The sequence below is a fragment of the Mesorhizobium sp. M8A.F.Ca.ET.208.01.1.1 genome (genome assembly GCF_004791315.1).
In the GTDB taxonomy this organism is placed as follows: domain Bacteria; phylum Pseudomonadota; class Alphaproteobacteria; order Rhizobiales; family Rhizobiaceae; genus Mesorhizobium.
Genome location: NZ_SRUT01000006.1, coordinates 223,173 through 279,998, shown reverse-complemented (window position 1 = coordinate 279,998; position 56,826 = coordinate 223,173). Strand labels below are relative to the sequence as shown.

Here is a 56,826-nt window from a genome sequence, read left to right as displayed (position 1 = left end):
AACCGAGGACGAGGCGCACCAGGTCCGGCGGCCGCATGACCGAAATCTCGGGGTCGCGGCCGACGATGATGGTGTCGGTGTGATGGCGCGTGTGGCTCCAGCGCCAGGTCACCGGATTGCGCATGATCATGAAGCAGGCGACCTGATAGATCGCATCATTCATCCACTGCGTGCGGAACGCCGTGCCGTGGCCGCATTCGTGCCAGCGTGAATCGGTGGATGAGCCGTAGAGCACACCATAGGCGAAGAAGAACGGTACGCACCACCAGCTGCCCCAGAACCAGGCGCCGCCGGCGCCGCTGATGGCGAGGGCGGCCAGCCAGATCACGGTGTCGCGGATCGCCGGGCCATCGGAGCGCTGCATCAGCTCCTTCATCTGCTTGCGGGGAATGTCGGTGTGATACCACTCGGCCGCCGACAGGCCGTTTTCGACGGCAAGTCGGGCGTTGCGGCCGATCAGGCTATAATCACGCCGGGACGGCGCTGCGGTCATGATTGCCTCCCAAGGCAGGGGCATTCGCCATGCGAATGCCGATCACCACTGGTTTCATGCTTAGAAATAACGCCGCGCCATGATAGACTCAACGTCACAAAGATAGTTTCTATCATTTCCTATCAAAGTGGTATATCAATACCAGGCAATCGAACGGGGCGATCATGGCGAAACGGCCGACCATAACAGATCTGGCGCGCGTCTCCGGCGTCAGCGTCGCCACGGTGGACCGCGTGCTCAACAATCGCTTGCCGGTTCGCGAGGAAACTGCACGCCGCGTCTACGAGACCGCGACCGAGATCGGCTATCACGCGGCCGGCCTGATCAAGCAGCGTATGCGCCATGAATTGCCGGAATACCGGCTCGGCTTCCTGCTTTTGAGAGGCAACGATGTCTTCTACACGGAGTTCGCGCGGCAACTCGAACTCGCGGTGTCGCAATCGCAGCGCTTTCGCGGCGTCGCGATCATCGACTTCGCCGTTTCGCTGACGCCGGACGAAATCGTCGAGCGCACGCGTAAGCTGGCGGCCAAGTGCAAGGCCGTCGCCCTGGTCGGGCCGGATCACCCGGCGCTGACGGTCACTGTCGAGGAGATGAAGGCCAGGGGATTGCCGGTTTTTTCGCTGCTGTCCGACTTCGCCGCCGGCATTCGCGAGGGCTATGTCGGTCTCGACAACCGCAAGGTCGGGCGCACAGCAGCCTGGATGATCTCGAAAGCGGCGAAGCGGCCGGGCAAGGTCGCGCTTTTCGTCGGCAGCCACCGCTTCCACGGCCATGAGCTGCGCGAGATCGGCTTCCGCTCCTTCTTCCGCGAACAGGCGCCGGACTTCACCCTGCTCGAAACGCTGGTCAATCTCGAGGCCAACCAGGTCACGCAGGACACGCTGCTCGACCTGCTCGGCCGTCATCCGGACCTCGTCGGCTGCTATGTCGCGGGCGGCGGCATGGAAGGCGCGGTCGCGGCGCTTAGGCAGGCCAAGCCCGCAGAGATGCCAGCGGTGGTCTGCAACGAGATATCGGCGGTCTCGCGGTCCGCCCTGGCGGACGGGGTGCTGACCATGGTGATCTCCACACCGCTGGGGCCTTTGTGCCGCGAACTGCTCGATCTCATGGCGCACGCCATCGAAACGGGCGCGGCTAACGCTCCCGGCCAGACCTTCCTGCCGTTCGACATCTACCTGCCCGAGAACATCTAGCGAGCCAGGGCTTTCAGCGCGTCGCCCGACGGGGCATCCAAATTTGACGCATTAATGATTGCTAATATATACATGCCCGATGGGCGGAGATGGGTTTGGGTACATCGCTTTTGGGAGCGACGAGCTCTATGCGCGTGGCGCGCTCTTCAGCGCCCTTCGCCTGCTTTACTATTGCCCGGATGCCAGGGTCATGGTCCTGACCGACAGGCCCTCCATTTTCGACGGCTATCCTATCGAAACGATCGAGCTAACGGCCGAGAGAAAGGCCGAGATGTCCTTCGGCAATCGATACAGGTTTGGCATCAAGGCAGCCGGCATCGTCGATTTGCTGCGGCGTTGCGAGCGCCTGTTCTTCATGGACACGGACATGTATCCGACCGGCGACATATCGCGATGTTTCAGGCGAATTACAGCGTTGTCCTCCATAATGTGGCGGTGCGAAGGGCGCCCAAAGGCCCCGTATCGAGCGCTCGAAGGCAAAGGGCTCTCAATTGGAGGCCACATCCTGACCGGAGATGAAACCATGTGGGCGAGCGGCGTCCTTGGCGTTCATCATAACAACATTCCCGCGCTGGAGCGAGCATACGCCGCCAGCGAGAGAGTCAGTGAAATCGTGCGTTTGCATACCCCGGAACAATTCTGCATCGGCGTCGCGCTATCACAGGATGGGCGAACGATCAGCCGCCAGCAGCTGCCTATCCGCAATTACACCACCACCGGAACAAAGCTTCACGCCCGAAGGCGAATTGGAGTTTTCTTCGATGTCAGCGGCAAGCTCAGCGTCGAACAGCAGGTGAGGCAGGCGGCGGGATACAGGGTCTGGAGAGCGCCGCTCGATCTCTTGCTGCAGAGAGACATCTGGCATTTCTGAACTGCCATCGCCTGTCGACGGCATCCAGGGAACGGACCTGGCGCGCTGATGCCATAGGCCTCGCCGCCGGCGCCGGGCGTGCGCCTGTCTGCTCCGCCGCCAAGCCAGCGGCATTGTTCCGGCAGCATCCGCACACCGTCGACGCGTCCGCCAAAATCGCACGTCCGGTTTTGGAATCGCCCTTGACGCCTCCCGACGAAATGGAATAAATATTTCATCAGTGATGTATTTTGGTCCTTACGTTCCGGGAACATCTGTTTCAAACAGAGGCTTTGGCGTTCCAGCAAACGGCAGGCGCCACCGGGGAGAAGACAATCGGGAGAGATTCCCCGGGGAGATCGGGGATTCCGGAGAAATCGGTGCAACCGGACACCAAAGTGGAGGAGAGATTAAAATGAAGAAACTGCTTTTGGGCGTCGCCTTCGCGGCGCTGATGAGTTCATCGGCCATGGCCGCCAAGATCGGCGTCTCGATGGCCAAGTTCGACGACAATTTCCTTACCGTGCTGCGCAACGGCATGATCGAGCAGGCCAAGGGCATGAGCGGCGTCGAGCTGCAGGTCGAGGACGCGCAGAACGACGTCGCCAAGCAACTCGACCAGATCAAGAACTTCGCCGCTTCGGGCGTCGACGCCATCATCGTCAACCCGGTCGACACCTCGGCCACGCAGGCAATGTCGGATGCGGCCGCCGCGGCCAAGATCCCGCTGGTCTATGTCAACCGCCAGCCGGTCAATGTCGACACGTTGCCCGACAACCAGGCCTTCGTCGCTTCCAATGAGGCCGATTCCGGCACGCTCGAAACCAAGGAAGTCTGCCGCCTGTTCAAGGAAGCCGGCAAGAAGGAAGCCAATGTCTATGTCATCATGGGCGAGCTTTCCAACCAGGCCGCCGTGCAGCGCACCAAGGACATCGACGATGTCATCGCCACCCCGGACTGCAGCTTCATCAAGATCATCGACAAGCAGACCTCGAACTGGGATCGCGACCAGGCGCAGAACCTGATGACCAACTGGCTGTCGACCGGCAAGAAGTTCGACGGCGTCATCGCCAACAATGACGAAAGCGCCATCGGCGCCATCCAGGCGATGAAGGCCGCCAACATCGACATGAAGTCGGTTGTCGTCGGCGGCGTCGACGCCACCCAGGACGCGCTTGCCGCCATGCAGGCGGGCGACCTCGATGCCACCGTGTTCCAGGATGCAGCCGGCCAGGGCGCGGGCGCGCTGGACGCGGCGCTGAAGCTCGCCAAGGGCGAGAAGGTCGAACACAAGGTCTATGTCCCGTTCCAGCTGGTCACGCCTGCGAACATCGACAAGTTCCTGAAGAAGAACTGAGCCGCGGACATATGGAGCGGCGCTCTCGCGTCAAGGCAGCGCCGCTCCTCTTTCCCTCGGCGCCTTTAAGGTGCTCGAGGAACGACCGCGGCTGACGGAGGATAGAAGATTGGCACAGACATCTCACGGCGTCGGCGGCGTCGGCTATGACGCCAGGAAGCGTACATGGCCGGCCGAATTCAACGTCTTCCTGGCGCTCGTCATCCTCGTCGTCATCTTCGAGCTGATCGGCCGGATCTTTCTCGGCGACAGCTTCCTGTTCAACACCCGCAGCGACGTCTCCGGCATCTTCAACGAGGCCCGCCTGCAGATCATCATCCTGCAGGTGTCGATCGTCGGCATCATCGCCATCGGCGTCACGCAAGTGATCATCACCGGCGGCATCGACCTGTCCTCGGGCTCGATCGTCGGCGCGACCGCCATGATCGCCATGAGCTTCGCCCAGGTCGCGACCGTCAACGGCAATCCCAATCCCAAGGCGATGTTCCTGGCGCAGGGCTGGACCGACCTGCCGGTGATCGTGCCGGTGCTGGTGGCGATCGGCTGCGGCCTGCTCGCCGGCCTCGTCAACGGCGCCCTGATCGCCTACACGCGCATCCCGCCCTTCATCGCCACGCTCGGCATGATGGTCACCGCGCGCGGCATCGCCAAATGGTGGTCGAAGGGGCAGCCGATATCATTCCCCACAGACAGTTTCGCGGCAATAGGCAAGGGCCTGATGCCGGTCATCATCTTCCTGTCGCTGGCCGCGCTGTTCCAGCTCATCATGACCTATACCCGATACGGCAAGCACTGTTACGCGATCGGCTCCAACGAGGATGCCGCGCGCATGTCGGGCATCAAGATCGCCAACCACAAGATCCTCGTCTATGTCATCGCCGGCATTCTCGCCGCGCTCGCCGCCGTGGTGCTCTCCTCCAAGAACCTCACCGCCCAGGCCGGCATGGGCGTGATGTACGAACTCGACGCCATCGCCATGGCGGTCATCGGCGGCGTCTCGCTGTCGGGTGGCCGTGGCTCCATCATCGGCACGGTGATCGGCGCGCTCATCTTCGGCGTCATCATCTCCGGCTTCACCTTCCTGCGCCTCGACGCCTACTACCAGGAGATGGTCAAGGGCGTGATCATCGTCGGCGCGGTCGTTCTCGACCAGTGGCGCCAGCGCATGCGGGCATTGAGGGCTTGACCATGTCAGACATCGTCCTGAAGACCGAAAACCTCACCAAGCGCTATGGCGGCGTGCATGCACTTGAAGGCGCCAATTTCGAGCTGCGCAAGGGTGAGCATGTCGCCATCATGGGCGACAACGGCGCCGGCAAGTCGACCTTCGTGCGCCAGATCACCGCCGTCGAGCAGCGGACGAGCGGCCAGGTCTGGTTCGACGGCAAGGAAGTGAATTTCGCCGGCCCGATCGAGGCGCGCGAGGCGGGCATCGAGACGGTGTTCCAGAACCTGGCGCTGGCCGACGATCTCGACGTGCCGTCCAACCTGTTCCTCGGCCGCGAAAAGGTGCTGTTCAATCTGGGGCCATTCTCGATCCTCGACCGCAAATACATGCGCAAGGCGACCGAGGCGGCACTGGTCCGCACCGCGGTGAAAATTCCCAATTTGTCCAACACCATCCGCCACATGTCGGGCGGCCAGCGCCAATGCGTGGCGATCGCCAGGACGGCCACCTTTGCCTCCAAGCTGATCATCATGGACGAGCCGACGGCGGCCCTTGGCGTGCAGGAGACGGCGCAGGTCGAAAACATCATCCGCACGCTGAAGGACAATGGCGAGCCGCTGATCCTGATCAGCCACAACATGCGCCAGGTGTTCGACCTCTGCGACCGTATCGTCGTGTTCCGGCGCGGCCGCATCGTTGCCAATCTGCGCAAGGAGAATACCGACGGGCAGGACATCGTCTCCTACATCACCGGCGCCAAGACCGGGGAGGCGGAACTCGCGGCCTAAGGGCCGGGCGCGGCGGCGATGGTCATCGCCTTCCCGTCGATTTGTCTTGACCGGAAAATCATCCAGCGCCCATGACCGGCGCCCCGCTTCGAACCATCCCCTAGAGGAAAATTTCCATGACTGTTCGCTTCGCCCTCCTTGGTGCCGGCCGCATCGGCAAGGTCCACGCCCGCGCCGTGGGTTCCAACCCCCAGGCAAAACTGGTCGCCGTTGCCGACGCCTTCGAAAAGGCGGCAAGCGAACTGGCGAGCGCCTATGGCGCCGAGGTGCGTACCATCGACGCCATCGAAAAATCGAAAGACATCGACGCGGTCGTCATCTGCACGCCGACCGACACGCATGCCGATCTGATCGAGCGCTTCGCCAAGGCCGGTAAGGCGATCTTCTGCGAGAAGCCGATCGATCTCGACGTCAAGCGCGTCGAGAAGTGCCTGGCCGTGGTCGACAAGGCCAAGGCGACGCTGATGGTCGGCTTCAACAGGCGCTTCGACCCGCATTTCGCCGCCGTGCGCAAGGCGATTGACGACGGCGCCATCGGCACGGTCGAAATGGTCACCATCACCTCGCGTGATCCCGGCGCCCCGCCGCTCGACTACATCGCGCGCTCCGGCGGCATTTTCCGCGACATGACCATCCATGATTTCGACATGGCGCGCTTCCTGCTCGGCGAGGAGCCGGTGGCGGTCAGCGCCCATGCCTCGGTGCTGGTCGACAAGAAGATCGGCGAAGCCGGCGATTTCGACTCGGTCAGCGTCATCCTCGAAACCGCATCGGGCAAGCAGGCGGTCATCTCGAATTCGCGCCGCGCCACCTATGGCTACGACCAGCGCATCGAGGTGCATGGCTCGAAAGGCATGGTGGCGGCCGAGAACCAGCGGCCGGTGTCGATCGAACTGGCCAACGAGAAGGGCTATACGCGCCCGCCGCTGCACGACTTTTTCATGACCCGCTATCTCGACGCTTATGCCAATGAGATTGCTGCCTTCATCACGGCGGCAAAGGGCAAGAAGGCAGCGCCAAGCGGCACCGATGGCCTTGTGGCACTGAAGCTGGCGGACGCGGCGCTGAAATCGGCGACGACAGGCAAGACAGTGCGCCTAGGCTAGACAGTAAGGTCGTCGATCTACAGGGCTTTATGACTAGCCGTAACATTCATCATGTCGTCATCCACGGGCGAAGCAAGGAGCGAAGCGACGCGGCGCAGACCCGAGGATCCATGCCGTTACATAGAAGCGGCTCCAACGGTTCAGAATTTTGGTCCGCTGCGTTCTTCGGCAGAGGTCACGGAATGGATCCTAGGGTCTCCGCGACGGAGCTTCGCTCCTGCTTCGCCCTAGGATGACGACGTTGGGGATGCTTCGACCAAGTTTCCCAACGTTGCGATAAGGCACCGAAGAAACCTCAATGAATCTCATGAAACTGTTGGCAGTCAAGAACCCAGGAGCAGAGCAATGAGCACCGATCGTAATTCACAGACACGCGCCATCGTCACCGGCGGCGCGCAAGGCATCGGCTTTGCTGTCGCCGAGGCATTGGCCGACGAGGGCTGCCGGGCGCTGGCGCTCATCGGCCGCTCGCAGGAGAAGGGCGACAAGGCTGTTGCCCATTTCAAGAAATCTGGCGTCGACGCCATCTTCATCAGCGCCGACGTTTCGAAGGTTGCCGACTGCAAGCGTGCGGTCGCCACCGCGCTCTCGCATTTCGGTACGATCAACGCGCTGGTCAACGCCGCCGCCACCTCGGCGCGCGGCTCCCTGGTCGAGACATCGGAAGAGCTTTTCGACCAGATCTTCGACACCAATGTGCGCGGCCCCTTCTTCCTGATGCAGGGCGTGGTGGCGCATCTGCTGGAGAAAAAGGCACCCGGCTCGATCGTCAACGTGCTGTCGATGTCGGCGCATACCGGCCAGTCCTTCCTGACGCCCTATTCGACCAGCAAGGGCGCGCTGATGACGCTGACCAAGAACGTCGCCAACGCCTATCGCTTCAACCGCATCCGCTGCAACGCCGTTCTGCCCGGCTGGATGGATACCGAGGGCGAGGACATCGTGCAGAAGAAATGGCACGACGCACCCGACGACTGGCTGGCGAAGGCCGAAGCGGCCCAACCGATGGGCCAGTTGGTGAAGCCGGACCAGCTCGCGCGGCTGATCAGCTACATGGTCAGCCCGCAATCGGGCGTCATGACCGGATCGCTGGTCGACTACGACCAGAGCATCGCCGGCTCGTCGCCGGAATAGTGCCGACGTTGCGGCTGGCCCTTTCTCCCCGTCACTATACGGGGAGAAATGCCCGGCAGGGCAATGAGAGGCAGCACCGACTTTGACAATTACCGGTCCATACCCTGCCACCTCGCTTGTCTCTCCGACGTAGGCGCCGCCCCTCACCTGCCTGCCGGCATCCTCTCCCCGTATAGGGACGGGGAGAGGGGTGCTGTCATCGACGGTTTCGCCACCTGACCCTCATCGCCCCATCGACAAACGCCGCCGCTTCGACTATATGAGCGGCATGATCCACCTGTCCGCCACCTATTGGTACTTTAGCAGCTCGCTGGCGGCGGGAGGATTGCGCTCGATCTGAAGATTGCAGCAAACAGTCCGACAAGCCGCCAGACCTGGCGGCTTTTTTGTTTCAGCCGGCAGGTTCCCAAACAGGAGCAGAAAGCCGTGTTGACCACTACAGACGACCTTCGGGTCAAGGAACTTAGACTGCTGAGCACGCCGGAAGAGGTGATGCGCGAGATACCGCGCTCACTCACGGCGACACGCACCGTTGCCGCCTCGCGCAACGCCATCCACTCCATCCTGACAGGGGCCGACGATCGACTTGTTGTCATCGTCGGCCCTTGTTCCATTCATGATCCGGTCGCGGCCGTTGACTATGCCAGCCGTCTGGCGGCGCTGCGCGAGGCCCTGGCCGACCGGCTCGAGATCGTCATGCGGGTCTATTTCGAAAAGCCGCGCACCACTGTCGGCTGGAAAGGCCTGATCAACGATCCCGACCTCGACGGCAGCTTCAACATCGACAAGGGGCTGCGGATGGCGCGCAATGTGCTTTCCGCCGTCAACAATCTCGGCCTGCCGGCGGCGACCGAATTCCTCGACATGACGACGCCGCAATACATTGCCGACCTCGTCGCCTGGGGCGCCATTGGCGCGCGCACGACCGAAAGCCAGATCCATCGCGAGCTGGCCTCGGGCCTCTCCTGCCCGGTCGGCTTCAAGAACGGCACCGACGGCAATCTCAGGATCGCCGGCGAGGCGGTGAAGTCGGCCGCCCAGCCGCATCATTTCATGGCGGTGACCAAGGGCGGACGCAGCGCGATTGCGGCGACGACCGGAAACGAGGATTGCCATGTCATCCTGCGCGGCGGTGTCCAGCCGAACTATGACACGGCAAGCGTCGAGGCTGCTTCGGTGGAACTCGCCCGCATCGGTATCGCGCCGCGCCTGATGATCGACGTGAGCCACGCCAACTCCAGCAAGAAGCCCGAGAACCAGCCGAAGGTGGCGGCGGACGTGGCAGGCCAGGTGGCGGCGGGCGACGAGCGCATCATCGGCGTCATGATCGAAAGCAATCTCGTCGCCGGCCGGCAGGATGTCGTGCCCGGCAAGCCGCTGGTCTACGGCCAGAGCATCACCGATGGCTGCATCGACTGGGCGACCACCGAGACCGTGCTGCACGGGCTTGCCGGTGCCGTAGAATGGCGCCGCTCGGCGCGGCGCGCCATGCTGGACAGCCGGCAAGGGGCCGCCTGACACGATGGCGATGCGGGAGGGGCGGCGCCGGGACTTACGCCGCCCTCAGCCCTTCCCATGCGGTGAAGACCGAGACCGCGAACAGCAGCAGCCCGGCGGCGCGCCCGGCAAGGACGGTCGCCCGCGGATTGGCGATCAGAAGGCTGCGGCTGCGGCCGGCAGAAATGGCCAGCCCGCCATAGATCGCCGCCTGCGTCAGCAGGGTCAGCAGGCCCATGATCGTCGCCTGCATCCAGATCGGACCGTAGTGCGGTTTCAGGAACTGAGGGTAGACGGCCAGGACGAAGAGATAGGCCTTCGGGTTGATCAGGCAGGTCACGAAACCCTGGCGAAACGCTTTCCATGCGGAACGGCTGCCGGCCGGCCCCTCACGGCCGACGGTGATGGAGCTGCGCATCAGCGTGATGCCGATATAGGCCATGTAGGCGGCGCCGGCGATCAGCAGCGGCTTGAACAGGATCGGCACGAAATGCATGAGCAGGCCGACGCCGACAGCGCCGTTCAGCGTGTGTACCATGCCGCCGACCATGATGCCGCCGGTCGCGGCCAGCCCTCTGTCGCGTCCGCCGGTCAGCGCGTTGGCGAGCACGAACAGCATGTCCATGCCTGGAACGGCGATGATGCCGAACAGGAGAAGAAAGAAAAGCCAGAGATTTTCCGCGTAGCTCATGTCAGTTGCCTGTCGCCTCTTGGGGGCGTGCCGCCAAGGAATTGTTGATTTTCAAGCCGATGGGCGATCCTATAGATCGAGCCAACTGACGATGGTGTGTCAGTTGTGATCACAGCCGGGGAGAAAAATGCGCAAGGCCTCGCGCCTGTTCGAGATCATCCAGATCCTGCGGCTGGCCAGGCAGCCGGTGACGGCGGCAATGATTGCCGGGCAACTGGAAGTGACGATACGCTCGATCTACCGCGACATCGCCGCGCTGCAGGCCATGCGCGTCCCGATCGAGGGCGGCCGTGGCATCGGCTATATCCTGCGTCCCGGCTTCGACCTGCCGCCGCTGATGTTCTCGATCGAGGAGATGGAGGCGATCGTGCTGTCGCTGGCGTTGCTCGAGCGCACGGGAGACGACGAGCTCAAGCAGGCGGCCAAGCGCGTCAGCGCCAAGATCGCCGGCGCGGTGCCGCCGCCCTTGCGCCAGACGCTCGACGCCAATGCGCTGCATGCCTGGGGCTTTGCCGCGCCCGCCGCCGGCACGATCGACCTGGCGCTGGTGCGCCGCGCCATCCGCGACGAGGAGAAGCTCGACCTTTCCTACCGCGACGAAGCAGGCCGTGCCTCCGAGCGGCTCATCCGCCCGATCGCGCTGATCTACTACGCCGAAACCGCCAACATCGTCGCCTGGTGCGAGCTGCGCCAGGCGATCCGCAATTTCCGCAGCGACCGCATCGAGGACTGCCAGCCGACCGGGTTACGCTTCAAGGACGAAGGCGACCGCTTGCGGCAAATCTGGGTCAATGGCTGGGAGACTCCGGCAGCCAGTGGCTGAAGCGAGGGGATGAGTACTTAATCTCTCGCCAAGCAGTCGACCCCCACTCCGTCGAGCTTCGCTCGACACCTCTCCCCCGATCGACGGGGTAGAGGAAAGGCGCGTGTTCGCCGGCCTTAGCTCCCTTCCTCTCCCTCCGGAGGGGGGAGAGGTGGCTCGGCGAAGCCGAGACGGAGTGGGGGAAGGCGGTCCTAAACCGCGCAGTCTCTGAAAACTTGGCGTTATCTCACATCCACCCAGCGCTTCTCCTCGAAGGAGCGCGCCATCGCGTGCACGGTGCGCTCGATCTCCAGCCCTTCGGCGAACTCGATAAGCCGGGCCGGCTTGCCGGCCAGCCGCGTCAGCAATTCGTGGCACTCGATGATCTTGAGATCGTTGAAGCCGAGGCTGTGGCCGGGCGCCGGCACGAAAAGATCATAGGGCTTGTGCTGCGGCGCCACCAATATGGTGCGATAGCCCTGTTCGGTCGGTCGGTCCGACGTCAAATAGAGCTGGAATTCGTTCATCCGCTCCTGGTCGAACAGGATCGAACCCTTGGAGCCGAAGATCTGGATGGCGATACGGCCCTTGCGGCCCCAGGCCGAGCGGTTGACCTGCAGCGTTCCGGCAATGCCGTTTTCCAGATGCATCAGCACGCTGGCGATATCGTAGGTCTCGACCGCGCGCCGCCCGCCCGCCGCCAGCTTGCGGTCGGCATAGGGCTTGGCCATGTCGCAGATGACGCTGGCGACGCGGCCGAACAACGCCGTGACCAGCGAGAGCGGATGCACGGCGAAATCGTCGAGCGCGCCATAGCCGGAAGTCGCTTCGTGCTTCCAGAAGAACGGCGCCTCGGGATCGGCCATGAAATCCTCGTCCATCTCGATGCGCAGATGGTTGACCTCGCCGATGATCTTCTCGTCGAGCAGCGCGCCGATGTGACGGATGGCCGGGCTCTGGATGTAATTGTAACCAAGCGCGGCAATCTTGCCTGATGTCTTGGCGGCGGCCGCCATTGCCTCGGCCTCGGCGAAGCTCGGCGCCATCGGCTTTTCGCACCACAGATGCTTGCCGGCTTCGAGGATGGCGATGGCCATTTCCGGATGAAACTGGTTGGGCGTTGTCAGCGAGACGACGTCGACCTCCGGATCGTTGACGACGGCACGCCAGTCGCCGGACGCCTTGGCAAAGCCGAACTCGCCGGCCTTGCGCCTGGCAAGGTCCTCGCTGACCTCGCCGAGATGGACGAGCCGCGGCTTGGTCGCATCGGGGAAGACGGCTCCCACTGCGCTCCACGCGATGGCGTGGCACTTGCCCATGAAACCCGTACCGATAAGACCTACGCCGACCATCCAACTTTCTCCACTGCCTGAGCGTTGGATGGATGAATTAGTCCATTTTCTCCGGAAATGGAATGTCTGCCTCATTTTTTATGGCGTTCTTGCGCAGGCCCGCTATGATGAGGCACAGAGAGCCTCCAGACAGGCTTGGGCGGAGACGATGGACGAACAGGTACCTCGCGACTTCGAGACGCTGCGCGCCACCATTCTGGACCGGCGCGAGAGCCTGCCCAAGCGAATCGCCCAGATCGCCGCCTATGCGCTCGACAATCCGGACGACATTGCGTTTGGCACCGCCGCCAGCATCGCCGCTTCGGCCGGTGTGCAGCCCTCGACCCTGATCCGCTTTGCCCAGCAACTCGGTTTCGACGGCTTTACCAGCCTGCAGCAGGTGTTCCGCGAGCGGTTGCGCGAGCGCAACTCCTCCTATGACGAGCGGCTGCAGGCGCTACGCGCCAAGGCCGAGGGCGGCGCCGGCCACCGGGCGATCTTCGACGGTTTCATTGCCGCCGCCAGCACCTCGCTCAACGACATTTCCCGCACACTGGACGACGCGCATCTGGAAGACGCTATCTCGCTGCTGGCAAAGGCGCAGACCATCTATGTCTTGGCCAAGCGGCGCTCCTATCCGGTGGCGAGCTATATCGCCTACGCGCTGGGCAAGCTGAAGATCCGCAACCAGCTGATCGAATCGGCTGCCGGCCTGAATGCCGAGATGGTCGGCTTCGCCACGCCGGCGGACGCCGTCATCGCCATCAGCTTCTCGCCCTACGCACCGGCCACGATCGAGGAAGCGCGCAGCATTTCCGAGCAGGGCGTACCGATCGTTGCCATCACCGACAGCTCATTCTCGCCGCTGGCCCAGTTCGCCAGGGTCTGGTTCGAGGTGGCCGAGGCGGATTTCGCCGGTTTCCGTTCGCTGTCGGCGACAATGGCGCTGGCCATGGCGCTGACCGTCGGCGTCGGCGAGAAGCGGCGTGACGCGAGCCGCAAGCGCAAGGCTTGACCAGACATCCAAAAAGGCAATTTTAGGCTAGGGAATGCTCATTCCATATTGACTATGGATTGGAATTATTATTTCATATTGCTGGCGCCACGCTGCCGCTCGCGCGTGTTACCCAATAATGTTGTCCATGACGACAAGACCGACGGGAGGTTCCAATGAGCGAAGCCGTGGACGCAAGACAGGCGCCGCTCGATGTCATCACCATCGGTCGCGCTTCCGTCGACCTCTATGGCCAGCAGATCGGCTCGCGGCTCGAGGATATCACTTCCTTCGCCAAGTCGGTCGGCGGCTGCCCGGCCAACATTTCGGTCGGCACGGCGCGGCTCGGCCTGCGCTCGGCGCTGCTGACGCGCGTCGGCGACGAGCAGATGGGCCGCTTCATCCGCGAGCAGCTGAAACGCGAAGGCGTCAACACCGACGGGCTGAAGACCGACAAGGAACGGTTGACCGCGCTTGTGCTGCTTTCGGTCGAGAGCGAAGGCGTTTCGCCGATGATCTTCTACCGCTCCGACTGCGCCGACATGGCGCTTTCGGAAGAGGATATCGACGAGGCGTTTATTGCCTCGGCCCGCGCCATCGTCGTCACCGGCACGCATTTTTCCCGCCCCAACAGCGACGCCGCCCAGCGCAAGGCGATCCGCATCATGAAGGCCAAGGGCGGCAAGGTGGTCTTCGACATCGACTATCGGCCGAACCTGTGGGGTCTCGCCGGTCACGCCGAAGGTTTCGAGCGCTACGTCAAGTCGGACCGGGTCTCGGCCCAGTTGAAGACGGTGCTGCCCGATTGCGACCTCATCGTCGGCACTGAGGAAGAGATCATGATCGCGTCTGGCGCCGACGACTGCCTGAGCGCGCTGAAGACGATCCGCGCCCTGTCCCCGGCGACCATCGTCTTGAAGCGCGGCGCCATGGGCTGCATCGTCTATGACGGGCCGATCAGCGACGATCTCGAGGACGGCATCGTCGGCGAAGGGTTCCCGATCGAGATCTACAATGTGCTGGGCGCCGGTGACGCCTTCATGTCCGGCTTGCTGCGCGGCTGGCTCGGCGGTGAAAGCTTCAAAACCGCGGCGACCTGGGCCAACGCCTGCGGCGCCTTCGCCGTGTCGCGGCTGCTCTGCGCGCCGGAATATCCGACCTTCGAAGAGCTGCAGTTCTTCCTCAAGAACGGCAGCAAGCATCGCGCACTGCGCAAGGACGAGGCGATCAACCACATCCATTGGGCAACCACCCGCCGGCGCGACATCCCTTCACTGATGGCGCTCGCCTGCGACCACCGTGTGCAGCTCGAGGATGTGGCGGCCAAGACCGGCGCCGATCCAGCGCGCATCCGCGATTTCAAAGTGCTGGCGGTCAAGGCGGCGGCCAAGGTCGCTGCCGGCCGCGACGGCTACGGCATGCTGATCGACGAGAAGCATGGCCGCGAGGCGATGTTCGAATTCGCCCGCCATCCCTTTGCCTGGCTTGGCCGTCCGGTGGAACTGCCGGGCTCGCGGCCGCTGCGCTTCGAATTCTCGCAGGATATCGGCTCGCAGCTCACCGAATGGCCCGTCGATCACTGCATCAAGTGCCTGTGCTTCTACCACCCGGACGATCCGGCGGAACTCAAGGAAGAACAGCAGCAGAAGCTGCGCGCGCTGTTCGAGGCCGCGCGCAAGGTCGGCCGGGAACTTCTCATCGAGATCATCGCCGGCAAGCATGGCAAGCTCGACGACACGACGATCCCGCGCGCGCTGGAGGAACTCTATGCGCTCGGCATCAAGCCGGACTGGTGGAAGCTCGAGCCGCAGGCGTCGAGCGGCGCCTGGGCCAAGATCGAGGCGGTGATCCTGGAGCACGATCCCTGGTGCCGTGGCATCGTGCTGCTTGGGCTGGAGGCGCCGCAGGACGAGCTGGAGGCGGCGTTCGCCGCCACCGCCAAGGCGCCCATCGTCAAGGGCTTTGCCGTCGGCCGCACCATCTTCGTCCACGCGGCCGAACAGTGGCTGGCCGGCAAAATGTCTGATGACGAGGCCGTCGCCGACATGGCCTTGCGCTTCGAACAGTTGACCGAGGCGTGGCTTGCCGCGCGCGGCCGCAAGGCGGCATAACAGGCCGCGACACAGGGACTGCGGAGGAAACAACCATGAGCAAGACAATCCGCCTGACGATGGCGCAGGCGCTGACCCGCTTCCTGTCCCGCCAGATGACCGAGATCGACGGCAAGACGGTGCCGATCTTCGGCGGCGTCTGGGCGATCTTCGGCCATGGCAATGTCGCCGGCATCGGCGAGGCGCTTTACCAGGTGCGCGACGAGCTGCCGACCTTCCGCGCCCACAACGAGCAGGCGATGGCGCATGCGGCGATCGCCTATGGCAAGGCCAATTTCCGTCGCCGCTTCATGGCCGCGACCTCTTCGATCGGCCCCGGCGCGCTGAACATGGTGACGGCGGCTGCGCTTGCCCACGTGAACCGGTTGCCCGTCCTGTTTTTGCCGGGCGACGTCTTCGCCAACCGCATCCCCGACCCGGTGCTGCAGCAGGCCGAGGATTTTTCGGACGGCACTGCGACGGTCAACGACTGTTTCCGGCCGGTGTCGCGCTATTTCGACCGCATCACGCGGCCGGAGCAGATCATACCGGCGCTGAGCCGCGCCATGCAGGTGCTGACCGATCCGGCCGATTGCGGCCCGGTGACGCTGTCGCTCTGCCAGGACGTACAGGCCGAGGCTTATGACTATCCCGAGAGCTTCTTTGCCGAGCGGGTCTGGCGTCAGCGCCGGCCGCGCCCGGACCGTGGCGAACTCGCCGCCGCCGTCACGGCACTCAAGGGAGCCGGGAAGCCGCTGATCATCGCCGGCGGCGGCGTTCTCTATTCGCAGGCTTCCGACGAACTGGCGAAGTTCGCCGAAGGCGCCGGCATTCCGGTCTGCGAGACGCAAGGCGGCAAGTCCTCGCTGCCGGACGATCACAAGCTCAACATGGCGGCGGTCGGCGTCACCGGCACCTCGGCCGCCAACCGGCTGGCCGAAGAGGCCGACGTCGTACTCGCCATCGGCACGCGCCTGCAGGATTTCACCACCGGCTCATGGGCGCTGTTCAAGAATTCCGGCAAGACCATCATCGGGCTCAACGTACAGCCCTTCGACGCCGGCAAGCACCGGGCGCTGCCGCTGGTCGCCGACGCAGCGGAAGGGCTCGCCGAGCTCGGCGCCGCGCTGCAAGGCTGGAAGGCGCCTGTCGCCTGGACCGACAATGCGGCCACTGGCAAGACCACCTGGCAGGCCGACGCGGCCAAGGTGACGGCATCGACCAACGTCGCCTTTCCATCGGATGCGCAGGTGATCGGCGCCGTGCAGCGCGCCATGGGATCAGGCGTGACGCTCCTGCATGCCGCGGGCGGCCTTCCCGGCGAATTGCACAAGCTTTGGCAGGCGGGCGCGCCCGGCTCCTACCATGCCGAATACGGCTTCTCGACCATGGGCTACGAGATTGCCGGCGGCCTCGGCACCAAGATGGCCAAGCCCAACGAGGAGGTCGTCGTCATGATCGGCGACGGCTCCTATCTGATGCTGAATTCCGAGATCGCCACCTCGGTGATGCTCGGCCTGAAACTGACCATCGTGCTGCTCGACAACAGGGGGTTCGGCTGCATCAACCGGCTGCAGATGGCGACCGGCGGTGCCAACTTCAACAACCTGTTGAAGGACTCGCGCCACGAGATCCTGCCCGATGTCGACTTTGCCGCGCATGCCGCCAGCATGGGCGCGATATCAGAAAAAGTTTCGTCGATCGCCGGGCTGGAGACGGCGCTGGCTCAGGCGAAAAAGAACGACCGCACCACCGTGCTGGTCATCGACACCGACCCGCTGGTTTCCACCGATGCCGGCGGGCACTGGTGGGACGTGGCGGTGCCCGAGGTCTCGGTGCGGCCGCAGGTGAACGCGGCGCGCAAGGCCTATGACGAGAAGCGGCAGATGCAGACCATCGGCGATTGACGCCGGCGCTGAAGCTCCTTCCTTCTCCCCGTTCCTATACGGGGAGAAGGTGCCGGCAGGCGGATGAGGGGCAGCGCCAACCAACAGGTAATAAGCAGTTCTAAACCGGAGTGACGACTTGAAAGCCAAACTGGGCATGTCCCCCATCGCATGGTGGAACGACGATCTTGCCGAACTGAGCGATGACGTGTCGCTGGAAGAGTGTCTGCGCCAGTCGCGCTCTGCCGGTTTCACCGGCATGGAAATGGGCCGGCGCTTTCCCAAGGACCCAAAGGTGATGCTGCCGATCCTGAAGGCCGCCGACGTGACGCTATGCGGCGGCTGGTTTTCCGGCACGCTGGTCGACGAGGAGATGGCTGCGAACAAGGAGCGCATCCAGCCGATGATCGACCTGTTCAAGGCGGTCGACGCGCCCTGCATCGTCTATGGCGAGGTCGGACGCTCGATCCAGGGCGACCGCTCCAGGCCGCTCGCCACCAAGCCGAAGCTTTCGGGCGACGAAATGAAGGCCTACGCGCGGCGCCTGACGGAATTCGGCGAATGGTGCGCCGGGCAAGGCATGCCGCTTTCCTACCACCACCACATGGCGGCGGTAGTCGAGACCGAGCCGGAACTGGACGCCTTCATGCGCCATTCCGGCGAGGGCATTCCGCTGCTGCTCGATGCCGGGCACCTGGCCTTTGCCGGCGGCGACGTGCTGCGCGCCATCGACAACCACCACAAGCGCATCAGCCACGTCCATGTGAAGGATGTGCGCATGGAGGTGATCGACGGGCTCGACCGCACGAAACAATCCTTCCTCGACGCCGTGGCGCTCGGCGCCTTCACCGTGCCGGGCGACGGTTCGCTCGATTTCGGCGCCATCGTGCAGCGCTTCGCCGATCATGGCTATGAAGGCTGGTTCGTGGTCGAGGCCGAGCAGGACCCCAGGAAGAACCCGCCGCTGAAAATGGCGCAGGTTGGCCATAAGGAACTGATGCGGGTGATGACCGCCGCCGGCTACACCGTCGAGACGCAGGGCTTCCCGAATGCCTGAAGGCTGGATTGGTCGCCACCGGTGGCTTATCTGAGAACTGGTTCAGCAACTCTCGGATGGCGCGATGAAAGATTATGAACACCCGTTCTTCCGGCCGCTGTGGCGGCGCGTTGCCGTCGTCGCGGTCTGCGTGATCTGGTCGGTGATCGAATTCGCCTCCGGCACCCCGTTCTGGGGCGTCATCGCGCTCGGCTTCGCCGGCTATGCCGTCTGGCAGTTTTTTTATCTGTACAAGCCCGTGGATGAGACGAAGCCTCCGGTCGAGCCGAAGGAATGAAGCCCCCGAGCTTCGTCATCCTAGGGCGGAGCAAGGAGCGCAGCGACGCGGCGCAGACCCTAGGATCCATGCCGTGACGTGAGTGCGTTGCGGCGGTCCAGAATTCTGCTCCGCTGCGCCGATCGTCAAGGTCACGGAATGGATCCTAGGGTCTCCGCGACGGACGTCGCTCCTGCTACGCCCTAGGATGACGAAGTTGGGAGGCTTCGGCCGATCTCGAAGATTTGCGATAGGAGAGACAAAAATGTCGAAACTGCTCGTCAAAGCCGACAAGGGCAATGGCCGCGTCGCGCATGTCACGCCGCAAGGCGCTGGCTGGACCTATGTCGGTTTCGATCTGCATCGGCTGAAGCCCGGCCAGAGCGCCTCGGGACAGTCGGACGACCGCGAAGTCTGCCTGGTCTTCGTGACCGGCAAGGGTACGGCAAAAGCCGGCGGCAAGGATCTCGGCCTGCTCGGCGAGCGCATGTCGCCTTTCGAGGGCAAGCCGTGGTCGGTCTACGTGCCGCAGGGATCGGACTGGTCGGTGACGGCCGATACCGAGCTGGAACTCGCGGTATGCTCGGCGCCCGGCCTTGGCGGCGGCTTGCCGGTCCGGGTGATCGGGCCGGACGATCTCGGCCAGGAGGTGCGCGGCAAGGGCACCAACACGCGCTACGTCACCAACATCCTGCCTGAGGGGCAGCCGGCCGACTCGCTGCTGGTGGTCGAGGTCATCACGCCCGGCGGCCACACGTCGAGCTACCCGCCGCACAAGCACGACCAGGACAATCTGCCCGCTGAATCCTATCTCGAGGAAACCTACTACCACCGCCTCAACCCGCCGCAGGGTTTTGCCTTCCAGCGCGTCTATACCGACGCCGACAAGGATGGCCGGCGCGCGCTGGACGAAGCCATGGCGATCGAGGACGGCGATGTCGTGCTGGTGCCCAAGGGCTATCACCCTTGTGCCGCCTGCCATGGCTATGACCTCTATTACCTCAATGTGATGGCCGGGCCGAAGCGGACGTGGAAATTCCACAACGCGCCCGAGCACGAATGGTTGATGAAGGCCTGACCGTTCTGCGTTTCCGGTTGAATTTGTTGGTCCAGTTGGGAAAAATCGTCGGCTAACGACCCTGAGGGTCGATTTGCCTTCGAAAACCCTTCAAAGCTTCGTCAATCCGTCATGGAAATCACCTATGGCAACGTTTCTGACGAGGACTTCCCATGCGTTATGCCATCTATTTCACCCCCAGGCAGGACGAGCTGCTGGCGCGTATCGCCGCCAACTGGCTGGGCCGCGACCCGTTCGGTGCCGCGACCGGCCCGGTTGAGGCCGTGGCCGACCTGTCGGCGGCGGAAGTGGCCTTCCACACTGCTTCGGCGCGCCGCTATGGCTTTCACGCCACGCTGAAGGCGCCCTTCCGCCTGGCTGCCACCGAGACCGAGGCTTCGCTGCGCGCGGCGCTAGACCATTTTGCCGAAGCAACGCCGGTTGTGACGATCCCGCGTCTGGTCGTCAGCCAGATCGACAGCTTCTTCGCGCTGGTGCCGGATGGTCCGCTGCCTCCGCTCAACCGCTTCGCCGACGACGTCGTGCGCGATTTCGACCGGTTTCGCGCGCCGTTGAGCGAGGCCGAGATCGAGCGGCGCAGCCCGGATTCGCTGAAGCCGGCGGAGTTTCGCAATCTCTGCCAGTGGGGCTATCCCTATGTTTTCGAGACCTTTCGCTTCCATATGACCCTGTCGGGCCGGGCCGGCCCACAGGAAAGCCCTCGCCTGCGCGCGGCGATCGACGGCCTTTTCGCCGATGTGCTGCGCCAGCCCGTGCTGGTGGATGCGCTGACATTGTTTGTCGAACTCGAACCCGGTGCGCCGTTCATGGTGCTGTCCCAGCACGCGCTTGGACGCCGCCCGGCCAGAAAAACCGCCTGACAGGCGCCGGAAGAAGCAAGGACCAGCCGCAATGACCGCCGAAACTGTTCTTTCCAACGCCCGCATCGTTCTTGCCGACGAGATCGTCGAAGGCTCGCTGGTGCTGCGCGACGGCTTTATCGCCGGCATCGATGCCGGCGCGGCCCGGACCGGCGAGGACATGGGCGGCGACTTCATCATTCCAGGACTGGTCGAACTCCACACCGACCATCTCGAGGGCCATTATGCGCCGCGGCCGAAAGTGCGCTGGAACCCGATCGCCGCGGTGCTTGCCCATGACGCGCAGGTGGCGACCGCCGGCATCACCACCGTGCTCGATGCGCTCCGCGTCGGCATGGACGAGGACGCCGACCTGACATCGGACGACATCCGCAAGCTGGCCGATGCGATCGAGGACAGTGTCCAACAGGAGCGGCTGCGGGCAGACCATTTCATCCATCTGCGCTGCGAAGTCTCGGCACCGGACTGCCTGAGGGCCTTCGCCAATTTCGAGACAGACGACAGGGTGAAACTGGCGTCGCTGATGGATCATGCGCCCGGCCAGCGCCAGTTCGTCAACCTTGAAACCTACGCCTACTACTACCAGCGCAAGCTGAAGCTCTCGGATCAGGATTTCAAGAAATTTTGCGAGAAGCGGATGGGCGAGTCGGCACGCAATTCAGGCCCGAACCGCGTCTTCATCGCCGCCGCCTGCCAGGAGCGCGGCATCGTGCTCGCCAGCCATGACGACGCCACGTCGGCCCATGTCGACGAGGCCATCGAGCAGGGCGTGAGGGTCGCCGAGTTCCCGACCACAGAGGAAGCGGCGCGGGCCTCGAAGGCCGCCGGGCTCGGCGTGCTGATGGGCGCGCCCAATGTCATGCGCGGCGCCTCGCATTCGGGCAATGTTTCGGCACGCACCTTGGCCGGCGACGGCCTGCTTGACATCCTGTCGTCCGACTACATCCCCTTCAGCCTGATCCAGTCGGCCTTCTTCCTCGGCGACATGGTCGAAGGCATTTCGCTGCCGCAGGCCGTCGCCATGGTCTCGAAGAACCCGGCGCAGGCCGTCGGCCTTGACGACCGCGGGATCATCGAACAGGGACGCCGCGCCGATCTGGTGCGGGTGCGCGTCGACGATCGTGTTCCGGTCGTGCGCACAGTGTGGCGGCAGGGACGCCGGGTGGCATGATGGTGTCGGCCTTGATCGAGCGCGAACTGTCCGCCGAAACCTTTCCGATCCGTCATGGCGTCTTTGTTGCCGTCGTGGGCCCTAGCGGTGCCGGCAAGGACACGGTGATCGGTTACGCCAAGGCGCTTTTCGCCGACGAGACGCAGCTGGAGTTCGTTCGCCGCGTCATCACCAGGCCGAGCGATGCGGCGAGCGAGGATCACGACACGCTGGCCGACGCCGCCTTCGCCGAGGCCGAGGCCGATGGCGCCTTCGCCATCTCCTGGGAAGCGCATGGCCTGCGCTATGGCCTGCCCGCCGATGTCGACTGGTCCGTTTCCAATGGCCACGTCGCCGTTGCCAACGTATCGCGCGCGGTCATCCCCACCTTGCGCGAACGCTATGCCAATCTGGCGATCGTCGAGATCACCGCTTCGCCCCAGGTGCTGGCCGAGCGGCTGGCGATGCGCGGCCGCGAGTCGCGCGGCGAAGTGCTGGCACGGCTGGCGCGCAGCGCCAGTGTGACCTTGTCCGGCCCTGGCGTCACCTCGATCGACAACAGCGGTCCGCGCGAGGTGGCCGGTGAGCGCTTCGCCGAGCTGCTACGCAAAGCAATGGCCTTCTCCGACATGTCGGGGCTGATCTGATCGAGGCCAGTTTCACCCGTCTGCTTGCGCTGCCGCCGGAACGCTTTGGGCTGCTGGCCGCGTAGGGTGATTCTGGACTACGATCCGGGAATTCGCCCCCAGGGAATCAGGGTCGAGCAAGACAGGAAGCCTTGATGCAGACACTGACACCCATCCTCTCGACAGTCACGGCGGCATTTCTCGCTTCCCTGGTCGAGGTCGTCGAAGCCTTCACCATTGTGCTCGCGGTCGGGGTGACACGCAGCTGGCGTCCGGCCTTGACGGGTGCTGCGCTGGCTCTGGCGGTGCTGGCGGCCCTGGTGCTGGCGTTCGGGCCGCTGCTGGCGCTTGTCCCCATCAACACGCTGCAGTTCATCGTCGGGGTGCTGCTAATCCTGTTCGGCATGCGCTGGCTGCGAAAAGCCATCCTGCGCAGCGTCGGCGTCATCGCCCTGCATGACGAAGAGGCGGCCTTCGCCAAGGAAACCGCCGCGCTGCACCGGCAGGCTGACGATCGGCGCGCCGACTACCACGCCGGGCTGGCCTCGTTCAAGGCGGTGCTGCTCGAGGGGGTGGAGGTGGTGTTCATCGTCATCGCTGTCGGCGCCGCGCATGGGCAGACATTTTACGCGAGCATGGGCGCGCTGGCCGCTTTCGTCCTGGTGATGCTTGTCGGTCTCGCTGTCCACCGGCCGCTGGCGCGCGTGCCCGAAAACGCCCTCAAATTCGTGGTCGGGCTGATGCTGACCAGCTTCGGCATCTTCTGGACCGGCGAGGGCATCGGCGCCGACTGGCCGGGTGCCGATCTTGCTCTGCTCGCCATCTTCGCCATCGTCGCGCTGGCATCCTTCGCCATGGTGCGCTGGCTGCGCGGCACCAATCCCACAGCCGCCGGAGGGCTCGCCCGATGAACGTCCTTCGCCTTGTCGCCAGGGAATTCTTCGGCATGTTCGTCGATGACGGCAGTCTCGCGCTGCTGGCGCTGGTCCTTGTGGCCGCGGTTACCGCGGGGGTGAAGCTGCTCGCATTGCCGCCGCTGCTCGGCGGCGCCCTCCTGCTCGTCGGCTGCCTTGCCATCCTTTTGCAAAGCGTTCGCCGCGCCGCACGCCACGCTCACCGGTAGCGGACAGGCTTCAGCGGCGCCACGGGGATCATCATCGTCTTGCCCCGGCACCCTTGACGTCACGTCCAAAATGAAAAATATGGTACCGGTATCAAATGCGCGAAGCCCCCTGGCGGAACGCGCATGGACAGACAAATAATATTATAATAGCATACCATTATAACTCGCAGAGGAGCCGCTGACTCTCCGGTTTGCAAGGGATGTCCGCGAGCGAGCTGTTTCAAATCGTCGGGTGGCCAGGCGCCCCGCACCGTCGATATCGACACGAGGCGCCAGAAAATGCATGGGAGGAAAACATGCGGACTTTCCTGAGGGACGCGATGCTAGCCGGCATCGTGCTGGCGCTGTCGGCGCTGCTGCCGTCGATCGCTTCGGCACAGTCGGTCGATGAGATCATTTCGCGCGGCAAGCTGGTCGTTGCCATCGACACAACCACGCCGCCCTACGGCTTTCTCGACGCCAATCTGAAACCGACCGGCTTCGACATCGAGGTCGCCAACAAGATGGGCGAGGCGCTGGGCGTGCCTGTGGAATTCGTCACCGTCACCTCGCCGGGCCGGATTCCGGCTTTGCTGACCAAGCAGGTCGATGCGGTGATCTCGATCTTCTCGATCACCCCGGCGCGCGCCATCCAGATCGACTATTCGATTCCCTATGCCGGCCAGTCGGCGGTGGTGATCGCGCCGAAGAGCACCTCGATCAAGGGCGTTGCCGACCTCGTCGGCAAGAAGGTTGGCCTGACGCGCGGCACCGGCGAGGACGGATTGCTGACCAAGGCCGCCGAAGCCAATCCGGGCATCGAGATCCTGCGCTTCGACGACTATTCCTCGCTGCTGCAGGCGATGGTGTCGGGCCAGATCGACGCCATGGGAGGCGGCGATTACGGCGAAATCTACCTGAAGAAAGCCGGGAACGGCGACGCCTTCGAGCAGAAATATGTGCTGAAGACCTTCTACTTCGGCATCGGCGTCGCCAAGGGCAACGACAATCTGCGGCAGTGGATCAACACCTGGCTGTTCACCCTTAAGACCGACGGCACGCTCGATGCATTGTCGATGAAGTATCGCAACCAGCCGCTGCCGGTTCTGCCGGTCTTCTGATCGCGTCATTCCACGGCGGGACCGCGCATGGCAGCGGCCCCGCTTTCTCGACCTCGTGACGGAATGCCCATGCAAACCGCCCTGCAATTCGGCCCGATCCTGGTGCATCTCGACCTGTTGCTGCGCGGCCTGGAGAAGTCCATCCAGCTGGCGGCGCTGTCGATCCTGTTCGGCACCGCCATCGGTGTCCTTGGCGCCGTCGGACGCAGCTTTGGGCCGCGCTTCCTGTCGTGGCCGATCGCTGCCTATGTCGAGATGATCCGCAACACGCCGCTCTTGATCCAGCTTTATTTCGTCTTCTTCTCGCTGCCGCTGTTCGGCTTCAAACTGTCGAGCAACACGGCGGCGGTCGTGGCGCTGTCGATCCATCTCGGCGCCTACGCCACCGAGATCCTGCGCGCCGGAATCGAGGCCATCCCCGAAGGGCAGATCGAAGCGGCCAAGTCGCTCGGCCTCAGCCGCTACCGCATCATCCGCCATGTCGTTCTGGTGCCGGCGGCGCGCGCCGTCTACCCATCGCTGTCGGCGCAGTTCATCCTGCAGATCATGGGCACCTCGATCGTCGGCGCCATCGCCGCGGAAGAACTGACGGCGGTGGCCAACAACCTCGTCATGCAGACCTTCCGCAGCTTCGAGGTCTATATCGTCATCGCCATCATCTATTTCGTGCTGGTGCAGGCGGCCAGCCTGTTCTTTGCCGGCATCGGCAAGCTCATGTTCCGCTGGAAGGTCTAGATCATGAGCCTGCGCCATTTTGGCCCCAACGAACTGATGTTCCTGCTTCTGGCAACGCGTTGGACAATCCTTCTGGCGCTGATCGCCTTTGCCGGCGGCGGCCTGATCGGCCTCGTGGTGGCGGCGATCCGGGTGGCGCCGGCGCGGCCGCTGCGCTGGCTGGCCGCGGGCTATATCCAGTTCTTCATGGGCACGCCGATCCTGATCCAGCTATTCATGGCCTATTACGGTTCTTCGTTCCTTGGCTACCGGCCGGACCCCTGGGTGGCGGCGGCCGTGACCTTCTCGCTCAATGGCGGCGCTTTTTTCGGCGAAATCTTTCGCGGCGCCATCGAGGCAATTCCAAAGGGACAATGGGAGGCGTCAACGGCGCTCGGCTTCCGCTTTGTCAGGACGCTGCGGCTGGTGATCATCCCGCAGGCGGTGCGGCTGATGCTGCCGCCGACCGTCGGCTTCATGGTGCAGATCGTCAAGACGACATCGATCGCCTCGCTGATAGGCCTGACCGAGCTTGCGCGGGCCGCCACGCAGGTCAACACTGTGACCTTCCAGCCGGTGATGGTGTTCGGTACGGTGTCGCTGATCTACTTCGCGCTGTGCTGGCCGCTGTCGCTCTACGCAGGCTACCTCGAGCGTCGTTTCGCTACCGGAATGACTCGCAGGACCGAGACGCCACTGGTCATGTCGGCAGTCTGAGCGAAGCCGTCAGCCCTTGAACGCCGGCAAGGTCAGGCCCTTGACGCCGACGTCGAGCGCGAACAGACCGCCCGGATTCTTCTGGCGCACGAAATGGCTGGCCGGGCGCTTGAGGACGGCAGAGGTGACGTAGAGGATGTCGAGGTCCTTGCCGCCGAACTCGCAACAGGTCGGCAGGTCGGTCGGCAGAACCACTGTTTCCATCAGCTCGCCATCGGGATCGTAGCGGCAGACCTTGCTGGTCACAGGGATGGTCACCCAGTAGCAGCCCTCGGCATCGACCGTGGCGCCGTCGGCGACGCCGCCTGTTGCCGTCATGTCGATGAAGGTGCGGCGGTTCTCGATGTCGCCGGTGGCGGGGTCGAAATCATAGGCCCAGACCGCGCCCGCATGGCTGTCGGAGAAGTACATGGTCTTCGAGTCCGGGCTCCAGGCCAGCCCGTTCGAGCAGCCGATGCCGTCGATCATCTTGTGCACGGAGAGATCGGCATCGAGCCGGTAGAGCGCGCCGATGAATTCGATCGGCTGTCCCGCCACCTCGAACATCGAGCCCGACCAGAAGCGGCCCTGGCGGTCCGGCTTGCCGTCGTTGAAGCGGGTCTTCGGCATATGTGCTTCCGGATCGACGATCGCCTCGAACTGGCCGGTTGCCGGATCGAAGAAATGAAAGCCATTGGTCATGGTCAGCACCAGGCCGCCCTTCTCGCGCAGGCCAAGGCAGCCGAGATATTCCGGTGTTTCGAAGACCTCGTCCTTGCCGGTCGCGGGGTCGTAGCGATGGATCAGCTTCTTCCAGATGTCGATCCACCAGAGCACGCCGGCCCTGGGGTCCCAGAGCGTGCCTTCGCCAAGCTCGGCCCTGGCATCGACGACACAAGTGATCTCGACCATTCTTCCCTCCGTTCAGCCCCTGCGCAGCCTGCCGCCGAGGCCGGCAAAGGCCTCGCTGCCGATCGAGACCGTGAGCAGGATCACCGCGCCATAGACGACGAGCAGGGCGCCGCTCGACAGGTTGAGCGCCGGCAGCAGGCCGGTGAGGATGGTCAGCACCATGGCGCCGGCGACGGTGCCGAGATAGTGGCCGCTGCCGCCGAGGATCGAGGCGCCGCCAATGGCGACCGCGGCGATCGAGGTGAACAGATAGGCATCACCCATGCCGAGATAGGCCTGGCCGGAATAGCCGGTCAAAAGCATGCCGGCGAAGGCGGCGGCAAGGCCCGAAATCACATAGGTCAGGATGGTGGTGCGTGCCGTCGGCACGCCTGAGAATTCGGCCACGGTGGCGCTGGTGCCGAGCGCATAGAGGTGACGGCCGAAGGCTGCCTTGGAGAGCAGCACGGTCGCCACCAGCGTCAGGGCGAGCCAGATCAGCGCGATGACCGGAAAGCCGGCTATGCGGCCGACCGACAGGAATTGGATCAGCGCCGGCGCCGAGGGGGTCGGCGAGCCGCCGGTCAGCACCAGGATCAGGCCTTGCAGGATGACGTTGGTGGCCAGCGTCATGATGATCGGCGGTACGCCGAACCGGGCGACGCCGACACCATTGATCAGCCCGATGAAGGCGCCGCCGGCGAGCAGCAGCGGCATCACCCAGACCAGCGGCAGATCCTGCCCGCCGCACAGCAGCGCCATGATGATCGCCGCCGAATTCAGCACCCATGGCACCGAGAGATCGATGCCGCCGCCGATGATGACGAAGGTCTGGCCGAGCGCGACGATGCCGACAAAGGCCGCCAGCACGACGGTGGAGCGCATGTTGGAGACGGAGAGGAAGCCGGGCGAGAACAGCGCCGTGACCAGGAGCAGCACGACCATGCCGGCATAGGCGAGCACAATCAGCCGGTTGCGGGCGAGGAAGGCACTCATTGGACACGGCCCCTTGCGGTTTTCTCGGCGACGGAACTGGCCAGCACCGAGAGCAGCAGGATGACACCGGACGCGACCGGCTGCCAGTAGCTCGATACATGCAGCACGAAGACGAGGTTGCCGATGAGGGTGAGCACGAAGGCGCCGATCAGCGTGCCGGCTAGATGGCCCCGGCCGCCGAACAGGCTGACGCCGCCAATGACCGCCGCCGCCACCGAAGGCAGGATGTAGTCCTTGCCGATGGTCGGCGAACCGGCACCGGTCTGTGTCACCAGGAACAGCGCCGCGCCCGCCGCGAACAGGCCGGACAGGCCGTAGGTGACGAGATTGACGCGGGTGATGGAGACGCCCGACAGGAAGGCCGATTTTTCGTTCGATCCGGTTGCCTGGATCGAAATGCCGACCCGGGTGGCGCGGAACCACCACCAGAACAGCAGCAGGACCAGCAACATCCAGGCCGGACTGGTGAGGCCGAAGAGCTGCGTGGAGGCAAAGCCGACCCACCATGTGGGAATGCTGCCGCCGTCGGTCGGCAGGATGATCATGGCGACGCCGTTGAGGATCGACCATGTCGCGAGCGTCACCAGGAAGGGCTGCAGCTTGAGCAGTGAGATCAGCAGGCCGTTGATCGCGCCGATGACAAAACCGAGCGCAGGGATGGCCAACGCCCAGAACCCGGTGGTTGACGGATCATCGGCGAACCGTGTCGCGGCGATCACCGTGCCAAGGCTGATCATGCCGCCGATCGACAGGTCGATGCCGCCGCGCAGCAGCACGATGGTCTGGCCCGTCGCCGCCAGCATCAGCGTCATCGCCGCGGCGGTGTCGAGATTGAGTTCATCCAGCGTGAAGACGCCGGATTGCAGGCTGCCGTAGATGCCGACAATCAATGCCAGCATCAGGCAGGCGACCAGGAACGGCGCGCGGTCGAGCAAGCGGCCGCGCCAATCGATGGCCGGCGTGGTTGATTTCATGTCGGCCGACCTTTGCATCATCCCGCCAGTCTGCTCCGCGCTCGCCATGACCATGCCTCAAGCCGCCTCGCGTTCAAGCATGGCGGCGCGCAAGATGCCGGCCTCGGAGATGCGATCGCCCTCCAGCGTCGCGGCGATACGGCCGTCGCGCATGACCAGCACGCGGTCGGCGACATGGACGAGTTCCGGCATGTCGCTGGAATGGAACAGGATCGCGTAACCCTTGGCGGCGAGGTCGCGCATCAGCTGGAAGATCTCGCCCTTGGTGCCGACATCGACGCCCCGCGTCGGGTCGTAGAGCAAGAGCACGCGCGCTTGCGTCAACAGCATCTTGCCGAAGATCACCTTTTGCTGGTTGCCGCCCGACAAGGTACCGGCGAGCTGCTCAGGCGTGCCGGCCTTGATGCGCAGGAAATCGACCATCTCCTTGACCAGAGCCGCTTCCTTTTGCCGGCTGAGCAAGCCATTTTCGGTGAAGCGCTTGATCACCGACAGCGTCAGGTTCTCGCGCACGCTCTTGGTAAGGAGCAGGCCTTGCCCGCGCCGGTCCTCCGGCACCAGGGCGATGCCATCCCTGCCGGTCAAAGCCTGGCGTGGATTGCTGATCGCGACCGGCTTGCCCCACAGCTCGACGGCACCGCTCGCCCTGCTGGCGCCGAACAGTGCCTGGAACAGCTCGCGCTGGCCATGGCCCTGCAAGCCGCCGACGCCGAGCACCTCGCCCTCCCGCAAGGCAAAGTCGACACCGGAGAGCCGGCTGCCGCTCGACAGGCCCTCGACCCTTAGCGCGACGCGATCCGTGGCCGTGGCCACCCGCTCGGGATAGAGCCGGTCGAGATGCCGGCCGATCATCTGGGTGACGATCTCGTTGTCGGACACGGCGTTGGCCTCGTGCGCGGCGACGGTGCTGCCATTGCGGAAGATGGTCAGCCGGTCGGCGATGGCGCGCACCTCGGCCATGCGGTGCGAGATGAAGATGACCAGCCTGCCTTCCGCCGCCAGTTGCCGGGTGAGCTTCAGCAGCCATTCGGCTTCACGCGCGGGCAAAGCCGAGGTCGCCTCGTCGAGGATGAGGATGCGCGGGTCCTTGGCCAACCCCTTGGCGATCTCCACGATCTGCCGTTCGGCCAGCGTCAGCCGCCGCAATTCCTGGTCGGGACGCAACGCCGGAAAATCATACCTTTCGAGCAAGGCAAGCGTCCTGCGGCGCATCTCGGCGCGGTTGACGGTGCGCAGCAACGTCCTTGGCTCGTGGCGGAACCAGATATTCTGTTCCACGCTGAGGTCGGGGATCAGCGACAGTTCCTGAAAGACGGCGGCAATGCCGCGCGCCTGGGCCACGTCCGGATTGGCAGGGCGATAGTCCTGGCCGTCGACCAGGATCGAGCCGCCATCGTGCCGCACCGCGCCCGACAGGATCTGGATGAAGGTGCTCTTGCCGGCGCCGTTCTCGCCGAGCAGCGCATGCACCTCGCCGGCGCGGGCGCTGAATGTCGCATCGCTCAGCGCAACGATGCCGCCATAGCGTTTGGACAGGCCTTTGACGGTGACGAGGTCCATGGATGCGCCTTCGAAAAGCTCTCCCGACATCTTGCGATGCCGGGAGACAGGGTCGTGGTCTCAGGATGTTACTTCGAACCGGCCGCTTCCGCAGCGGTGATCTCGACCCAGTCGGGCGTGATCGGCAGCGTCAGGCCGGGCGCCTGGTCGGGAAAGGCGTTTTCGCCGACCGCGATCTTGATCATCTTGGTGCCCGGATAGAGCTTGGACTCGAAGGGATCGGTGGTGACGAAATCACCCTTGACCGAGACGGAGCGCTCGGCCGGCTTCTTGCCGGTGTCGAGGATGTCGACCGCCAGCTTGATCGCTTCCGACGAAAGATAGGCCGGATTGGAGCCAAGAATGCACTTGGCGCCTTGTGTCTGCGCGCAGGTGACGGCGGCGACATTGTAGGAGAAGCCGACGACCGGGACGATCGGCCGGCCGGCATCCTTCAGCGCCTGGATGGCGCCCGAGCCGTAGCCTTGCGTCATGATGCCGTCGATCTTCGGATTGGCGGCAAGCAGCGCCGCCACGCCGGACTGTTCCGGCCCAAGCGCGTAGTTACCGTTGTAATAGCCGACGACCTTGATGTCGGGATATTTGGCCAGCACCTTCTCGTAACCTTGCTGCAACTGCGCCGAGATCGGCGCGCCGGCGAGGCCGCGGTCGAGGATGATGTTGCCCTTGCCGCCAAGCTGGGTGGCCATCCACTCGGCCATCACGGAGGGGATGCGATCCCAGTCGGAAGCGACGGCGAAGGCGCAGGGCTCGGTCACCACCTGGTCGAAGCTGATGACGACGATGCCGGCGTCGCAGGCCTTCTTGATGGTCGGGTTGAGCGCCGAATCCGAACCGGCGTCGACCAGGATGGCGTCCGGCTTCTGACGGATGATGTTGTTCAGCGAATTGATCTGCGCCTGGACGGTGTTCTCGACATTCTCGATCTTGAGGTCGACGCGGCCTTTCAGCGGCCCCTTGTTCACCGACACCGTGGCGACGCGTTCCATCTGCTGGCGCCAGTCATTGCCGACGAAATTGTTCGAGAGATAGATAGTGTAGGGCTTCTTGTCCTCGGCGTGACTAGGCGCCGTGCCGATGGCGATCGCGGATACGGCAAGGCTTGCCAATCCGGCGCAAATTGTCTTCAGTTTCATGATCTCTCCTCCTTGCGTTTCCTGCATCAGCCAGTGACGGACTTCGCCATCTTGGTGGGTGCTGCGTGTAAATTGATACCGGTACCAATGCGCCTTGTCAATTTAAGCCAAGGCGCATTGGAGAGACCTGGAGGCGATCATTTCGTCACCGATCGGCAGGCATCGTCATTTCGAGCCGGCAGCCTCGGCCGGGGTGATTTCAACCCAGTCCGGGCTGACTGGAAGAAACAGGCCCGGCGCCATGTCCGGAAAGGCATTCTTGCCGACCTCTATCTTCTGCATGGTCGCGTCGGGATACAATTCCGACGGGACCGGATCGGTGGTAAGGAAGGCGTTGCGCAGCAGGATCTTCTTCTCCGCCGGCTTCTTGCCGTCCAGTATCTCCACCGCGAGTTTCAAGGCCTCGGCCGACAGATAGGCAGGGTTGGGCGCAAGGATGCACTGGGCGCCATGGGTCTGCGCACAGGTCGTCGTCGTCAGGTTGAACGGACTGCCGGTGATGGGAACGATCGGACGACCGGCGTCCTGCAGCGCCTTGATGGCTCCGGCGCCATAGCCCTGGACGAAGATGGCGTCGACTTGCGGGTGCGCCGCCAGCAGGCTGGCGACGCCGGCCTGTTCCGGTCCCAGTGCATAGTCGCCGTTGAAATAGCCGACAACTTCAATGCCGGGATATTTCTTGATGACTTCCTCGAAACCACCCTGCAGTTGGGCGGAGATCGGAGCACCGGCAAGTCCGCGGTCAACGAGGATCTTGCCCTTGCCGCCGAGTTTCTTGACCAGCCATTCGGCCTCCACGCGCGGTGCCCGGCCCCAGTCGGACTCCATCGTGTAAGCGCAGGGCGCGCTAACGATCTGGTCGAAGGCGATGACCACGATGCCGGCCTTGCAGGCCTTCTCGATCGTCGGGTTGAGCGCTTCGCCGGAGCCCGCGTCGATCACGATGGCGTCGGGCTTGTTGCGAATGATGTTGTTGAGGGAATTGATCTGCGCCTGGACCGTGGTCTCGACCACCTCGACCTTGAGGTCGACGCGACCGGCAAGCGGCGGTTTCTTGACCGCGATGTCGGCGCTGCGCAGCATCTGCTGGCGCCAGTCGTTGCCGACGAAATTGTTGGACAGATAAATGGTGTAGGGCTTCTTGTCCTGTGCGTTGGCCGGCACGGCATCAATCGACAGCAAAGTCGTCGCGATCACCGCAAGGCCGGCGAAGAATGCGCCTGCTTTCATGATTTCCTCCTCCCGTGTTTGGTGTCAGCCGCGCGAACGCCGCTGCCTATCAAGTGCCTTCGCCGCACACCCCCTTATGAACAGACTTTGTTTTGTGCATGCCGCTACCCAGGACCACTGTGCACTTGGGCGACACGCACCAGGCAAATGCTCGACGTCGGATGCGGCTGCGCTTCCACGTTCGATCATGGTTCTCGACGCAGCCTCCATCCTAGCTATGATGCTATTATAATTTTATAAAGCTGTCCATGGCCGAGACGACGAAATCGGCGTGAAATCCCGCCGATCGGGTTCAGGCGAGGTCGTTCGGCGCGTCGTAGCTGATGCTGAAGAGATCGGCAGGATGCCGCGCGATGGTAAACTCGATGCTCTGCTGGTCGGCCGACTGGTAGAGCATCTCCACACTCAGGACTGCACTGCCCAGCGCGATGCCGAGGTCGTCCGCGATGACCTCGTCGGCGATCTCGGCGCGGACCGTGACATGCGCGACGTCCAGCCGCAGGCCGAGATGCCGTTGCACCGAACGAAAGATCAGCACGTCGGAAAAATCGTCCCGCTTCAGCTTCGCTCCGACAGAAGGCGGGAAATAGCTGGTGATCTGGGCCTTCTTCTGCTCACCCACCGACAGGATGCCGCGCAAGCAGTAGCCAGCCTCGTCCTTGCCCATGCCGAAATGGCGCTGAAGCACGGGGGAAACCTCCTTGCGATAGGATTTGACCGTCAGTTCGGCATCCTTTGTGAAGGCCGCCATGTCGGCGAAGTTCTTGAATTTCCAGCTGAGGTTTACCGACGGATTGCGCGCCGTGACCACCGCCGGTTTCGCCGAGCGCTTCCTGATCAGGCCGTCGGCCTCGAGATCGCGCAGCGCCTGGCGCACGGTGATCAGGCTGACGCCGAAATGCTCGGCGATGGTCGCTTCCTTGGGCAGCTCGCCGCCGACCGGGAAGGTGCCGTTGCCGATCGGCTCGCGCAGGATGTCGGCGAGCTGCCGGTAAAGCGGCCCATTGGCGCGGCCGAGCGTGCGCTTGGGAAGACTTTCGATGGTGGGAACGGAATGGTCCATGTGCCTCGTCGCGCCTGTGTCGAAGCTTTTATAATAGCTTCCTTCGCTCGAGGCTAGGCACGGCGGCAATGATCAACCCTCTCAGACGAAGAGCCGAAGCGGGTGTTCGATGGTCGATTTCAGGGTAGCGAGCCAAGCGGCGGCGTTTGACTCATCGACGCTCGAGGCATCCGTTATCAGCAGGCACTCGGCTTGATTGCCGGCCGTGTCGAGCGAAACGGTCAAGCGCATGGCACTACCGGGCAGAAGCGGCATCATAATCGGCCGAATGTCGCCTGCGGGGAGAAGCCGCAGAGATAGAACCGCGAACTTTCCCGCGTCGTCGCGGTCGCCACGCAGGAACGCAAGCCGCGCTGTGCGCATCGATGTCAGGGATATCTCCGGAACCGTCGCGAACACTGCTTGCCGGCCGGGCAGTTCCAATGCCACGCAAGCATCGGCGCCCCGATCGATATCTGGGGATTCATCGAATGCTCTACCTGCCGCACGCAAGAGCACATCGTCGATGTCGAACATCCTCCCCGTACTTTCCAGCGCGGCCAGAAGGTCTTTCAGAGCGCCCAGTGCTATCGATGTGGCAAAGGCGGCGATGCTGGATACGGCGACGGAAGGGGAGGCTGGAGCGGCCTCGACAGCAGGCTGACCGATAGGCCGCGGGGGCGCGGCGAAGCTCAACACATCGGCGGCCAGGATGCGCCCACCCGGACCGCTGCCCCGAAGCGTCTCGAGCGGCAGCGCACGCTCGCGCGCCAGGCGGCGGGCGTATGGGGAAACCGCAAGACGCCTCGCCTGCACAGCCGCTGCGTTCATTTCAGATACTCGGAGTTGACGCAGTTGGTGAGCCGGCCCTCGGCAAGATAGGCGTGCACGACTTCGATCGATTTCAGCCTGAGGTCGCGCATCGATGCCGGGCTGTAGAAGGCGGCATGCGGGGTGACGATCAGGCGATTGGCGATCCACGGCTCGCGATTGCGCCACGCCGCCAGCAGTGGATGGTCGAGATCGCCCGGTTCGTTCGGCAGCACGTCCAGCCCGGCACCGCTGACCGTGCCGTTGCGCATCGCCGTCTCCAGCGCGTCGAGATCGACGATCGGGCCGCGCGCGGTGTTGATCAGCACGAGGCCTGGCCTGGCGGCGGCGAAGGTCGCCGCGCCGAGCAGCTTGCGGGTTTCTTCGCTGAGCGGTGCGTGGACACTCACCACATCGGCTCGCCCCATCAACTCCGCCAGCGAATGGACGCGTTCGTAGCCGGTCGAGAGATCAACGCCGGACAGGAGGTGCGGATCATAGAATACCACCTTCATGTCGAAAGCGGCGGCACGGCGCGCGGTGGCGAGCCCGATACGACCGAGCCCGACAATGCCGAAGGTGGCGCCCTTGTGCCTTCTCACCAGCGGCGCCTTGGAAAAATGCCAGCCTTCGGCTCCATTGCGAAGTTCAGCGCCATAGGCCGAGGTGCCGCGTGTCAGCGCCAGCATCAGGGCGATGGCGTGGTCGGCGACCTCGGTCGTGCCATAGTCCGGCACATTGCAGGCCGGGATCTTGCGTGCGCCCCAGCCTGCCGTGTCGATGTTGTCGAAACCGACGCCGGAACGCACCGCGATGCGTGCCTTGGGAAAGGCCGACGGGGCGGCGGCGACATTGTGGGTCGGCGAATAGTTGATGACGGCGTCGGCCGTCTCGCAGGCTGCCGGATCGAGCGTGGCGGCCTTGTCATTGGTCGAGCGGGCGAGGATGAACTCGATGTCGGGATAATGCTCGCGCTCGAGTTCGGCCTCGTCGGCGGCTTGCCAGTTGGCGCACAGGATCTTCATGCCAGTCCTTCGGATTTGATGTACGGAAGTGGTCTATCTCTTGATCCCGCCGATGCGGCCGCCCATCGGCACCACCGCGCCAACCGGCTGATCGATGGCGGCAAGCGTTCCGCTGACCGGCGCCTCGATCTCGACCACGGCCTTGTCGGTCTCGATCTCTGCGATCAGCTCCCCCTCCTTGACGGGATCACCGACCGCCTTCAGCCATTTGATGACAGTGCCTTCGCTCACCGTTAGGTCGCCGAACGGCATTGTCACCGGCTCGTCGTCGCTGGCGGCGACCGGGGGCTGGGCCGATGGCGCGGGTGGCACCATCTTGACGGGGGCAGGTGCTGGCTTAGCCGGCACAGCACTCTTCAAGCCAACCGTGTACCAGTGATCCGGCACTGGCGGCCGGCCTGATATGACGTCGCGCACGCCTTGCGCGATCCGGGCCGTATCGACCAGCATGGCGCGCTCCAGCACCGGCGCGAAGGGGTGCGAGGTCGGCGCGGTGTGCAGCCTTCCCGGCGGCGCGTCGAGTTCGTCGAAGGCGAGTTCGTTGATGGCCTGTGCGATCTCGCCGCCCAGCCCGCACATCGCCCAGGCCTCGTCGACGATGAGCAGGCGATGGGTCTTGCGGACGCTGGCGACGATGCTGTCGATGTCGAGCGGCATGATGGTGCGCGGGTCGATCACCTCCGCCTCGATGCCTTCGCCGGCCAATACTTCGGCGGCTTCAAGGGCGTGCTGCACCATCTGGCCGGCGGCGACGATGGTGATATCGGTGCCGGTCCGGGCGATGCGCGCCACACCGAACGGCACAAAATGCTCGCCGACCGGCACCTCGCCCTTGGAGGCAAACAGCGCCTTGGGCTCCAGCATGATGACGGGATCGCCGGCCCGCAGCGCCGTCTTCATCAGCCCCTTGGCATCCGCCGGGGTGGAAGGCACGCAGACGATGAGGCCGGGCATATGGGCGAAGATCGGATGGTAGATGCCGCTGTGATGCGGCCCGGAGCTGCGCAGCGCGCCGGCACCGACGCGCACCACCATAGGCGCGCTCATCAGGCCGCTGGTCATGTAGCGCAGCTTGGCGGCCTGCAGGAAGATCTGGCCTGCGGTCTCGAAGGCGAAGTCGGCGAACATCAAGTCCGAGACGGTGCGCGCGCCGGTGGCCGAAGCGCCGACGGCGGCGGCGGTAAAGCCTTGTTCGGAGATCGGCGTATCGACCATCCGCTCGGCGCCGAACTCCTGCCACAGGTTCTTGGTGTGGGCAAAACTGCCGCCGCGCTCGCCGGTGCCCTCGCCGAAATAAAGGATCGCCGGATTGGCGCGCATCTCCTCGGCGAGGCCGTCGCGAACGGCTTCGAGCCAGCCTTGCATGCGCGTCTCGCCGACCGCGCGCGGCTGCAGGGCGGCGGGCGGATTGATCGGGTCGGCGAAAACATGCAGGCGCACGGTGGCCGGATCAGGCTCGGGCGAGTTGCGGGCGAAGGTCAGCGCCTGCTCGACCACGGTCTCGATCCGCGCCTCGATTGCCGCAAGCGCCTCGGCGTCGGCGATGCCGTAGTCCTCGATCAGTTTCCTGCGGAACATGTCGATCGGATCGCGCTTGATCCAGGCGTCGAGTTCCTCCTGCGTCCGGTAGGTGCCGATGACCGGGTCGCCTTCGTGGTGGCCGACCGTGCGATAGGTCTTGGCCTCGATCAGCGTCGGGCCCTTGCCGGCGCGGGCGCGTTCGGTGGCTTCCTTCATCGCCAGCCAGACAGCGAAGACGTCGTTGCCGTCGACGGCGACGCCGGGCATGCCATAGGACGCCGCCTTGCTGGCGATCTCGGGATTGAGCGTGACGGATTTGAGCGGCGTCGCGGTGGCGTAGAGATTGTTCTCGCAGATGAAGACGGCGGGCGCCCGTTGCACGGCGGCGAAGTTGAGCGCCTCGTGGAAGCCGCCATGATTGGCGGCGCCATCGCCGAAGAAGGCGACGCCGATATCGTCGCGGCCTTGCTGGCGCGCGCTCATGCCGATGCCAACGGCATGGCCGATGCCGGCGGCGACGATGCCATTGGTGCCAAACAGGCCGACCGAGCGGTCATAGAGATGCATGGTGCCGCCGCGCCCGCCGCAGATACCATCGGCCTTGCCGAACAGCTCGGCCATCACCCGGCCGGGATCGGCGCCCTTGGCCAGCGCATGGCCGTGCCCGCGATGGGTCGAGGTCACCCAGTCGGTGGGCCTGAGATGCGCGCAGACACCGACGCCGGTCGCCTCCTCGCCGATATAGAGGTGCAGGAAACCGGGCGTTTCGCCCTTGCGGCAGGCGATCTGGGCGATGCTTTCGAAGCGGCGCAGCAGCACCATGCGTTCGAACAGGTCGAGCAGGATTTTCCGGTCGGGCAGATTTGACGCACTCCTGGAATCCTCGCGTGCACGCGCCGCAGACATTGCCACCAAAGCCTCCCTGAATGCGTCTGGCGCCGGGCGGCAGAGCGCCGGCGGCGGGCTTGTTGGTCGCCCGCTTCGACGCATCATAGATTATAATAGCATAATGTCTACTGGCTCTGACCGAGCTGTGCGAGAGGCTAGAGTCTGGTGATCCGCACGGCTGCGTCAGGCCGCTGGAACAGCTCCGGCCGCAGGCTGAGGCCAAGGCCCGGCCCTTCGAGCGGCGCGACATGACCGTCCCTGACCGGCGGGATGTCGGCGACGATCTCGGTGTACCAGCCGGTGAAATAGGCGCGTACCGCTTCCTGGTAATTGACGTTCGGCAAGGTCGCCGACAAGGCGCAGCTCGCCGCGTAAACGATCGGCCCGGTGCAGTCGTGCAAGGTGACAGGCAGTTCGCTGGCTTCGGCCATGTTGGCGATCTTGCGCGCCTCGGACAGGCCGCCGCACCAGGCGAGGTCGATCATGATCACGCTAGCCGCGCGCTTGTCGATCAACTGCTTGAACATCTGCCGCGACGCCAGCCTTTCGCTGGCGGCGATCGGGATGGAGGTGTGGCGGGCGAGCTCGGCCATGGCGTTGAGTTCGTTGTAGCGGATCGGCTCTTCCAGCCAGGCGACGTCATAGGGTTTCAGCGCCTCGGCGATGCGCAGCACCGGCGGCAAGGTCCACAGCCCATGCAGTTCGACCATGATCTCCATGTCGCGGCCGACGGCGTCGCGGATCTTGTGGAAGGGCTCCAGCGCCTTGTCGAGATCGACAAGCGAGATTCGGGTGCCGTTCGAGGCTTCGGCGGCGATATCGAACGGCCAGATTTTCATGGCGCCAATGCCTTCCGACTTCAGGCTCTTGGCGAGATCGCCGGCATTGTAGCGCCAGGCGAGCAGGTCCTCATACGGACCTTCATTCGAATCGCCTGATTTGAGCGACCAGTCCTCGCCGCGTTCGAACAGGGCATTCTTCTTCGTGGCGCGGACATGCTTGTAGCCGGCGCAAGTGTTGTAGATCGGCACGGTCGCGTGGGTGCGCCCGCCAAGCAGCCGCCAGACCGGCTCGCCGAGCGCCCGGCCATAAATATCCCACAGCGCGATGTTGACGGCGGAATTGCCGCGCACCTCGGCGCCGGAATCGCGCGCGCCGACATAGACGCTGCCCAGCGTGCGGTCGTGCAACTCGATGTCGCGCGGGTCCTTGCCCAAGAGATAGGACGCGACATTGTCGTGGATGTAGGCGGCGACCGGCCCCGGCGCCCAGAAGGTCTCGCCGGTTCCGACAAGGCCGGCGTCGGTGTGGACGCGCAACCAGAACAGGAACGGGAATTCGGCCAGCTGCAGCGTTTCGAGCGCGACGACTCTCATCTTTTCCTCCCAACTCCCGCCGATACTACAGTCCAATGACAATAGCACATAGCCGTTGACAGCCATTTATGGTACCGGTATCAATTTCGTCAAGATCGCCTCCGGGAGAGTGCTCGCTTGCCTGCCGAAAATCGAAACAAGATGCCGCTCAGGGCGCTGGTCACAGGTGCCGCCGGCGGGCTCGGCCGCGAGGTGGCGGTTCAGCTGGCGCATCGCGGCTGTTTCGTCGCGGTCACCGATATCAACGGCGATGGGCTTGCCGAGACCGCCAGGCAGATCGGCGAAACCGGCACGGAAGCCGAAAGCATCGTCAGCGATTTCGCCGGGGAAGGCGCGCCGGAAGCGGCCGTCGAAAAAGTCGTCGCGCGCTGGGGCGGCATCGACATCCTGGTGAACAATGCCGGCTATGGCGTGATCGAGCCCTTCCTCGACGCCACCTTCAAGGCCTGGACGCGTACGCTGGCGCTCAATGTCACAGCCCTCGCCATGGCCTGCAAGGCGGCGGGCCGGGTGATGCGTGAGCAGCGCTCCGGGCGCATCATCAACATCACCTCGCCGGGCTCGCGCATGGCGCTGCCCGACTACACCGCCTACACGGCGAGCAAGGCCGGCGTCGATTCCATCACCCGCGCCGCGGCAGTGGCGCTCGCGCCCTATGGCGTGCTGGTCAACAGCCTGGCGCCGGGCATGATGGACACCGAAATGCAGCGCTCGACCGAAATCGACCTTGCCCGTGCCAATGGCCGCGACGATTTGCAGGCCTTTCTCGACGAGCGCACCCGCCGCATCCCGCTCGGCCGCCGTGCCGAGATTGCGGAAGTGGCCGAGGCCGTCGTCTGGCTCTGCCTCGACGCGCCTGATTACATGACCGCCGAGCGGCTCAACATGTCGGGCGGGCTCGACAAGGACTGATCCAGATGCTGCGAAACGCTCCTCCCGGCTACGCCGACATCGGCGCGCTCGAACGCAAGGCGATGCTGCTGCGCCGTCATATGCTGACGATGGCGCGCGGCCAGGGCCAGGGCTATATCGGCCAGGGACTCGGCATCGCCGATGTGCTGGCGGCGCTCTATTTCCACGAGCTGCGCTACGATCCCGGCAATCTCGGTTGGCCCGACCGCGACCGCTTCCTGCTGTCGACCGGGCACTATTCCATCGCGCTGTGGGCGGCTTTTGCCGAGGCCGGCATCTTTCCGGTCGAGGAACTCGCCACCTATGGCGCCGACAACAGCCGGCTGGAGATGTCAACGCTCGACACCACGCCCGGCGTCGAGATGATCGGCGGCTCGCTCGGTCATGGTCTGGGACAGGGCGTCGGCCAGGCGCTGGGCCTGCGTGTCGATCGCTCCGATGCGCGCGTCTTCGTCGAACTGTCGGATGGCGAAATGCAGGAAGGCTCGACCTGGGAAGCAGCCATGTCGGCCAGCCACTTCAAGCTCGACGGGCTGGTGGCGCTGATCGACTGCAACGGCATCCAGGCCGATGGGCCGGTGGTGCTCGACATGGAGCCGGTGGCCGACAAATGGCGCGCCTTCGGCTGGCAGACGTCAGAGATCGACGGCAATGACATGACCGCGGTGGTTGGCGCGCTGGCGGATGCGCGTAACCGCAACGGCAAGCCGAAGGCGATCGTGCTGCGCACGCTGCCCGGCAAGGGCGTGCCGCGCATCGAGACCTCCGAGAAGTCGCACTTCTTCCGCATCGACGTGGCGCAATGGGATGGCATCATCGCCGAGTTCGAGAAAACCGTGGGAGCGAGCCAATGAGCGGCGCGGCGATGGAGGCCGGCCGCACGCTGGCCATGGGCCAGGACGAGGCCGTCGGCGGCGGACGGCGGAGTGTGGAGGCACCCTTCGGCCGAGCATTGGCAAGGCTCGGCGTGAGCCGCCCCGACATTGTCGGACTGACCGCCGATCTCGGCAAATACACCGACATCCTGCCGTTCCGAGACGCTTTCCCGGAGCGCTTCTTCAATGTCGGCATGGCCGAGCAGAATCTGGTCGCCGTCGCCGCCGGGCTGGCGCGCACCGGCAAGGTGCCGTTCGCCACCACTTACGGCGTGTTCGCGACGCGGCGCGCCTATGATTTCGTCGCCATCGCGCTCGCCCACTCCAATCTCGACGTCAAGATCGTCGCGGGCCTCCCCGGTCTGACGACCGGCTATGGCGGCACCCATCAGGCGATCGAGGACCTTGCGCTGATGCGCATGATCCCCGGCCTCACTATCATCGACCCCTGCGACGCGACCGAGATCGAAGCCGCGACCGAAGCGATCGCCCAACATCGAGGACCGGTCTACATGCGGCTGCTGCGCGGCAGCGTGCCGGTTGTGTTCGAGCCCGGTTACGTCTTCGAGATCGGCAAGGCGCGCCGCCTGCGCCAGGGTAGCGATGTCGGCATCATCTCGACCGGCCTGATGACCGAAAGGACATTGGATGCAGCCGATGCTTTGCAAAAACGGGGCGTTGCTGCCGGCGTGCTGCATGTGCCGACCATAAAGCCGTTCGACAGCGAGGCGGTGGCCGAATTCGCCGCGTCGGTTGACCGTATCGTGACAGTGGAAAACCACGTCGTGGTCGGTGGCCTGGCGAGCCTTGTGGTCGAGACCTTGTTCGATGCCGGCATTGCGAAGACAGTGACGCGCGTCGGCCTGCCGGACCGCTATATCGAATGCGGCGCGGTGCCGACCTTGCAAGCGAAATACGGACTGACGACCGAGGCCGTCATCGCGACCATTGCCGCATTGAGCTAGGGTTCTCCCATGAAGATTACAGAGATCGAGACCTTTGCCGTCGGCGCCGGCTGGAAGAACTGGCTGTTTGTCAAAGTACATACCGACAAGGGCATCCACGGGATCGGCGAAGGCACGCTGAACGGTTTCATCAAGACTACCGAAGCCGGCGTGCACGAGTTGAAACACCTCGCCATCGGCCAGGACCCGCGCCGCATCAACGCGCTGGCCAAACGCATGCTGGACAGCGTCTCGCTCGACGGCGGCCACATCCACCGCACGGTGATCGCGGCCATCGAAGTCGCATGCTGGGACATACTGGGCAAGAGCCTCGGCGTGCCGATCCACCAATTGCTCGGCGGCCAGGTGCGCGACAGCGTGCTCGGCTATGCCAATGGCTGGTACCGCACCGAGCGCTCGCCCGAGGCCTTTCTCGATGCGGCGAAAGCGGTGCTGGCCAAAGGCTTCAAGGCATTCAAACTCGACCCGTTCGGCACCGCCCAAGGCTTCATTTCGCGCGAGGAGCTGGAGCTTTCCTACGCCATCTGCCGGACCTTACGTGACAGGCTGCCAAAGGACACGCTGATCCTGATTGACGTGCATGCGCGCTTCACCGAGATCGCCGCACTGCAGGCGGCGCAAAAATTCGCCGATCTCGACATCTACTGGTGGGAAGAGCCGACCTCGCGCGACCGCCAGGAGACCGTGCATGAAGTGGCGCACCGCTCGCCGATCCCGGTGGCGACGGGCGAGATGTACGACACGGTCGGTCAGTTCTACACGCTGGCGGCCGGCGGCGGCGTCAACATCTTCCAGCCCGAGCCGATGTCGCTCGGCGGCATCGGGCCGTCGATGCAGGTGGCCAATCTGGCGCTTGCTCATGGCAGCCATATCGCGCCGCACCAGAGCGGCGGACCGGTGGCGACGGCGGTTTGCCTGCAACTGGCGGCGGCGGTGCCGAACTTCCTCATTCAGGAACATTTCGACGCCTTCAACGACCCCTGGACGCGCGAGCTGGTGAGCTGGCATCCGACCGTCAATCCCGACAATGGCCATCTGTCGCTACCGGACGCGCCGGGGCTCGGCATCGACCTCGACATCGATGCGATCAAGGATCATCCCTACGATCCCAACGCCTATCTCAACGTCCATGCCGAAGGCTGGGAGAAACGCCTCGGGCGGCGCGAAGAGGCGGGGAAGCGTGGCCTTTAGGTTGGCAAAAGCCCTCCGGCCAATTCGTCATCCTAGGGCGGAGCAAGGAGCGAAGCGACGCGGCGCAGACCCTAGGATCCATGCCGGGACTCCCGAGCGACACTGCGGTCCAAAATTCTGCTCCGCTGCACCCTACGGCCACGGTCACGGAATGGATCCTAGGGTCTTCGCGACGCCGCTTTGCGGCTGCTCCGCCCTAGGATGACGAAGCTGGGGGGCGCGTTTTGACTAACATCAAGACGTCAAGCGCTTTCGCGGTCGACGATCTCGAAGCCGAGGCTGGTGATGGTCGGCACCTTGGTGTCGCCGCCGAGCCTTGCCAGCAATTGCCGCACCGCGCGCCGTCCCATCTCGTAGCGGTTGACCTTCACCGTGGTCAGCGGCGGATGAAGCTGCGCGGCCAGATCCATGTCGCCATAGCCGGCAATGGCGATTTTTCCAGGCACCGCCCAACCGCGCCGGTGGCATTCCTGCACGGCGCCGACAGCGAGCGTATCGCTGGAAAAGAAGATCGCGTCGATATCCCTGTGGCGGGAGGTCAGCGTCACCAGCGCTTCGGCGCCGCCTTGCGCGGTGATCGGCACCTCGACCTCCAGGTCGGCATGGTTCTTGAAGCCGAGTTCGGTCAAGGCCGCGTGGTAGCCGGTGCGGCGTTGCTGGAGACGATCGTTGCCGTGGATCGGCGTCGAGACGAAGCCGATGCGCTTGTAGCCCTTCGCCGCCAGATGCATGGTCATGGCATAGGCTGTCTCGAAATTGGAGACGCCGACCACCATGTCGATTGGCTTGCGGCCCTTGATCTCGGAGATCTCGACCACCGGTGCGCCGCTGCTCTTCAGCAGCGCGCGCGCCGTCTCGCTTTGCACGAAGCTCTGCAGGATCATGCCGACCGGGCGCCAACCAAGCAGATTGCGGATCGCCTTCTCCTCGGCCTCCTGCGTGAATTCACCTTGCACCAGGAGCATCGAATAGCCGCTCTCGTGGCATTCGTCGGACATGCCTTGCACCTGTTCGGCTATGCCCGAATTGATCAGCGGCGGCACAACCGTGCCGATCATGCGGCCATTGCCGCGCATGCTGGAGGCCAGGCGGTTGGGCACGAAGCCGGCCTGCTCGATCGCCTCGAGCACCTTGGCGCGCGTCTCCGGCGACACCATGTCGGGATTGGACAGCGCACGTGACACCGTCATCGGCGCAACGCCGACGCGCTTGGCGATCTCGCGAACGCCGAGGCGCTGCGGCTTTTTCTCGCCCGCCGGCGGCTTATCGGTCATCACCCTGCTCCAAGAGAGCGCGATCCACCAAGGCAAAGTCCCACGGATCACATCAGCCCATTCATAGCGGTTGCAGCGGACGCTTTCCAGCGACGCGACGCGCTGTCGCGAGGCGTGGAATTTTCATCGTTGACAAGTTATAATATTATAATCTTAATGAAGACGAGGAGCGCGCCGGGATTGGCGCGGGTGAATGGAGCCGGCCGCGGGATCCGGCAACAGGCGCCGCCAGGGAGGTCAGGATGAACAGCGCGGCTGAGGTGAGCTCTCCGCGCCGGGGCACGCAATCGTTCCGGCGGCGACTGATCGGCTTGATTGCGGTGGGCGAAGTCGGCGTGCTGGCGGCGATGGCCTTGCTGATTGCCTTCTTCTGGTTGCTCGAACCGGCTTTCCTGTCGGAGCGCAACATCCGCGCCATTCTCAACGTCGTCTCCTTTGTCGGCATCATCGCCATCGGCCAGACGATTCTGCTGGTTGCCGGCGAGTTCGACCTGTCCGTCGGCTCGGTCGCCGGGCTGTCCGCAGTGGTCGCCGCCAAGCTGATGACCGCTGCCGCCTTGCCGGTGACAACAGGCATTCTCGGCGGCATCGGCGTCGGCGCATTGATCGGCCTGCTCAACGGCTTGATCGTCGTCAGGCTCGGTATCCCCGCCTTCATCCAGACGCTCGGCATGCTGTTCATCGGTCAGGGGCTGATCCAGGTGGTGACCGGAGGCTATCCGGTCTATCCGCTGCCGGAGGCGATCAATACGATCGGCGGTACGGATCTCGCCTTCGGCCTCGGCTGGAGTTTCGCCTTCTTCATCATCGCGGCGGTGGCAGCCGATTTCGTGCTGCGGCGCACCGTACTCGGCCGCAACATCTATGCCACCGGCGGCAACAAGGAAGTGGCGCATCTCGTCGGCATCAACACCAATGCCTGCAAGATCGGCGCCTTCATCACCGTCGGCGCGCTGTCGGCGATCGCCGGCATGTTCGTCATGGCCGATCTCGGCAGCGGCGGCACTTCGATCGGCAGCGGCTGGGAACTGACGGTCATCGCCGGTGTCGTGGTCGGCGGCGTCAGCCTGTTCGGCGGCGCCGGCACGGTCGCCGGCGGTGTCGTCGGCATCCTGATGCTGAAAGTGGTGCAGAGCGGCCTCGTCGTCATCGGCATCAACTCCAACTGGCAGCAGATTGCGGTCGGCGTGATCATGGTCATGGCCGTCGGCCTCGACATAGTGCGCCGCCGCTACTTCATCGCCGGGGCTTGAACCGGCCGAGATATTGCGCCGGCAAAAATGCCGGTGAACCATGGAGGTAAGGCATGAAAATTCAGGTGAAGAAGGGGCTGATCCGGGCCGCATTGGTGGCGGCGACAGTCGCCACCTCGGGCCTAGCGCGGGCGGCGGATGTGCATCTGCTCTGGGTGCAGGCGATGAAGGATCACCCGGTGCACCGGCTGATGCAGGCGGGCTTCCTCAACAAGTGCAAGGAGCTCGGCTACACCTGCGAGGTCGTCGGCGACCCGAGCGCCACCAACTGGGACATCCCCGCGACCTTGCCACTTGCCGAGGCCGCGCTTGCCCGTACCAAATATGACGCCATCGGCGTCTACGGGGTGGACCCGGCCATCTATTCCTACATCACCAAGCTTGCCAAGGAGGGCTTCCCGATCGTCACCTGGCACGTCCTGCCGCCGGAAGGCACCGTCAATGGACTGAAGGCTGCGACCGGAGAAGACATTGCCGAGGTCGGCGCCAATGCGGCCATCGCCATCGGCGACAAGCTCGGCGGCAAGGGCACTGTGGCGCTGACGCAAGGCGCTTCCAACGACACCGAGAACGCCATGTCGGATGCCTTCCGCAAGACCATCGCGGCAAAGTATCCCGGCATCAAGGTGCTCGATACGCAGATGGAAGGCTTCGAGCCTTCGGCCGCCGAAGCCAAGGCGGTGGCCATCCTGCAGGGCAATCCCGACGTGACCGCCGCCTTCGGCACCACCGGCAACAGCATCCAGACCTGGTCGGGCGCGGCCCGCAAGGCCGGGCGCGACGTCGTCATCATCGGCATGGACTATATCAGGCAGAACCTCGATCTGGTGAAATCGGGCGCCGCCTACGGCATCGTCGCACAGCCGCTCTACGAGGAAAGCGCCAAGGTGGCCGAACTGCTCGGCGACCTCGCCCAGGGCAAGACGGTTCCCTACAGCAATCCGTTGCCGGCCAAGGTGATCACCGCAGCCGACCTCGACCCGTACTACAAGATGCTAGACAGCGCCGGCCAGTAACGCCTGCCGCCGGGCTCGCATCTTGCGGACCCGGCAACATCCTGAGGGACCACTGTGTCGACCAACCAAGCGCCGCTGTTTTCAGCCACCGCGATCGCCAAGAATTTTGGCGGCGTGCAGGCGTTGCGCGGGGTCGATTTCGACGTGGTCTCTGGTGAAATCCATGCTCTGCTCGGCCAGAACGGCGCCGGCAAGTCCACCCTTGTGAAGATCCTCAATGGCGTGCATCCGGCCGGCTCCTACACCGGCACGATCCAGCTCGACGGCCAGCCCGTCAGCTTTGCCTCGCCGGCCGACGCGCGATCGAACGGCGTCGGTTATGTCCCGCAAGAAATCGAGGTGCTCGAACAGCTCTCGGTCGCCGAGAACGTCTTTGCCGGCCGCACCGGTCTGGGCGACGGCGTGCTGGTTCACAAGCGGAAGCTCGAGCAGCGGGCGGCCGAGATATTTGCCGATCTTGGCATCGATATCGACCCAAGGGCCTATGTCGCATCGCTGTCCTCGGCGCAGCGTCATCTGGTGATGATTGCCCGCGCCATCGTCATGAAGCCGCGCGTGCTGATGCTGGACGAGCCGACCGCGTCGCTCTCGGGCACCGAAGTCGACGCGCTGTTTGCCGTGCTGCGTCGGCTCAAGGCACAGGGCGTGGCGATGATCTACATCACCCATCGCCTGCCGGAAGTGCTTGCCATCTGCGACCGCGCCACCGTGCTGCGCGACGGACAGGTGGCGGTGCGCATTGCCAGCGAGGATTTCGACGCCGAGGCCTTCATCTTCTCGATGTCCGGGCAAAGGTTGCAGCGGCTGTTCCCCGAGCATGCCGCGCCTGTCGGCACCCCGACCGCGCTGGAGGTTCGCCGCCTCAGCGTCGACGGCCACGGCGGTGCTGTCCATGGCGCGAGGGACATCAACCTGTCCGTCGCGGCCGGCGAGATCGTCGGATTGGCGGGACTGCTTGGCTCCGGCCGCAGCGAGATCCTGCACGGCATCTACGGCCGCGTGCTGTCCGAGGGCGAGATCCACGTCGGCGGCAAGGAGGTATCGATCAAGTCGCCCGCCGATGCCCGCGCGGCCGGCATCGCGCTGCTGACCGAGGATCGCAAGCGTGACGGCCTGCTGTTCAACCTGCCGGTCGGCGCCAACATCACCATCGGCAATCTCGCGCCCTTGTCGCGGCGCGGCGTGGTGCGCGGCGGGCTGGAGCGCAACGCCATCGTGGCAGCCATGCGTGCCCTCAACGTCAAGGCATCGTCGCCGCGGGCCTCGGTCACCCATCTGTCGGGCGGCAACCAGCAGAAACTGCTGTTTGCCCGCGTGCTGATGCGGGCGCCGAAGGTACTGCTGCTCGACGAGCCGACCAAGGGCGTCGACGCGGCAACCCGGCATGAGATCTACCGGCTCGTGGTCGAGTTGGCCGACAAGGGCGTTGCACTGCTGATCGTCGCGTCGGAACTCGAGGAATTGATCGGTCTTTGCGACCGCTGCCTCGTCGTCGCCGACGGCCGCATCGTCGATGAATTCGGCCGCGGCGAAGGCGGTGAGGATCGCGTCTTGCGTTCGGTCACCGCGGCGCAGGCCGAGCGTCAGGCGCACGTTTCCGCATGATATTTGCCGGCAAACGCATTTTCGTCACCGGCGCCGCGACCGGGATCGGCCGGGCAACGGCGGACTATCTAGTCGCCGAGGGCGCCAAGGTCTTTGGCGCCGGGCTGGACGGCGATGACGGCAAATCACTGGCGAGCCGTTATGGCGAGAGCCAGCTGATCTTCCGGGAGAGCGACCTCACGCGCGAAGCGGACGTCCGGGCAACCGTCGCGGCGGCGGCGGAACGGTTCGGCGGGCTCGACGCGGTCGTCAACTGCGCCGGCATCTATCCGACAGGCAAGCGGCTGGAAGATCTTTCCGACGAGGACTGGGACAGGACCATATCAGTCAATCTGACGGCCATTTTCCGCGTCTGCCGGGCGACCTTGCCGCTGCTGCGCGAGGCCGGCGGCGGCTCGATCGTCAACATCGCCTCCGTCCATGCCGACGCCACCGTACCCGGCGTGCCCGCCTATGCGGCGACCAAGGCGGCGGTCGTCGGCCTGTCGCGGCAGATGGCGCTCGACTATGCCGTCGACCGCATCCGCGTCAACGCCGTGCTGGTCGGCTCGGTCGCCACCCGCATGACGCTGGACGGGCTGGAGGCAGCCGGCGGCGCGGAAGCGCTGGGCCTGTCTTTCGAACCGAACCGGATCGCGCGCATCGCCAACCCTGCCGAGATCGCCACGGCAATAGGCTTCCTGATCTCGGACGCCTCTTCCTTCGTCACCGGCAGTGCCATGCAGGTGGATGGCGGCCTGCTGGCTCGGCTGCTTTAGGATTGAAGCGCGAAGGGCATGAACGAAACAGCGCCGGCTGCACTTTCCCCCGGGCCAAGCACGATGACGCCCTCTTCCGGATCATCCCATCGGCCGCGGTTGAAGGCGCCGGAGGCATTGGTCTGGGGTTCGACGCAGAAAAACGGTTTTGTCGGGTCGGCATAGAGCATCAGGTGCCTGAAGACCGGATCGGCCGTGATCCGCAGCCCCGCGCCGCGCGAGGGAAAGCGGATGATCGCCTCGCCGCCCCAGCCGCCATAATCATTGTTGCGCCAGCCCGCCGGCAATGGCCGGCCCTCGGCGAAGTCGAGTTCGGGTGGCAGCGTGATCGGGTCGCCGGAAACACCGTCGGGCTCTTCGAGATAGAAACGCTTGGCCTTGAATTGCAGAGTCACGTCCGGGTCGCGATCGAACCAGGGGTGCAGGCCGAAGCCGAACGGCAGGGAAACCGGTCCGGTGTTGGTCAGGGTCATGGTCACGTCAAGCCCCTCGTCGGAAACCACGAAAGTCTGCATCGCGCGATAGGAATAGGGTTCGCCGGCGCCAGCAATATCCAGCCCCAGGGTTGCGCTACCGGCTCCTGCCTCCACGACAGTCCAGGCAAGCTGCCAGCCGCTGCCATGCACGTTGAATTTTTCCGGCGGATTGTTGGGCAGGACCTGCCAACGCTTTGACCTGAACTCAAAGGCATTTCCGGCGATGCGGTTGGCATAGGGCGTCATCGGGAACATGGCGACGCCCAGCACGTTGCCGGCCTCGCGATCGCCGTCCGAAAGCCCGCGCATCAGATCGATGCCGCGCCAGCGCAGTGAACTCACGGAGCCGCCGATTTGCGACACCAGCCCGACCTCGATTGCGCCGGCCTTCAGCGTCAGCGGCTCAGAAATTACGCCCATAGCCTGCCATCCATCCACCGTCGACGCCCAGCATCTGGCCCGTCGCATAGGTGTTCAGTGGATCGCAGAAGAACAGCACGGCCGCAACCGCTTCCTCGATATTGCCGGCGCGGTTGACCGGGACGTGGCTGAGCATCGCCTTGTCACCCGAAACCATGGTCTCGTCCTCGACCAAGCCGACGCCGACGGCATTGACCAGGATTTTGGGGCCGAACTCCATGGCCAGCGTGCGCATGCCGGCCAGGATCGAGGCGTTCTCCATGGAGAAGCGCGGATAGCGGCGCATCGGCATGCCGGCGGTCACCGAAAGCAGGAAGACGATGCGTCCGCCGCCGCGCTCGGTCATGGCCACCGCCGCCTTGCGCGCCGCCGCGTACAAGGTGCCGGGATTTTCGGCCGTGCTTCCCGGACGCAGAGGGCATGATACCAGAACGATGTCGGGGGAAAGGACGCTGGCGTGCCGCGCCCCTTCGAGGACGCGGCCGCCATTGGCGCGCAAGGCGGCGAGTGCCGCCTCGGCAACCGGATTGCTCGCGCCTTCCAGTTCTATTGTCGAGCCAGTGAGATCGATTTCCATGGCCCCGCTCACATCATGTATCCCGCCGTCCAGCCGCCATCGACGGCCAGCACCTGGCCGTTGACATAGCTGGCGGCCGGCGAGGCCAGGAACAGCACCGCCTCGGCGATCTCTTCCGGCTGGGCAGGCCGGGCGAGGGGCACATGGTCGAGGAATTCCTGCGTGCGCCCGGCGAACTTGCCGTCCTCGCCATAGAACAGCTTGGCGGTCAGCGCCGTCATCACCGACCCCGGCGCGATGGCGTTGGTGAGAATTCCCCTGGCGCCGAGTTCGATTGCCATCGACCGCGTCAGATGGATGATGCCGGCCTTGGCGGCGACGAACGGGCTTTGCAGCCGCATGGCGGCGAGCCCGACGACGGAGGCGATGTTGACGATGCGCCCGCCCTTGCCGGCGGCGAGCATCGGGGCCAGTGCTGCACGGCTCACGATGTAGAGGCCATCGAGGTCGATGCCGGTGATGCGGTCCCATTCGTCGGCCGGGAATTCGTCTAATGTGACGCGATGCGCCAGCGTGTTGACGCCGGCATTGTTGATGAGGATGTCGAGGCGACCATAGCGCCGCATGAGCGCGGCAATCGCGGCGTCCACCGATGCGGGATCGCGGATGTCGGTGGCGCAGGCCATCGCATCGCTCAACCCGGCCGCGACCTGGCTTGCGCCCTCGCCATTGATGTCGGCCACGACGATCGCCGCGCCATTGTCCGACAGGCGTTTGGCGATCGAATTGCCGATGGCGCCGGCGGCTCCCGTGACCAGCGCCACCTTGCCTCGCAAATCGCAGCGCATGTCCCGTCAGCCTCCCGCACAGGTTATGCTATTATAATAATCTGGCGGCAGGAACAAGCAGCTACACGGGTGCGCGAGACTTATTCCGCGGCCGCCCCGACCGCGCCCTTGCGGGCGGCATCGACCATCCGCCGGCGCGCCCGGAACACGCCCCATTGCTGGTCGACCAGCACGCCGATGAGGATGACGCCCCCCATCACCGCGAAGTTGAGCGAGGAGGGGATGCCGAGCAGGTTGACCAGGTTCTGCAATTCCTGCAACAGCACCGTGCCGAGGATGACGCCTATCAGCGAGCCCTCGCCGCCGCGCAGCGAGAAGCCGCCGAGCACCGCCGCCGCAATGGCGTAGAGCTCGTAGAACTGGCCATGGCTGGCCGGCGAGATGGAGCGCGTGTACATGGCGAAATAGATCGCCGACAGCGCGGTGAGCACGCCGCAGATGACGTAAGCCGCCATGACGACGCGCCCGGTGCGGATGCCCGAATATTTCGCCGCCTCCTCGTTCTTGCCGATGGCGTAGAGATAGCGCCCGAACACCGAGCGGTGCAGCACCACCCACATGACGATGGCGATGACGATCAGCGCGAAGAAGGAGTTCGGCACGCCCCAGGAGCGGCCGGCGGTCAGGAATTCGAGATCGGGAAAATTCTGGCCGAAGGCGAAGCCTGCCGTGCCGTCGGCGGTGTAGAAGCGCGCGACGCCGCGGTAGATCAACAGGCCGCACAGGGTCACGACGAAGGGCTGCAGCTTGAGCCGCGTGATCAGCCAGCCATGCGCCAGCCCGATGATGGCGCCGAGCGCCAGGATCAGCACGAAGGCGATCGGCCATCCCATGCCGCGCACGGCGATGAAGTCGATGAACAGCGTGCCCAGCAGCGCGACGACGGAGCCGACGGAGAGCTCGATGCCGCCGGTGATGATGACGAAGGCCTGGCCGATCGACAGGATACCGAAGAGACCGATGAGGTTCGAGGTGTTGGCGAGATTGATCGGCAACAGGAAGCGCGGATTGATGATGGCAACGATCGCTCCGACCACCAGGATCAGGATCAGCAGGCCGAGATCTTTCTTTGTCATCGCCGTCTCCGCTTAGCTAAGGCGCGTCGCGCGCTTCAGCTCTTTGTTTATGCATGCCGTTGCCGCAAAAACCGCGGGCAACTTTTGCGCGGGCATGCATTAGTTTGCCGGCTTGCCCACCGCGAGCAAAAGCACGTTTTCCTGGCTGAAATGGTCCTTGTCGAGGATGCCCGAGATCTGGCCCTCATGCATCACGGCGATGCGGTCGGAGACGCCGATCACCTCTTCCATGTCGCTGGAGATCATCAGCACGGCGACGCCGGCATCGGCCAGCGCCCGCATCAACCCGTAAATCTCCGCCTTGGCGCCGATGTCGATGCCGCGCGTCGGCTCGTCGAGGATCATCACCTTGGGGTTCATGGCCAGCCATTTGCCGAGCACGACCTTTTGCTGGTTGCCGCCCGACAGCGTGCCCGTGCGCGTCTGCACCGAAGGCGCCTTGATGCCGAGATTCTTCTTTTGCTTCTCGGCGGTAGCCGCTTCCGCGCTGTTCGAGACCAGCGTTCGCTTCGCATGTGCCGGCAAATTGGGGAGTGAAATGTTCTGCGCTATCGACAGGTCGAGCAGGATGCCGGTCAGCTTGCGGTCTTCCGGCACGAGGAAAATGCCTTGCGCGACGGCGTCCGCCGCGCTCGCCAGCGTCAGCGGCTTGCCGTTGAGCTCCAGCGTGCCGCCGAGGCTGGCTTCGATGCCGAAGAACACCCGTGCCAGTTCGGTGCGGCCCGAGCCGACGAGGCCGGCGAGGCCGAGGATTTCGCCGCGCCTGACGTCGAGATCGACCGGCCGGCTGGGATAGGTGGGGGTGCGGACCGCCTTGGCCGAGAACGCGACGGCACCGGGGGCACGCGCGGCCTCGGAGGCCTTCTCGCGTTCCTTCAGCATGCGTCCGATCATCAGCTTGACCATCTGGTCGTGGTTGATGTCGCGTTTGCCCAATGTTCCGGCCAGCATGCCGTCGCGCAGCACGACGACGCGGTCGGCGACGCGCTCGATCTCGTGCAGGCGGTGCGAGATGAAGATGACCGAGATGCCGTGGGCCTTCAGCGCCTTGATGACGTCGAGCAGCTTGTCGGTCTCGGCGAGCGGCAGGCTCGATGTTGGCTCGTCGAGGATGACCAGCCTTGCCTTGATCGACAGCGCCTTGGCGATCTCGACCATCTGCTGCTGCGCCAGCGAGAGATCCGCGACCTGTGTGTCGGCGGAAAAATTGGCGCCGACGCGCTTCAGCAGCGGCGCCACCATTTCGCGCAGTTTCGCGCGGTCGACCAGCCTCAGCGGCCCGGCGCGCAGCGGCTCGCGGCCGAAGAAGATGTTGGCGGCGACATCGAGATTTTCGAACAGATTGAGTTCCTGGTGAACGAAGGCGATGCCGGACCCCAGGCTGCCCTCCACGCTCAGGCCGTTATGGGCGGTGCCGTCGACCGTGATGGTGCCGGTATCCGGCGTGGTGACGCCACCGAGGATTTTCATCAGCGTCGATTTGCCCGCGCCGTTCTCGCCGACCAGGCCGATGACCTCGCCCGGCCTGACCTCCATCGAAAACCCGTCGAGCGCCACGACGCCCGGATAGGTCTTGCGCACGTTCTCCAAGCTGAGGAACGGGGTGGTCGCCGTGATGGATGTGTCGGAATAATTCATCATGCCTGACAGCGTTTGGCGGGCTCACAGACTGACTGGCCTGATCGAACCCGTCAATAAAAAGCGAAACGTCGCGCCGCCCCTCACCCTTACCCTCTCCCCGTATAGAGACGGGGAGAGGGGGTCGCCAGCGTCGCGGCCATCTCCCTTCTCCCCGTCACTATACGGGGAGAAGGTGCCGGCAGGCGGGCGAGGGGCAGCGCCAACGCCGATCAGTTACCTGCCATCGCCTTGAGATTGGCGGCATAGGCGTCGACGTCATCCTTGCCGATGATCTTGGTCGGGATGATGATCAAATTGCCGGCCGGGATGCCCGACTTGTCGCCCTTGAGATAGGCGGCCATCAGCTTCATGCCCTGATAGGCCCATTCGAAGGGCTGCTGCACGACGGTGGCGGCAACTGTGCCTTCCTTGACGCCGCCCAGCGTGATCGGATCGTCATCGAAGCCGACGACGGTGATCGAGCCGAGCTTGCCGGCGTCGCGCAGCGCTTCATAGATGCGCGGCGTGTTGTAGGAGTAGAAGCCGACCATGCAGGTGACGTCGGGGCTGGCGACCAGCGCGTCCTCGACATTCTTCTTGGCGCGCGCCTGGTCGATGTCGTCGCCGCGCACGTCGACGAGCTCGATCTTGGTGCCGGCGAGACCGTCCTTCATGCCCTGGATGCGCTCCTTGGCATTGTCGGCGCCGAGCAGGCCGACGAAGCCGAGGCACTTGCCGCCGTTCGGCATCGCCTTCTTGGCGATTTCGGCCGCCTGCTTGCCGGCGTCGACATTGGACGAGCCGATATAGGCGACACGCTTGGTCTGCGGAGCATCGGAGTCCGTGGTGAACAGCGCCGTTTGCGAGGCGATCTTGTTCAAGCCATCGGTCGAGGTCTTGGGATCGACGGCCGAGACCATGATGCCCTTGACGCCGGCGGTCACCAGATCGTCCATCAGCCGCTGCTGGATGGCGACCGAGGATTGTTCGGGATATTTGAGTTCGAGCGTGTAGTCGGGCAGTTCGCCCTGCGCCTTCTTGACGCCGGCTTCGGCCGCTTTCCAGAAGTCGGAAGCGCCGTTGACGACGAAGGCCAGCGTCGGCTTGTCGTCGGCGCGCGCGATGGCCGTCGCCGTCAGGCCGACAGCCAGGGCCGCGGCGGCCATGGATGCATTGCGTATCAAGGATTTCATGTTCAACCTCCCGTTTTGGTCAGTCGTAGGACTGGCCGGACTTGCTCACTAGAATTGTCTTGCTCACCTGAATTGCCGTCTGCGGCGTGGACGCCCTCCTCCTCAAGGGGTTCCCGGCACTGAAAAGAATGGCGTCGTTCCCAGCCACGGCCACGGACTTTAGACAACCATTCTTCATTCGTAAATAGTCCGATTTGTCTGACATATCACATATCTGAGACATGGTTTGCGGAAGCAGTATCCGCTCGCCGTCGAGCCATTCACAGACACTTCCACCGCAGCCGGACCGATCGGCCGGATGCGATGGATTGACGGTACAGCGCATCCTTGTATTAGTAAATACTATTAGCAAAGGACGGATCTGGTGGCGCTGGGGTGTCATAGCCGAACGGATTTGACGATGCAGCGATGCTTGCCCGCGCGCAGCCGGAGCCTTGAAGTCTGGGCATTTTTGCGAGGCGTGGGCCTGCACGACGGGATGGGCCGCATATGCTAATAATTATTAGTTTGCCCGACGCGCCCACGGACTGGCAGCGTCACTCCATCTTGTCGGCCCGCCGGGCCGCCGTTAGACAGGCTGGGAATTGGGGAACATCTACGGCATGAGCGAGACGACGGATCCGGACATCGCAACCGCGAAGCGCCGCAAGGCGCCGGCAAAGCCCAAGGGCCGCGTCACCATGACCGACATCGCGCGCGCCGCCGGTTGCTCGCAGGCCACGGTTTCCTTCGTGCTCAACAATTCGCCCGGCATTCGCCTGTCGCAGCAGACCCGCGAGCGGGTGATCGAGGCGGCGCGGGCGCTCGGCTACAGCGCCCCCGCCTTCTCGGCGCTGAAGCAGCCGGTTGCGGCTTTCGAGGGCGCCGCCTTCGACGGACTCGACGGCGTGATCGGCTTCGCTGTCGACCAGCTCGCCACCAGCCCGGAGGCCGTGGTTGCTATCGAGGGCGCGCGCCAGGCGTCGTGGAATGCCGGCAACGTGCTGCTGGTGGCGCAGACCATGGGCGACGCCGTGATGGAGCCGCGCGCCATTTCAGCGCTGACCAGGCGGGGCATTTCGGCGCTGATCTACATGACCATCTTCACCCGCGAGATCACGGCGCCCGACTTCCTCTACGGCCTCGACATCCCGGTCATCCTGCTCAACTGCTACACGACGGACTATGCCTTCCCCGCCGTGGTGCCCTCCGAGATCGCCGGCGGCCAGAGCTCGACCCGCCATCTGATCAGTCACGGCCACCGCCGCATCGCCACCATCACGGGCGAACCCTGGATGCAGGCGGCGCAGGACCGGCTGAAAGGTTACCGCCGGGCGCTCGCCACCGCCGACATCC

At 64.4% G+C, this 56,826-nt stretch carries 53 protein-coding genes (2 of these 53 running past the window's edge); 32 read left to right on the top strand and 21 right to left on the bottom strand.

Annotation, left to right across the window (positions count from 1 at the left end):
* On the bottom strand, nt 1–493 hold the start of the coding sequence (locus tag EN851_RS25380; RefSeq protein WP_135930229.1) for a fatty acid desaturase family protein. 599 nt of this gene lie to the left of the window's left edge; only the first 493 of its 1,092 coding nucleotides appear in the window; the start codon lies at nt 491–493; the stop codon falls past the left edge of the window.
* Between the two features lie 164 nt (nt 494–657).
* Here EN851_RS25380 and EN851_RS25375 point away from each other — a divergent pair, with 164 nt between their 5' ends.
* The 8 genes from EN851_RS25375 to EN851_RS25340 all read left to right on the top strand — a co-directional run bounded on the left by EN851_RS25375 (nt 658) and on the right by EN851_RS25340 (nt 9,610).
* Nucleotides 658–1,689, top strand: a complete 1,032-nt coding sequence (locus EN851_RS25375) for a LacI family DNA-binding transcriptional regulator (protein ID WP_135930228.1) — start codon at nt 658–660, stop codon at nt 1,687–1,689.
* 190 nt (nt 1,690–1,879) lie between these two features.
* The gene (locus EN851_RS25370) at nt 1,880–2,560 is read left to right on the top strand and encodes a hypothetical protein (RefSeq protein ID WP_245464532.1); all 681 of its coding nucleotides are present in this window, start codon (nt 1,880–1,882) and stop codon (nt 2,558–2,560) included.
* Between the two features lie 394 nt (nt 2,561–2,954).
* The gene (locus EN851_RS25365) at nt 2,955–3,896 is read left to right on the top strand and encodes a sugar ABC transporter substrate-binding protein (RefSeq protein ID WP_015314570.1); all 942 of its coding nucleotides are present in this window, start codon (nt 2,955–2,957) and stop codon (nt 3,894–3,896) included.
* Nucleotides 3,897–4,005: 109 nt separating this feature from the next.
* Complete coding sequence (locus EN851_RS25360) at nt 4,006–5,082, top strand: ABC transporter permease (RefSeq protein ID WP_135883870.1); 1,077 nt, start codon at nt 4,006–4,008, stop codon at nt 5,080–5,082.
* A gap of 2 nt (nt 5,083–5,084) precedes the next feature.
* Nucleotides 5,085–5,852, top strand: coding sequence for an ATP-binding cassette domain-containing protein (locus EN851_RS25355; RefSeq protein WP_023772158.1), 768 nt, complete (start codon nt 5,085–5,087; stop codon nt 5,850–5,852).
* A gap of 116 nt (nt 5,853–5,968) precedes the next feature.
* On the top strand, nt 5,969–6,958 hold the full coding sequence (gene iolG, locus EN851_RS25350) for an inositol 2-dehydrogenase (protein WP_135930227.1): 990 nt from the start codon (nt 5,969–5,971) through the stop codon (nt 6,956–6,958).
* A 345-nt stretch (nt 6,959–7,303) separates the two neighbouring features.
* A complete protein-coding gene (locus EN851_RS25345) occupies nt 7,304–8,092 on the top strand; it encodes an SDR family oxidoreductase (RefSeq protein WP_127871202.1) in 789 nt (262 codons plus the stop codon).
* Nucleotides 8,093–8,518: 426 nt separating this feature from the next.
* Complete coding sequence (locus tag EN851_RS25340) at nt 8,519–9,610, top strand: 3-deoxy-7-phosphoheptulonate synthase (RefSeq protein ID WP_127279236.1); 1,092 nt, start codon at nt 8,519–8,521, stop codon at nt 9,608–9,610.
* 34 nt (nt 9,611–9,644) lie between these two features.
* Here the strand turns inward: EN851_RS25340 and EN851_RS25335 are convergent, their stop codons facing one another.
* Nucleotides 9,645–10,280: a LysE family translocator gene (locus EN851_RS25335; protein ID WP_135930226.1), complete on the bottom strand. Its 636-nt coding sequence runs from the start codon at nt 10,278–10,280 to the stop codon at nt 9,645–9,647.
* 127 nt (nt 10,281–10,407) lie between these two features.
* Here EN851_RS25335 and EN851_RS25330 point away from each other — a divergent pair, with 127 nt between their 5' ends.
* Nucleotides 10,408–11,103, top strand: coding sequence for a YafY family protein (locus EN851_RS25330; protein ID WP_135883867.1), 696 nt, complete (start codon nt 10,408–10,410; stop codon nt 11,101–11,103).
* Between the two features lie 221 nt (nt 11,104–11,324).
* Here the strand turns inward: EN851_RS25330 and EN851_RS25325 are convergent, their stop codons facing one another.
* On the bottom strand, nt 11,325–12,434 hold the full coding sequence (locus EN851_RS25325; protein ID WP_135882643.1) for a Gfo/Idh/MocA family oxidoreductase: 1,110 nt from the start codon (nt 12,432–12,434) through the stop codon (nt 11,325–11,327).
* A gap of 148 nt (nt 12,435–12,582) precedes the next feature.
* On the opposite strand from EN851_RS25325, the gene EN851_RS25320 reads away from it, so the two are divergent.
* The 14 genes from EN851_RS25320 (at nt 12,583) to EN851_RS25255 (ending at nt 26,064) form a co-directional block, all read left to right on the top strand.
* On the top strand, nt 12,583–13,428 hold the full coding sequence (locus EN851_RS25320) for a MurR/RpiR family transcriptional regulator (RefSeq protein ID WP_127280184.1): 846 nt from the start codon (nt 12,583–12,585) through the stop codon (nt 13,426–13,428).
* A 155-nt stretch (nt 13,429–13,583) separates the two neighbouring features.
* Nucleotides 13,584–15,518, top strand: a complete 1,935-nt coding sequence (gene iolC, locus EN851_RS25315; RefSeq protein ID WP_135930225.1) for a 5-dehydro-2-deoxygluconokinase — start codon at nt 13,584–13,586, stop codon at nt 15,516–15,518.
* 35 nt (nt 15,519–15,553) lie between these two features.
* Complete coding sequence (gene iolD / locus EN851_RS25310) at nt 15,554–17,404, top strand: 3D-(3,5/4)-trihydroxycyclohexane-1,2-dione acylhydrolase (decyclizing) (RefSeq protein WP_135930224.1); 1,851 nt, start codon at nt 15,554–15,556, stop codon at nt 17,402–17,404.
* Nucleotides 17,405–17,522: 118 nt separating this feature from the next.
* Nucleotides 17,523–18,440, top strand: a complete 918-nt coding sequence (gene iolE, locus EN851_RS25305) for a myo-inosose-2 dehydratase (RefSeq protein ID WP_135930223.1) — start codon at nt 17,523–17,525, stop codon at nt 18,438–18,440.
* A 64-nt stretch (nt 18,441–18,504) separates the two neighbouring features.
* Nucleotides 18,505–18,717, top strand: a complete 213-nt coding sequence (locus tag EN851_RS25300) for a DUF3329 domain-containing protein (protein ID WP_135930222.1) — start codon at nt 18,505–18,507, stop codon at nt 18,715–18,717.
* 244 nt (nt 18,718–18,961) lie between these two features.
* Nucleotides 18,962–19,774, top strand: a complete 813-nt coding sequence (iolB, locus tag EN851_RS25295; RefSeq protein WP_127279305.1) for a 5-deoxy-glucuronate isomerase — start codon at nt 18,962–18,964, stop codon at nt 19,772–19,774.
* A gap of 152 nt (nt 19,775–19,926) precedes the next feature.
* On the top strand, nt 19,927–20,634 hold the full coding sequence (locus EN851_RS25290; protein WP_127871210.1) for a DUF1045 domain-containing protein: 708 nt from the start codon (nt 19,927–19,929) through the stop codon (nt 20,632–20,634).
* 31 nt (nt 20,635–20,665) lie between these two features.
* Nucleotides 20,666–21,805, top strand: a complete 1,140-nt coding sequence (locus tag EN851_RS25285) for an alpha-D-ribose 1-methylphosphonate 5-triphosphate diphosphatase (protein WP_135930221.1) — start codon at nt 20,666–20,668, stop codon at nt 21,803–21,805.
* Nucleotides 21,802–22,431: a phosphonate metabolism protein/1,5-bisphosphokinase (PRPP-forming) PhnN gene (phnN, locus tag EN851_RS25280; protein ID WP_167531402.1), complete on the top strand. Its 630-nt coding sequence runs from the start codon at nt 21,802–21,804 to the stop codon at nt 22,429–22,431. Before EN851_RS25285 ends, phnN begins: the two co-directional genes overlap by 4 nt.
* 134 nt (nt 22,432–22,565) lie before the next feature.
* Nucleotides 22,566–23,321, top strand: a complete 756-nt coding sequence (locus EN851_RS25275; RefSeq protein WP_135930220.1) for a COG4280 domain-containing protein — start codon at nt 22,566–22,568, stop codon at nt 23,319–23,321.
* The gene (locus tag EN851_RS25270; protein ID WP_127279298.1) at nt 23,318–23,533 is read left to right on the top strand and encodes a hypothetical protein; all 216 of its coding nucleotides are present in this window, start codon (nt 23,318–23,320) and stop codon (nt 23,531–23,533) included. The genes EN851_RS25275 and EN851_RS25270 overlap by 4 nt, the downstream gene beginning before the upstream one ends.
* Before the next feature lie 296 nt (nt 23,534–23,829).
* Nucleotides 23,830–24,633, top strand: coding sequence for a transporter substrate-binding domain-containing protein (locus EN851_RS25265; protein ID WP_135882652.1), 804 nt, complete (start codon nt 23,830–23,832; stop codon nt 24,631–24,633).
* Between the two features lie 69 nt (nt 24,634–24,702).
* A complete protein-coding gene (locus tag EN851_RS25260) occupies nt 24,703–25,368 on the top strand; it encodes an amino acid ABC transporter permease (protein WP_127280479.1) in 666 nt (221 codons plus the stop codon).
* A gap of 3 nt (nt 25,369–25,371) precedes the next feature.
* Nucleotides 25,372–26,064 carry an amino acid ABC transporter permease gene (locus EN851_RS25255; RefSeq protein WP_135922276.1) on the top strand — a complete coding sequence of 231 codons (693 nt, stop codon included), beginning with the start codon at nt 25,372–25,374 and terminating at the stop codon, nt 26,062–26,064.
* A 9-nt stretch (nt 26,065–26,073) separates the two neighbouring features.
* Here the strand turns inward: EN851_RS25255 and EN851_RS25250 are convergent, their stop codons facing one another.
* From EN851_RS25250 to EN851_RS25200, 11 genes are all read right to left on the bottom strand, one after another.
* Nucleotides 26,074–26,955 carry an SMP-30/gluconolactonase/LRE family protein gene (locus EN851_RS25250; RefSeq protein WP_127280477.1) on the bottom strand — a complete coding sequence of 294 codons (882 nt, stop codon included), beginning with the start codon at nt 26,953–26,955 and terminating at the stop codon, nt 26,074–26,076.
* 12 nt (nt 26,956–26,967) lie between these two features.
* Nucleotides 26,968–27,930: an ABC transporter permease gene (locus EN851_RS25245; RefSeq protein WP_127280476.1), complete on the bottom strand. Its 963-nt coding sequence runs from the start codon at nt 27,928–27,930 to the stop codon at nt 26,968–26,970.
* Nucleotides 27,927–28,904 carry an ABC transporter permease gene (locus EN851_RS25240; protein ID WP_245520807.1) on the bottom strand — a complete coding sequence of 326 codons (978 nt, stop codon included), beginning with the start codon at nt 28,902–28,904 and terminating at the stop codon, nt 27,927–27,929. Before EN851_RS25240 ends, EN851_RS25245 begins: the two co-directional genes overlap by 4 nt.
* A gap of 57 nt (nt 28,905–28,961) precedes the next feature.
* Nucleotides 28,962–30,464, bottom strand: a complete 1,503-nt coding sequence (locus EN851_RS25235) for a sugar ABC transporter ATP-binding protein (RefSeq protein ID WP_245464333.1) — start codon at nt 30,462–30,464, stop codon at nt 28,962–28,964.
* 68 nt (nt 30,465–30,532) lie between these two features.
* A complete protein-coding gene (locus EN851_RS25230; protein WP_135930218.1) occupies nt 30,533–31,600 on the bottom strand; it encodes a substrate-binding domain-containing protein in 1,068 nt (355 codons plus the stop codon).
* A gap of 165 nt (nt 31,601–31,765) precedes the next feature.
* Nucleotides 31,766–32,830, bottom strand: coding sequence for a sugar ABC transporter substrate-binding protein (locus EN851_RS25225; RefSeq protein WP_135930217.1), 1,065 nt, complete (start codon nt 32,828–32,830; stop codon nt 31,766–31,768).
* Nucleotides 32,831–33,122: 292 nt separating this feature from the next.
* Nucleotides 33,123–33,893 (bottom strand): GntR family transcriptional regulator, encoded by a 771-nt coding sequence (locus EN851_RS25220; protein ID WP_135930216.1) that lies wholly within the window; start codon nt 33,891–33,893, stop codon nt 33,123–33,125.
* Nucleotides 33,894–33,974: 81 nt separating this feature from the next.
* Nucleotides 33,975–34,703, bottom strand: a complete 729-nt coding sequence (locus EN851_RS25215; protein ID WP_135930215.1) for an E3 binding domain-containing protein — start codon at nt 34,701–34,703, stop codon at nt 33,975–33,977.
* Nucleotides 34,700–35,707 carry a C-terminal binding protein gene (locus tag EN851_RS25210; RefSeq protein WP_135930214.1) on the bottom strand — a complete coding sequence of 336 codons (1,008 nt, stop codon included), beginning with the start codon at nt 35,705–35,707 and terminating at the stop codon, nt 34,700–34,702. Before EN851_RS25210 ends, EN851_RS25215 begins: the two co-directional genes overlap by 4 nt.
* A gap of 33 nt (nt 35,708–35,740) precedes the next feature.
* Complete coding sequence (locus EN851_RS25205; protein WP_245520813.1) at nt 35,741–38,134, bottom strand: thiamine pyrophosphate-dependent enzyme; 2,394 nt, start codon at nt 38,132–38,134, stop codon at nt 35,741–35,743.
* Nucleotides 38,135–38,271: 137 nt separating this feature from the next.
* Nucleotides 38,272–39,492: a mandelate racemase/muconate lactonizing enzyme family protein gene (locus tag EN851_RS25200; protein WP_135930212.1), complete on the bottom strand. Its 1,221-nt coding sequence runs from the start codon at nt 39,490–39,492 to the stop codon at nt 38,272–38,274.
* A 117-nt stretch (nt 39,493–39,609) separates the two neighbouring features.
* On the opposite strand from EN851_RS25200, the gene EN851_RS25195 reads away from it, so the two are divergent.
* Genes EN851_RS25195 through EN851_RS25180 form a run of 4 tightly spaced genes read left to right on the top strand, consistent with a single transcriptional unit; the run spans nt 39,610 to nt 43,435 of the window.
* Entirely contained in the window at nt 39,610–40,404 is a 795-nt protein-coding gene (locus tag EN851_RS25195) for an SDR family oxidoreductase (protein ID WP_135930211.1), read from the top strand.
* Between the two features lie 5 nt (nt 40,405–40,409).
* The gene (locus tag EN851_RS25190; RefSeq protein WP_135917647.1) at nt 40,410–41,258 is read left to right on the top strand and encodes a transketolase; all 849 of its coding nucleotides are present in this window, start codon (nt 40,410–40,412) and stop codon (nt 41,256–41,258) included.
* Nucleotides 41,255–42,244 (top strand): transketolase C-terminal domain-containing protein, encoded by a 990-nt coding sequence (locus tag EN851_RS25185; RefSeq protein ID WP_135917649.1) that lies wholly within the window; start codon nt 41,255–41,257, stop codon nt 42,242–42,244. Before EN851_RS25190 ends, EN851_RS25185 begins: the two co-directional genes overlap by 4 nt.
* Before the next feature lie 9 nt (nt 42,245–42,253).
* Complete coding sequence (locus tag EN851_RS25180) at nt 42,254–43,435, top strand: mandelate racemase/muconate lactonizing enzyme family protein (protein WP_127275284.1); 1,182 nt, start codon at nt 42,254–42,256, stop codon at nt 43,433–43,435.
* A 242-nt stretch (nt 43,436–43,677) separates the two neighbouring features.
* On the opposite strand, the gene EN851_RS25170 is transcribed toward EN851_RS25180, so the two are convergent.
* Nucleotides 43,678–44,709 (bottom strand): substrate-binding domain-containing protein, encoded by a 1,032-nt coding sequence (locus EN851_RS25170; protein ID WP_127275283.1) that lies wholly within the window; start codon nt 44,707–44,709, stop codon nt 43,678–43,680.
* Between the two features lie 242 nt (nt 44,710–44,951).
* Here EN851_RS25170 and EN851_RS25165 point away from each other — a divergent pair, with 242 nt between their 5' ends.
* The 4 genes from EN851_RS25165 to EN851_RS25150 are packed head-to-tail and all read left to right on the top strand — an operon-like array spanning nt 44,952 to nt 49,341.
* A complete protein-coding gene (locus EN851_RS25165) occupies nt 44,952–45,962 on the top strand; it encodes an ABC transporter permease (RefSeq protein ID WP_135930210.1) in 1,011 nt (336 codons plus the stop codon).
* Between the two features lie 53 nt (nt 45,963–46,015).
* Nucleotides 46,016–46,978, top strand: coding sequence for a substrate-binding domain-containing protein (locus EN851_RS25160; RefSeq protein WP_135882665.1), 963 nt, complete (start codon nt 46,016–46,018; stop codon nt 46,976–46,978).
* 54 nt (nt 46,979–47,032) lie between these two features.
* The gene (locus EN851_RS25155) at nt 47,033–48,583 is read left to right on the top strand and encodes a sugar ABC transporter ATP-binding protein (RefSeq protein ID WP_135930209.1); all 1,551 of its coding nucleotides are present in this window, start codon (nt 47,033–47,035) and stop codon (nt 48,581–48,583) included.
* Nucleotides 48,580–49,341, top strand: coding sequence for an SDR family NAD(P)-dependent oxidoreductase (locus EN851_RS25150; RefSeq protein ID WP_135930208.1), 762 nt, complete (start codon nt 48,580–48,582; stop codon nt 49,339–49,341). The genes EN851_RS25155 and EN851_RS25150 overlap by 4 nt, the downstream gene beginning before the upstream one ends.
* On the opposite strand, the gene EN851_RS25145 is transcribed toward EN851_RS25150, so the two are convergent.
* The 6 genes from EN851_RS25145 to EN851_RS25120 form a co-directional block, all read right to left on the bottom strand.
* On the bottom strand, nt 49,338–50,237 hold the full coding sequence (locus tag EN851_RS25145) for an aldose 1-epimerase (protein ID WP_135862677.1): 900 nt from the start codon (nt 50,235–50,237) through the stop codon (nt 49,338–49,340). The genes EN851_RS25150 and EN851_RS25145 overlap by 4 nt on opposite strands.
* Nucleotides 50,221–50,814 carry an SDR family oxidoreductase gene (locus EN851_RS25140; protein WP_135930207.1) on the bottom strand — a complete coding sequence of 198 codons (594 nt, stop codon included), beginning with the start codon at nt 50,812–50,814 and terminating at the stop codon, nt 50,221–50,223. Before EN851_RS25140 ends, EN851_RS25145 begins: the two co-directional genes overlap by 17 nt.
* A gap of 8 nt (nt 50,815–50,822) precedes the next feature.
* Complete coding sequence (locus EN851_RS25135; RefSeq protein WP_135930206.1) at nt 50,823–51,602, bottom strand: SDR family NAD(P)-dependent oxidoreductase; 780 nt, start codon at nt 51,600–51,602, stop codon at nt 50,823–50,825.
* 80 nt (nt 51,603–51,682) lie between these two features.
* Nucleotides 51,683–52,678, bottom strand: a complete 996-nt coding sequence (locus EN851_RS25130) for an ABC transporter permease (RefSeq protein ID WP_135930205.1) — start codon at nt 52,676–52,678, stop codon at nt 51,683–51,685.
* Nucleotides 52,679–52,777: 99 nt separating this feature from the next.
* The gene (locus tag EN851_RS25125; protein ID WP_135930274.1) at nt 52,778–54,316 is read right to left on the bottom strand and encodes a sugar ABC transporter ATP-binding protein; all 1,539 of its coding nucleotides are present in this window, start codon (nt 54,314–54,316) and stop codon (nt 52,778–52,780) included.
* 212 nt (nt 54,317–54,528) lie between these two features.
* Complete coding sequence (locus tag EN851_RS25120) at nt 54,529–55,491, bottom strand: sugar-binding protein (RefSeq protein ID WP_127275274.1); 963 nt, start codon at nt 55,489–55,491, stop codon at nt 54,529–54,531.
* Between the two features lie 602 nt (nt 55,492–56,093).
* Between EN851_RS25120 and EN851_RS25115 the strand changes: the two genes are divergently transcribed.
* Nucleotides 56,094–56,826, top strand: the 5' portion of a protein-coding gene (locus EN851_RS25115) for a LacI family DNA-binding transcriptional regulator (protein ID WP_189521931.1). The gene runs 389 nt beyond the window's last position; only the first 733 of its 1,122 coding nucleotides appear in the window; the start codon lies at nt 56,094–56,096; the stop codon falls past the right edge of the window.

What these genes read in the sequence shown, in the direction of transcription:
- EN851_RS25345 (WP_127871202.1), top strand. Translation starts at nt 7,304, where the DNA reads ATGAGCACCGATCGTAATTCACAGACACGCGCCATCGTCACCGGCGGC.
- EN851_RS25235 (WP_245464333.1), bottom strand. Translation starts at nt 30,464, where the DNA reads ATGGACCTCGTCACCGTCAAAGGCCTGTCCAAACGCTATGGCGGCATC.
- EN851_RS25365 (WP_015314570.1), top strand. Translation starts at nt 2,955, where the DNA reads ATGAAGAAACTGCTTTTGGGCGTCGCCTTCGCGGCGCTGATGAGTTCA.
- EN851_RS25205 (WP_245520813.1), bottom strand. Translation starts at nt 38,134, where the DNA reads ATGTCTGCGGCGCGTGCACGCGAGGATTCCAGGAGTGCGTCAAATCTG.
- EN851_RS25225 (WP_135930217.1), bottom strand. Translation starts at nt 32,830, where the DNA reads ATGAAAGCAGGCGCATTCTTCGCCGGCCTTGCGGTGATCGCGACGACT.
- EN851_RS25180 (WP_127275284.1), top strand. Translation starts at nt 42,254, where the DNA reads ATGAAGATTACAGAGATCGAGACCTTTGCCGTCGGCGCCGGCTGGAAG.
- iolG (WP_135930227.1), top strand. Translation starts at nt 5,969, where the DNA reads ATGACTGTTCGCTTCGCCCTCCTTGGTGCCGGCCGCATCGGCAAGGTC.
- iolC (WP_135930225.1), top strand. Translation starts at nt 13,584, where the DNA reads ATGAGCGAAGCCGTGGACGCAAGACAGGCGCCGCTCGATGTCATCACC.
- EN851_RS25240 (WP_245520807.1), bottom strand. Translation starts at nt 28,904, where the DNA reads ATGAAATCAACCACGCCGGCCATCGATTGGCGCGGCCGCTTGCTCGAC.
- EN851_RS25200 (WP_135930212.1), bottom strand. Translation starts at nt 39,492, where the DNA reads ATGAGAGTCGTCGCGCTCGAAACGCTGCAGCTGGCCGAATTCCCGTTC.
- EN851_RS25250 (WP_127280477.1), bottom strand. Translation starts at nt 26,955, where the DNA reads ATGGTCGAGATCACTTGTGTCGTCGATGCCAGGGCCGAGCTTGGCGAA.
- EN851_RS25270 (WP_127279298.1), top strand. Translation starts at nt 23,318, where the DNA reads ATGAACGTCCTTCGCCTTGTCGCCAGGGAATTCTTCGGCATGTTCGTC.
- EN851_RS25290 (WP_127871210.1), top strand. Translation starts at nt 19,927, where the DNA reads ATGCGTTATGCCATCTATTTCACCCCCAGGCAGGACGAGCTGCTGGCG.
- EN851_RS25215 (WP_135930215.1), bottom strand. Translation starts at nt 34,703, where the DNA reads ATGAACGCAGCGGCTGTGCAGGCGAGGCGTCTTGCGGTTTCCCCATAC.
- EN851_RS25230 (WP_135930218.1), bottom strand. Translation starts at nt 31,600, where the DNA reads ATGAAACTGAAGACAATTTGCGCCGGATTGGCAAGCCTTGCCGTATCC.
- EN851_RS25275 (WP_135930220.1), top strand. Translation starts at nt 22,566, where the DNA reads ATGCAGACACTGACACCCATCCTCTCGACAGTCACGGCGGCATTTCTC.
- EN851_RS25300 (WP_135930222.1), top strand. Translation starts at nt 18,505, where the DNA reads ATGAAAGATTATGAACACCCGTTCTTCCGGCCGCTGTGGCGGCGCGTT.
- phnN (WP_167531402.1), top strand. Translation starts at nt 21,802, where the DNA reads ATGATGGTGTCGGCCTTGATCGAGCGCGAACTGTCCGCCGAAACCTTT.
- EN851_RS25130 (WP_135930205.1), bottom strand. Translation starts at nt 52,678, where the DNA reads ATGACAAAGAAAGATCTCGGCCTGCTGATCCTGATCCTGGTGGTCGGA.
- EN851_RS25190 (WP_135917647.1), top strand. Translation starts at nt 40,410, where the DNA reads ATGCTGCGAAACGCTCCTCCCGGCTACGCCGACATCGGCGCGCTCGAA.
- iolD (WP_135930224.1), top strand. Translation starts at nt 15,554, where the DNA reads ATGAGCAAGACAATCCGCCTGACGATGGCGCAGGCGCTGACCCGCTTC.
- EN851_RS25135 (WP_135930206.1), bottom strand. Translation starts at nt 51,602, where the DNA reads ATGCGCTGCGATTTGCGAGGCAAGGTGGCGCTGGTCACGGGAGCCGCC.
- EN851_RS25145 (WP_135862677.1), bottom strand. Translation starts at nt 50,237, where the DNA reads ATGGGCGTAATTTCTGAGCCGCTGACGCTGAAGGCCGGCGCAATCGAG.
- EN851_RS25325 (WP_135882643.1), bottom strand. Translation starts at nt 12,434, where the DNA reads ATGGTCGGCGTAGGTCTTATCGGTACGGGTTTCATGGGCAAGTGCCAC.
- EN851_RS25160 (WP_135882665.1), top strand. Translation starts at nt 46,016, where the DNA reads ATGAAAATTCAGGTGAAGAAGGGGCTGATCCGGGCCGCATTGGTGGCG.
- EN851_RS25355 (WP_023772158.1), top strand. Translation starts at nt 5,085, where the DNA reads ATGTCAGACATCGTCCTGAAGACCGAAAACCTCACCAAGCGCTATGGC.
- EN851_RS25375 (WP_135930228.1), top strand. Translation starts at nt 658, where the DNA reads ATGGCGAAACGGCCGACCATAACAGATCTGGCGCGCGTCTCCGGCGTC.
- EN851_RS25370 (WP_245464532.1), top strand. Translation starts at nt 1,880, where the DNA reads ATGGTCCTGACCGACAGGCCCTCCATTTTCGACGGCTATCCTATCGAA.
- EN851_RS25120 (WP_127275274.1), bottom strand. Translation starts at nt 55,491, where the DNA reads ATGAAATCCTTGATACGCAATGCATCCATGGCCGCCGCGGCCCTGGCT.
- iolB (WP_127279305.1), top strand. Translation starts at nt 18,962, where the DNA reads ATGTCGAAACTGCTCGTCAAAGCCGACAAGGGCAATGGCCGCGTCGCG.
- EN851_RS25210 (WP_135930214.1), bottom strand. Translation starts at nt 35,707, where the DNA reads ATGAAGATCCTGTGCGCCAACTGGCAAGCCGCCGACGAGGCCGAACTC.
- EN851_RS25285 (WP_135930221.1), top strand. Translation starts at nt 20,666, where the DNA reads ATGACCGCCGAAACTGTTCTTTCCAACGCCCGCATCGTTCTTGCCGAC.
- EN851_RS25335 (WP_135930226.1), bottom strand. Translation starts at nt 10,280, where the DNA reads ATGAGCTACGCGGAAAATCTCTGGCTTTTCTTTCTTCTCCTGTTCGGC.
- EN851_RS25150 (WP_135930208.1), top strand. Translation starts at nt 48,580, where the DNA reads ATGATATTTGCCGGCAAACGCATTTTCGTCACCGGCGCCGCGACCGGG.
- EN851_RS25245 (WP_127280476.1), bottom strand. Translation starts at nt 27,930, where the DNA reads ATGAGTGCCTTCCTCGCCCGCAACCGGCTGATTGTGCTCGCCTATGCC.
- EN851_RS25165 (WP_135930210.1), top strand. Translation starts at nt 44,952, where the DNA reads ATGAACAGCGCGGCTGAGGTGAGCTCTCCGCGCCGGGGCACGCAATCG.
- EN851_RS25185 (WP_135917649.1), top strand. Translation starts at nt 41,255, where the DNA reads ATGAGCGGCGCGGCGATGGAGGCCGGCCGCACGCTGGCCATGGGCCAG.
- EN851_RS25320 (WP_127280184.1), top strand. Translation starts at nt 12,583, where the DNA reads ATGGACGAACAGGTACCTCGCGACTTCGAGACGCTGCGCGCCACCATT.
- EN851_RS25255 (WP_135922276.1), top strand. Translation starts at nt 25,372, where the DNA reads ATGAGCCTGCGCCATTTTGGCCCCAACGAACTGATGTTCCTGCTTCTG.
- EN851_RS25330 (WP_135883867.1), top strand. Translation starts at nt 10,408, where the DNA reads ATGCGCAAGGCCTCGCGCCTGTTCGAGATCATCCAGATCCTGCGGCTG.
- EN851_RS25140 (WP_135930207.1), bottom strand. Translation starts at nt 50,814, where the DNA reads ATGGAAATCGATCTCACTGGCTCGACAATAGAACTGGAAGGCGCGAGC.
- EN851_RS25125 (WP_135930274.1), bottom strand. Translation starts at nt 54,316, where the DNA reads ATGAATTATTCCGACACATCCATCACGGCGACCACCCCGTTCCTCAGC.
- EN851_RS25220 (WP_135930216.1), bottom strand. Translation starts at nt 33,893, where the DNA reads ATGGACCATTCCGTTCCCACCATCGAAAGTCTTCCCAAGCGCACGCTC.
- EN851_RS25260 (WP_127280479.1), top strand. Translation starts at nt 24,703, where the DNA reads ATGCAAACCGCCCTGCAATTCGGCCCGATCCTGGTGCATCTCGACCTG.
- EN851_RS25265 (WP_135882652.1), top strand. Translation starts at nt 23,830, where the DNA reads ATGCGGACTTTCCTGAGGGACGCGATGCTAGCCGGCATCGTGCTGGCG.
- EN851_RS25170 (WP_127275283.1), bottom strand. Translation starts at nt 44,709, where the DNA reads ATGACCGATAAGCCGCCGGCGGGCGAGAAAAAGCCGCAGCGCCTCGGC.